The 57,671-nt window shown below is 71.5% G+C and carries 44 protein-coding genes and 2 pseudogenes (2 of these 46 only partly in view); 11 read left to right on the plus strand and 35 right to left on the minus strand.

Annotated features, from left to right (window positions below; genetic code table 11):
* The 4 genes from octT to nadD form a co-directional block, all read right to left on the minus strand.
* A protein-coding gene (gene octT / locus BA062_RS31765) for a diglucosylglycerate octanoyltransferase (RefSeq protein ID WP_110342814.1) crosses the window boundary here: on the minus strand, positions 1-167 show its 5' portion. The gene continues 592 nt to the left of window position 1, outside the view; only the first 167 of its 759 coding nucleotides appear in the window; the start codon lies at positions 165-167; its stop codon lies beyond the left edge, outside the window.
* Between the two features lie 2 nt (positions 168-169).
* A complete protein-coding gene (locus BA062_RS31770; protein ID WP_110342815.1) occupies positions 170-781 on the minus strand; it encodes a histidine phosphatase family protein in 612 nt (203 codons plus the stop codon).
* Complete coding sequence (gene rsfS / locus BA062_RS31775) at positions 778-1,188, minus strand: ribosome silencing factor (protein ID WP_110342816.1); 411 nt, start codon at positions 1,186-1,188, stop codon at positions 778-780. The genes BA062_RS31770 and rsfS overlap by 4 nt, the downstream gene beginning before the upstream one ends.
* A gap of 61 nt (positions 1,189-1,249) precedes the next feature.
* Positions 1,250-1,837 carry a nicotinate-nucleotide adenylyltransferase gene (gene nadD / locus BA062_RS31780; RefSeq protein WP_110342817.1) on the minus strand — a complete coding sequence of 196 codons (588 nt, stop codon included), beginning with the start codon at positions 1,835-1,837 and terminating at the stop codon, positions 1,250-1,252.
* 299 nt (positions 1,838-2,136) lie between these two features.
* On the opposite strand from nadD, the gene BA062_RS31785 reads away from it, so the two are divergent.
* Complete coding sequence (locus tag BA062_RS31785) at positions 2,137-4,242, plus strand: RecQ family ATP-dependent DNA helicase (RefSeq protein WP_110342818.1); 2,106 nt, start codon at positions 2,137-2,139, stop codon at positions 4,240-4,242.
* A gap of 137 nt (positions 4,243-4,379) precedes the next feature.
* Entirely contained in the window at positions 4,380-5,660 is a 1,281-nt protein-coding gene (locus tag BA062_RS31790; RefSeq protein ID WP_110342819.1) for an MFS transporter, read from the plus strand.
* A 10-nt stretch (positions 5,661-5,670) separates the two neighbouring features.
* On the opposite strand, the gene proB is transcribed toward BA062_RS31790, so the two are convergent.
* The 5 genes from proB to BA062_RS31815 all read right to left on the minus strand — a co-directional run bounded on the left by proB (position 5,671) and on the right by BA062_RS31815 (position 12,220).
* Complete coding sequence (gene proB, locus BA062_RS31795) at positions 5,671-6,786, minus strand: glutamate 5-kinase (RefSeq protein WP_110342820.1); 1,116 nt, start codon at positions 6,784-6,786, stop codon at positions 5,671-5,673.
* Positions 6,779-8,230, minus strand: a complete 1,452-nt coding sequence (gene obgE / locus BA062_RS31800) for a GTPase ObgE (RefSeq protein WP_110342821.1) — start codon at positions 8,228-8,230, stop codon at positions 6,779-6,781. The genes proB and obgE overlap by 8 nt, the downstream gene beginning before the upstream one ends.
* Positions 8,231-8,348: 118 nt before the next feature.
* Positions 8,349-8,606: a 50S ribosomal protein L27 gene (rpmA, locus tag BA062_RS31805; RefSeq protein ID WP_110342822.1), complete on the minus strand. Its 258-nt coding sequence runs from the start codon at positions 8,604-8,606 to the stop codon at positions 8,349-8,351.
* Positions 8,607-8,637: 31 nt separating this feature from the next.
* The gene (rplU, locus tag BA062_RS31810; RefSeq protein WP_110342823.1) at positions 8,638-8,952 is read right to left on the minus strand and encodes a 50S ribosomal protein L21; all 315 of its coding nucleotides are present in this window, start codon (positions 8,950-8,952) and stop codon (positions 8,638-8,640) included.
* 151 nt (positions 8,953-9,103) lie between these two features.
* Positions 9,104-12,220, minus strand: a complete 3,117-nt coding sequence (locus BA062_RS31815; RefSeq protein ID WP_110342824.1) for a translation initiation factor IF-2 N-terminal domain-containing protein — start codon at positions 12,218-12,220, stop codon at positions 9,104-9,106.
* A gap of 543 nt (positions 12,221-12,763) precedes the next feature.
* Here BA062_RS31815 and BA062_RS31820 point away from each other — a divergent pair.
* Positions 12,764-14,167, plus strand: a pseudogene (locus BA062_RS31820) (S8 family peptidase); the annotation flags it as partial.
* On the opposite strand, the gene BA062_RS31825 reads toward BA062_RS31820, so the two are convergent.
* From BA062_RS31825 to BA062_RS31850, 6 genes are all read right to left on the minus strand, one after another.
* Complete coding sequence (locus tag BA062_RS31825; RefSeq protein ID WP_110342825.1) at positions 14,162-14,989, minus strand: ABC transporter permease; 828 nt, start codon at positions 14,987-14,989, stop codon at positions 14,162-14,164. The pseudogene BA062_RS31820 and the gene BA062_RS31825 sit on opposite strands and share 6 nt — an antisense overlap.
* A gap of 3 nt (positions 14,990-14,992) precedes the next feature.
* Complete coding sequence (locus tag BA062_RS31830) at positions 14,993-15,796, minus strand: ABC transporter permease (RefSeq protein ID WP_110342826.1); 804 nt, start codon at positions 15,794-15,796, stop codon at positions 14,993-14,995.
* Positions 15,797-15,798: 2 nt separating this feature from the next.
* On the minus strand, positions 15,799-16,713 hold the full coding sequence (locus BA062_RS31835; RefSeq protein ID WP_110342827.1) for an ABC transporter ATP-binding protein: 915 nt from the start codon (positions 16,711-16,713) through the stop codon (positions 15,799-15,801).
* 68 nt (positions 16,714-16,781) lie between these two features.
* On the minus strand, positions 16,782-20,102 hold the full coding sequence (locus BA062_RS31840; RefSeq protein WP_245960101.1) for a phosphodiester glycosidase family protein: 3,321 nt from the start codon (positions 20,100-20,102) through the stop codon (positions 16,782-16,784).
* A gap of 87 nt (positions 20,103-20,189) precedes the next feature.
* On the minus strand, positions 20,190-20,933 hold the full coding sequence (locus BA062_RS31845) for a FadR/GntR family transcriptional regulator (RefSeq protein WP_110342828.1): 744 nt from the start codon (positions 20,931-20,933) through the stop codon (positions 20,190-20,192).
* Positions 20,926-21,855, minus strand: a complete 930-nt coding sequence (locus BA062_RS31850; RefSeq protein WP_110342829.1) for a dihydrodipicolinate synthase family protein — start codon at positions 21,853-21,855, stop codon at positions 20,926-20,928. The genes BA062_RS31845 and BA062_RS31850 overlap by 8 nt, the downstream gene beginning before the upstream one ends.
* 74 nt (positions 21,856-21,929) lie before the next feature.
* Between BA062_RS31850 and BA062_RS31855 the strand changes: the two genes are divergently transcribed.
* Together BA062_RS31855 and BA062_RS31860 are read left to right on the plus strand one after the other, a co-directional pair.
* Complete coding sequence (locus BA062_RS31855) at positions 21,930-23,375, plus strand: MFS transporter (RefSeq protein ID WP_110342830.1); 1,446 nt, start codon at positions 21,930-21,932, stop codon at positions 23,373-23,375.
* A complete protein-coding gene (locus tag BA062_RS31860) occupies positions 23,365-24,291 on the plus strand; it encodes a dihydrodipicolinate synthase family protein (RefSeq protein ID WP_210407052.1) in 927 nt (308 codons plus the stop codon). The genes BA062_RS31855 and BA062_RS31860 overlap by 11 nt, the downstream gene beginning before the upstream one ends.
* A gap of 72 nt (positions 24,292-24,363) precedes the next feature.
* Here the strand turns inward: BA062_RS31860 and BA062_RS31865 are convergent, their stop codons facing one another.
* From BA062_RS31865 to BA062_RS31895, 7 genes and pseudogenes are all read right to left on the minus strand, one after another.
* On the minus strand, positions 24,364-25,929 hold the full coding sequence (locus BA062_RS31865; protein WP_245960104.1) for an alpha/beta hydrolase: 1,566 nt from the start codon (positions 25,927-25,929) through the stop codon (positions 24,364-24,366).
* Between the two features lie 183 nt (positions 25,930-26,112).
* Positions 26,113-26,523, minus strand: coding sequence for a nucleoside-diphosphate kinase (gene ndk / locus BA062_RS31870; protein WP_110342831.1), 411 nt, complete (start codon positions 26,521-26,523; stop codon positions 26,113-26,115).
* A 55-nt stretch (positions 26,524-26,578) separates the two neighbouring features.
* Entirely contained in the window at positions 26,579-28,126 is a 1,548-nt protein-coding gene (locus tag BA062_RS31875) for an alkaline phosphatase D family protein (RefSeq protein ID WP_110342832.1), read from the minus strand.
* A gap of 64 nt (positions 28,127-28,190) precedes the next feature.
* Positions 28,191-28,589 (minus strand): DUF4233 domain-containing protein, encoded by a 399-nt coding sequence (locus tag BA062_RS31880; RefSeq protein WP_110342833.1) that lies wholly within the window; start codon positions 28,587-28,589, stop codon positions 28,191-28,193.
* Positions 28,586-30,061 carry a bifunctional tetrahydrofolate synthase/dihydrofolate synthase gene (gene folC, locus BA062_RS31885; RefSeq protein WP_110342834.1) on the minus strand — a complete coding sequence of 492 codons (1,476 nt, stop codon included), beginning with the start codon at positions 30,059-30,061 and terminating at the stop codon, positions 28,586-28,588. Before folC ends, BA062_RS31880 begins: the two co-directional genes overlap by 4 nt.
* Positions 30,062-30,145: 84 nt before the next feature.
* Entirely contained in the window at positions 30,146-30,337 is a 192-nt protein-coding gene (locus BA062_RS31890) for a ferredoxin (RefSeq protein WP_110342835.1), read from the minus strand.
* Positions 30,338-30,346: 9 nt separating this feature from the next.
* A pseudogene (locus tag BA062_RS31895) lies at positions 30,347-31,527 on the minus strand (cytochrome P450).
* Between the two features lie 104 nt (positions 31,528-31,631).
* On the opposite strand from BA062_RS31895, the gene BA062_RS31900 reads away from it, so the two are divergent.
* Positions 31,632-32,255 carry a TetR/AcrR family transcriptional regulator gene (locus tag BA062_RS31900; protein ID WP_110342836.1) on the plus strand — a complete coding sequence of 208 codons (624 nt, stop codon included), beginning with the start codon at positions 31,632-31,634 and terminating at the stop codon, positions 32,253-32,255.
* Between the two features lie 24 nt (positions 32,256-32,279).
* Here the strand turns inward: BA062_RS31900 and BA062_RS31905 are convergent, their stop codons facing one another.
* Genes BA062_RS31905 through BA062_RS31935 form a run of 7 tightly spaced genes read right to left on the minus strand, consistent with a single transcriptional unit; the run spans position 32,280 to position 42,141 of the window.
* Positions 32,280-32,936, minus strand: a complete 657-nt coding sequence (locus BA062_RS31905) for a hypothetical protein (RefSeq protein ID WP_146240110.1) — start codon at positions 32,934-32,936, stop codon at positions 32,280-32,282.
* The gene (locus BA062_RS31910; protein WP_110342838.1) at positions 32,936-36,547 is read right to left on the minus strand and encodes a ThuA domain-containing protein; all 3,612 of its coding nucleotides are present in this window, start codon (positions 36,545-36,547) and stop codon (positions 32,936-32,938) included. Before BA062_RS31910 ends, BA062_RS31905 begins: the two co-directional genes overlap by 1 nt.
* 60 nt (positions 36,548-36,607) lie before the next feature.
* Positions 36,608-37,462, minus strand: a complete 855-nt coding sequence (locus tag BA062_RS31915; RefSeq protein ID WP_110342909.1) for a sugar phosphate isomerase/epimerase family protein — start codon at positions 37,460-37,462, stop codon at positions 36,608-36,610.
* Positions 37,463-37,470: 8 nt separating this feature from the next.
* Entirely contained in the window at positions 37,471-38,646 is a 1,176-nt protein-coding gene (locus BA062_RS31920) for a substrate-binding domain-containing protein (protein ID WP_110342839.1), read from the minus strand.
* Positions 38,643-39,638, minus strand: coding sequence for an ABC transporter permease (locus BA062_RS31925; RefSeq protein WP_110342840.1), 996 nt, complete (start codon positions 39,636-39,638; stop codon positions 38,643-38,645). Before BA062_RS31925 ends, BA062_RS31920 begins: the two co-directional genes overlap by 4 nt.
* Positions 39,635-40,627 carry an ABC transporter permease gene (locus BA062_RS31930; RefSeq protein ID WP_110342841.1) on the minus strand — a complete coding sequence of 331 codons (993 nt, stop codon included), beginning with the start codon at positions 40,625-40,627 and terminating at the stop codon, positions 39,635-39,637. Before BA062_RS31930 ends, BA062_RS31925 begins: the two co-directional genes overlap by 4 nt.
* Entirely contained in the window at positions 40,627-42,141 is a 1,515-nt protein-coding gene (locus BA062_RS31935) for a sugar ABC transporter ATP-binding protein (protein ID WP_110342842.1), read from the minus strand. Before BA062_RS31935 ends, BA062_RS31930 begins: the two co-directional genes overlap by 1 nt.
* Positions 42,142-42,326: 185 nt before the next feature.
* On the opposite strand from BA062_RS31935, the gene BA062_RS31940 reads away from it, so the two are divergent.
* Complete coding sequence (locus BA062_RS31940; protein ID WP_110342843.1) at positions 42,327-43,202, plus strand: SGNH/GDSL hydrolase family protein; 876 nt, start codon at positions 42,327-42,329, stop codon at positions 43,200-43,202.
* 20 nt (positions 43,203-43,222) lie between these two features.
* Here the strand turns inward: BA062_RS31940 and BA062_RS31945 are convergent, their stop codons facing one another.
* Positions 43,223-45,847 carry a valine--tRNA ligase gene (locus tag BA062_RS31945; RefSeq protein WP_110342844.1) on the minus strand — a complete coding sequence of 875 codons (2,625 nt, stop codon included), beginning with the start codon at positions 45,845-45,847 and terminating at the stop codon, positions 43,223-43,225.
* A 68-nt stretch (positions 45,848-45,915) separates the two neighbouring features.
* Here BA062_RS31945 and valS point away from each other — a divergent pair, with 68 nt between their 5' ends.
* Positions 45,916-48,420, plus strand: a complete 2,505-nt coding sequence (gene valS / locus BA062_RS31950) for a valine--tRNA ligase (RefSeq protein ID WP_110342845.1) — start codon at positions 45,916-45,918, stop codon at positions 48,418-48,420.
* 58 nt (positions 48,421-48,478) lie between these two features.
* On the plus strand, positions 48,479-50,782 hold the full coding sequence (locus BA062_RS31955) for an FdhF/YdeP family oxidoreductase (RefSeq protein WP_110342846.1): 2,304 nt from the start codon (positions 48,479-48,481) through the stop codon (positions 50,780-50,782).
* An 86-nt stretch (positions 50,783-50,868) separates the two neighbouring features.
* On the opposite strand, the gene BA062_RS31960 is transcribed toward BA062_RS31955, so the two are convergent.
* From BA062_RS31960 to BA062_RS31975, 5 genes are all read right to left on the minus strand, one after another.
* Positions 50,869-51,546 (minus strand): GOLPH3/VPS74 family protein, encoded by a 678-nt coding sequence (locus BA062_RS31960; protein ID WP_110342847.1) that lies wholly within the window; start codon positions 51,544-51,546, stop codon positions 50,869-50,871.
* 43 nt (positions 51,547-51,589) lie between these two features.
* Positions 51,590-52,015 (minus strand): VOC family protein, encoded by a 426-nt coding sequence (locus tag BA062_RS31965; RefSeq protein ID WP_110342848.1) that lies wholly within the window; start codon positions 52,013-52,015, stop codon positions 51,590-51,592.
* A gap of 5 nt (positions 52,016-52,020) precedes the next feature.
* Positions 52,021-54,555: a M14 family zinc carboxypeptidase gene (locus BA062_RS31970; RefSeq protein WP_245960105.1), complete on the minus strand. Its 2,535-nt coding sequence runs from the start codon at positions 54,553-54,555 to the stop codon at positions 52,021-52,023.
* Between the two features lie 111 nt (positions 54,556-54,666).
* Positions 54,667-54,801, minus strand: coding sequence for an MFS transporter small subunit (locus BA062_RS41090; protein WP_255565667.1), 135 nt, complete (start codon positions 54,799-54,801; stop codon positions 54,667-54,669).
* Positions 54,798-56,162 (minus strand): L-lactate MFS transporter, encoded by a 1,365-nt coding sequence (locus BA062_RS31975; protein WP_110342850.1) that lies wholly within the window; start codon positions 56,160-56,162, stop codon positions 54,798-54,800. The genes BA062_RS41090 and BA062_RS31975 overlap by 4 nt, the downstream gene beginning before the upstream one ends.
* A gap of 124 nt (positions 56,163-56,286) precedes the next feature.
* Here BA062_RS31975 and fdhD point away from each other — a divergent pair, with 124 nt between their 5' ends.
* Positions 56,287-57,114, plus strand: a complete 828-nt coding sequence (gene fdhD / locus BA062_RS31980; protein ID WP_110342851.1) for a formate dehydrogenase accessory sulfurtransferase FdhD — start codon at positions 56,287-56,289, stop codon at positions 57,112-57,114.
* Positions 57,115-57,141: 27 nt separating this feature from the next.
* Positions 57,142-57,671, plus strand: the 5' portion of a protein-coding gene (locus BA062_RS31985; RefSeq protein ID WP_110342852.1) for an alpha/beta hydrolase. Its footprint extends 397 nt past the window's final position; the window shows 530 of its 927 coding nt (coding positions 1-530); the start codon lies at positions 57,142-57,144; its stop codon lies beyond the right edge, outside the window.

Raw genomic sequence — 57,671 nt, forward strand, 5'->3', positions numbered from 1 at the left:
CAGAGGTCACGCGCGGTCCACCCGATTCCGGCGACGAGGTCGGCGCTGCCGCCCAGTTCGCGGGCCGCCACGTTCGGCCACAGGCGGGGCTCGTCGGACGGACAGCCGCCGTCGGGGCCGTGAAAGCTCAGCGAGTCGCCGAACACCAGCAGCCGGGGCGTGGCCATGGTCAACCGGTCATGCCCGCGTTGTAGGCGTGCAGGCGCCAGACTCCGTTACGCCTGCCCAGCTCCACCCAGTGACAGTTGGAGATCCCCCCGAGCGAGGGCCACAGCGCCACCGGCAGGCCGAGCAGGTGTGCGGTGAGCGCGAGGATCAGTCCACCGTGCGCGGCCAGCAGCACCGTCTCGTGCTCGTCGTCGTCACGCAGCAGGTCGGTGACGACCTCGCGCGCGCGTTCGGCGACGTCGATCCGGGACTCGCCGCCGGGAGGCGCCCAGGTGGCGTCGGTCCGCCAGCGGTCGCGCTCGCCGGGCGCCTGCGCGTCGACCTCGGCGCCGGTCATGCCCTGCCAGTCGCCGAGGTGGGTCTCCCGCAGGCGTTTGTCGATGCGCAGCGGCACGCCGATGGCGTCGGTCAGCACGGCGGCCGTGTCGGTGGCCCGCCGCAGGTCGGACGCGATGACCAGGTCAGGCTCGAAGCGCGCGAGTGCCAGTGCCGCGAAGCGAGCCTGGTTCCAGCCGACCTCGGTGAGTGCCGAGTCGATGTGGCCCTGCATCCGGCCCGCCGCGTTGTAGTCGGTCTCTCCGTGCCGCCACAGCACGAGCCTCCGCAGACTCACGAGGGGCCCGGTTCCTCGTCGTCGACAGGCCGGGGTGCGCTCTCGTCGTCGAGGCCCTCGACCTCGATGCGCGGGCAGTCCTTCCACAGCCGCTCGAGCCCGTAGAACGAACGCTCCTCGTCGTGCTGCACGTGGACCACCACGTCGACGTAGTCGAGCAGCACCCAGCGGCCCTCGCGGGTGCCCTCCCTGCGGACGGGCTTGTGGCCGTTCAGGCGCAGCTTCTCCTCGACGTTGTCGACAATGGCGCCGACCTGGCGTTCGTTGGGCGCCGACGCGATGACGAACGCGTCGGTGATCACGAGCCGCTCCGAGACGTCGAGCACGACCACGTCGGTCGCCTTCTTGTCCGCCGCCGCGTGCGCGGCCGCGGTCGCGAGGTCTCGTGCTTCGGCCGTCGCTGTCACGGTGCTCCTTCGGATCTAACGGGCGTCCGCAGAAGCGTACCCGGAGCGGGCGACAGAGCCGTCAGTCCCGGTACAGGCGCCGCTTGTCGATGTAGCGCACGACACCGTCCGGCACGAGGTACCAGACGGGCTCCCCCGCCCTGACCCGCTCGCGGCAGCCGGTCGAGGAGATCGCCATGGCCGTCACCTCGACGAGGCTGACCTTGCCTCTCGGCAGATGGTGGTCGTCAAGGTGGTAGCCGGGCCTGGTGACGCCGATGAAGTGCGCGTACTTGAACAGCTCGTCCGCGTCCCGCCAGGTCAGGATCTGTTCGAGCGCGTCGGCGCCGGTGATGAAGAACAGCTCGTCGTCCGGGTATTCCGCCTGCAGGTCCCGGAGCGTGTCCACCGTGTAGGTCTGGCCGCCGCGGTCGATGTCCACCCTGCTCACGGAGAACACCGGGTTGGAGGCCGTGGCGATCACCGTCATGAGATAGCGGTCCTCGGCCTTCGACACGACGCGGTCGGCCTTCTGCCAGGGCTGGCCCGTCGGCACGAAAATGACCTCGTCGAGGTGGAACCTGGACTGGACCTCGCTCGCGGCGACGAGGTGCCCGTGGTGTATCGGGTCGAACGTTCCACCCATGACACCGATGCGGCGTGGCGACATGAAGACCCACCCTATACGCCCAGGTGAGACGCGCCGCGGGGGTCGGCCCTCCCGCTCCCCGAACCAGGGCCGACCCTCGCGGCGCGCACCAGTGAGACCGGCGATCTGGGGGACTTCGCCGGCGTGCCAGCCACACCCCGCACGTGCCTGGCACGCCGGTGTGACCGGCTGCCCGGAAGACCGTGACGCGAGTTTTGAATGTGACTTGCATCACAAAACGGCGGTTTCTGATAGTGAGGGCTCCGTTCGCTCCGGCCGTGTGCAGACATCGTCAGAGCCATGCTGTAGAGCTGGTTTCCGTGGACATCGACACCCTTCGTCAGCGGGCCGAGACCCTGCTGCAGGCGCTCGCCGGCGGCGACGCGACCCTTCGCGAGGACCAGTGGACGGCGATCGAGGCGCTCGTCGCCCACCGGCGCCGGGCGCTCGTCGTGCAGCGCACCGGCTGGGGGAAGTCGGCCGTGTACTTCCTCGCCACCGCGCTCCTGCGCGAGCACGGCGCGGGGCCGACGGTCATCATCTCGCCGCTGCTCGCCCTGATGCGCAACCAGATCGCCGCGGCAGACCGCGCGGGCATCCACGCCGCCACGATGAACTCCGCGAACCAGCAGGAGTGGGACGACGTGCAGGCGAGGATCGCGGCCGGTGAGGTCGACGTGCTGCTGGTGAGCCCCGAACGCCTGAACAACCCCGATTTCCGGGACTCCGTGCTGCCCAAGCTCGCCGCGTCGGCCGGGCTGCTGGTGGTCGACGAGGCGCACTGCATCTCCGACTGGGGCCACGACTTCCGGCCCGACTACCGGCGCCTGCGCACGCTGATCGGCGACCTGCCCGAGGGCGTGCCCGTACTCGCCACCACGGCGACGGCCAACGACAGGGTGGTGACCGACGTCGCCGACCAGCTCGGCATCGGCCACCGCGAGGACACGCTGGTGCTGCGGGGTTCCCTCGACCGCGAGAGCCTGCACCTGGCGGTCGTGCGGTTGCCGACGGAGGCTGCCCGGCTGGCCTGGCTGGCCGACCGGCTGGCCGAGCTACCGGGGTCCGGCATCATCTACACGCTCACGGTGGCCGCCGCCAACGACGTCGCCAACCTGCTCGCGGAGCGCGGCTACCCGGTGGCCGCCTACACCGGCAAGACCGAGCCCGCCGACCGGCAGGCCGCCGAGGACGACCTGCTCGCCAACCGGGTCAAGGCACTCGTGGCGACCTCGGCACTGGGGATGGGTTTCGACAAGCCGGACCTCGGCTTCGTCGTCCACCTGGGAGCGCCCGCCTCACCCATCGCCTACTACCAGCAGGTGGGCCGCGCGGGCCGCGGGGTCCGGCGTGCCGAGGTGGTGCTGCTGCCCGGCAGCGAGGACGTCGAGATCTGGAACTATTTCGGCTCACTGGCCTTTCCGGACCGCAACCGGGTGACCCAGGTTCTCAACGCACTCGCGTACTCCGACCGTCCTTTGTCGACGGCGGCGATCGAGCCGCTGGCCGAGCTTTCCCGCTCGCGCCTGGAGATGGTGCTCAAGGTCCTCGACGTGGACGGCGCCGTGCGGCGGGTACGCGGCGGTTGGGAGGCCACCGGCCAGGAGTGGCACTACGACGCCGAACGCTACGAGCGCGTGCGTCAGTCCCGTGCCACCGAGCAGCGGGCCATGCTGGACTACGTCGCCACGCCCGGCTGCCGGATGGAGTTCCTGCGCAGGCAACTGGACGACCCGCACGCGGAGCCATGCGGGCGATGTGACAACTGCACCGGGCGGCACTGGCCGACCGACGTGTCCGAGCAGAGCACGGAGGCCACGCGGGAACAGCTGAGCAAGCCCGGGGTCGAGATCACCCCGCGCCGGCAGTGGCCGACCGGCATGGCGTCGCTCGACATCGCGCTGTCCGGGCGGATCGGCAAGGCCGAGCAGGCCGAGCCGGGCCGCGTCGTCGGCAGGCTCACCGACGTCGGATGGGGCGGGCGGCTGCGCGAACTGGTGGGCACCCAGGCCTCCGACGGCCCGCTGCCCGATCCGGTGTTCCAAGCGTGTGTGTCGGTGCTCGCCGCGTGGGACTGGGCGGGGCGGCCCGCCGCCGTCGTGGCGATCGACTCGCACACGCGACCACAGCTGGTTCGCGAGGTGGCGACCCGGCTCGCTCAGATCGGCAAGCTGCCGCTGCTCGGTGCGATCGAGTCCCAGGGCCCGCCGCCCCGGCGAGCCAACAGCGCGCAGCGGCTCGCCGACCTGTGGCGGCGGCTGGCCGTGCCTGCCGAACTACGTGGGGCCGTCGCGGACGCCGGTGGTCCGATCCTGCTCGTCGACGACCTCGTGGACACGGGCTGGACCATGACCGTAGCCGCGTACCTGCTGCGTCAGGCGGGTGCGCCCGCCGTGCTCCCGTTCGCACTCGCGGCCACGGCGTAGAACGGAATCGCCGATGCTCGTGCTGATCATGCGCCGCCATTCGCCGAAACTGGCTTCCGTTGCGGTTGGAGACCTTCCACCACACTCGTCCGTGTGGCAAAGTGCCAACTCACTCTTCAGTGAGGTGGAGGGTCGACATGACCGAGTCGAACGTCAATGCGCCCGTACAGCACCGGCTTCCGGTGCGCAAGCTCTTCGCCGCGAGCGTCGGCAACGCCCTCGAATGGTTCGACTGGACCATTTACGCGACTTTCAGCATCTATTTCGCCAGCGCGTTCTTTCCCGGCGAGCTGGCCCAGATCAACACGTTCGCCACCTATGCGCTGGCATTCTTCTTTCGGCCACTCGGCGGAATGCTGATCGGCCGTTTCGCCGACCTCCGCGGCCGCAAACCCGCCATGATCTTCACCATCGTGCTGATGGCGGGCGGCTCCATCGTCATCGGTGTCCTGCCGACCTACGCGCAGGTCGGCTGGCTGGCGCCGATTCTGCTGCTACTGGCACGCGTGGCGCAGGGCCTCTCGCTCGGCGGCGAGGTCTCCAACGCCTCGGCCTACCTCGGCGAGATCGCGCCCAAGGAGCGGCGCGGCCGCTACTCGTCGTTCTTCTACATCTCCACCGGCAGCGCGGTCCTGCTCGCCTCGGTCCTCGGCTTCACGCTCGCGCGCACGATGGACGAGGCCCAGCTGGAGGCGTGGGGTTGGCGCATCCCGTTCCTGCTCGGCGGTGTGCTCGGGCTCGTCGGCCTCTGGCTGCGGTCCAGCCTGGACGAGACCGAGCAGTTCAAGGACAACAAAGCCGCGGCCCGCCGCGTGTCCCGGCCGCTGCTCACCACGTTGCGCAATCACCCGAAGGCCGTGGGGCAGCTCGTCGGTTTCACGATGCTGTCGACGCTGTGCTACTACACGTTCTTCAGCGCGCTCACGCCGTTCGCGGTGAACACGCGCGAGGCGGACGACGTCGACGTGTTCCTTGCACTCTCGATCGCGACGGCGCTGTTCGTGGCGTTGCAGTACCCGATGGGCATGCTGTCGGACCGGTTCGGCCGCAAGCCGCAACTGCTGGTGTGGTCGGCGGCGACGGCCATCCTGATCGTCCCGCTCTCCACGCTGGTCGGTCCCGGTCTCGGTGGGCTGCTCGTCGTGTTCTGTGTCGGCCTCGGGCTCTACACCGCGATGACGTCGATCGCGCCGGCGATCATGAGCGAGCTGTTCCCGACTTCGTTGCGGGGTCTCGGGATCGGAGCGTGGTACAACCTCACGGTCGCCGTGTTCGGCGGCACGGCTCCGCTGGTGATCACGGCACTGTCCGACGCGGGCGCCTCGACGGTGTTCTTCTGGTACGTCGCCGCGGGAGCGGCCATCGCGTTCTTCGTGATCCTGCGGCTGCCGGAGACCAACCGCAGCGAGTTGCGTTAGGACGTACGGGTCAGCGGTGCCGCAGCGGAACGAGATCGTCGGCGTGCACGACCTCCCGCCGTTGCTCGGGCGGCAGGTCATGGGTGGAGCGGCCGATCAGCTCGGGCAGCTCGGTGACGTCGAAGGCCACCACGCCGCGGGCGACGACCTGCTGCGCGGGGTTGACGAGGTCGACGACGTCGCCCGCCTGGAAGTCGCCGTCCACTCCGGTCACGCCGGCGGCCAGGAGCGATCGCCTGCGGCGCACCACCGCGGCCACGGCACCGTCGTCGAGATGCAGCCTGCCGTTGGATCCGGCGGCGTAGCCGAGCCAGAACCGCCGCGCGGACAGGCGTGAGCCCGCGGGGCGGAAGACGGTGCCCACCTGGGCGGCGCCGAGGGCCTCGCGGGCGTCGGCGGCGGCGGCGATGAGTACGGGGACACCGCTGGAGGCCGCCGTGCGCGCCGCGGCGACCTTCGACATCATGCCGCCGGTGCCGAGGCCGGAGCTCGACATGCCGACGGACAGTCCGTCCAGGTCGGATTCGTCGGCGACCTCGGCGATGCGGCGGGTTCCTCCCGCGCGGGGATCGCCGTCGTACAGGGCGTCCACATCGGAGAGGAGGACGAGCGCGTCAGCACGGATCAGGTGGGCGACGAGCGAGGCGAGCCGGTCGTTGTCGCCGAACCGGATCTCCTCGGTGGCGACGGTGTCGTTCTCGTTCACCACGGGAACCGCGCCGAGCGCCAGCAGCCGGGAGAAGGTGCGCTCGGCGTTGCGGTAGTGCGCCCGGCGCACCACGTCGTCGGAGGTCAGCAGCACCTGGCCGACCGTGAGCGAGTAGCGGCCGAACGACTCGGCGTAGGCGTGGGCGAGTGCCAGCTGGCCGACACTCGCGGCGGCCTGCTGGGTCGCGAGGTCACGAGGCCGCTTGCCGAGCGACAGCGGGGCCAGCCCCGCGCCGATCGCGCCCGAGGACACCAGCACGATCTGGGTGTCCCGGGCGACGCGCTCGGCGATGGCGTCGACGAGCGCGTCGAGCCTGCCGACGTCGAGGCCGTCGCCGGCGGTGGTCAGCGCGGAGGAGCCGACCTTGACGACCAGGCGCGACGCGGCGGCGATGGCGGCACGGGGCTGGTCACTCACCGGCGTCCTCGTCGGGCTCGGGCTCCCCTTCGCGGCGGATCCTGCGGGCTTCCTTGCGCTCGGCCGCGGTGACGCGGCTACGGTTCTCCAGGCGTGGGTCGGTGCCCCGGCCCGCCAGGTGGGTCATGGCGCCCGGCGTCGACGGCTCCCATTCGAAGCTGTAGTCGCCGATGGTGACCTGGCTGCCCGGCTCCGCGCCCATCCTGGCCAGCTCTTCCTCGACGCCAAGGCGGTTGAGCCGGTCGGCGAGGTAGCCGATGGCCTCGTCGTTGCCGAAGTCGGTCTGCCGTACCCAGCGTTCGGGGCGGGGGCCGCGCACGATGTAGGCGCCGGGCTCGTCGGGGTCGGGCTCCACCGAGAACCCGGAATCGTCGACCGCACGCGGGGTGAGGACGATCTTCGTCGGCGTCGGCGCGGGCAGCGCGGCCCGGTACGACTCGACGACCTCACCCAGCGCGAAGGTCAGCTCCCGCAGGCCCTTGCGCGACACCGTGGAGACCTCGAACACGCGCAGGCCGCGCGCCTCCAGGTCGGGCCGCACCAGCTCGGCCAGCTCCGCGGCGTCCGGCACGTCGATCTTGTTGAGCACCACCACGCGTGGCCGGTCGGCGAGGTCGCCGCCGAGCGCGGGCGTGTAGCGGGCGAGCTCCTCCTCGAGCGCGTCGATGTCGGAGACCGGGTCGCGGCCGGGCTCGTAGGTGGCGCAGTCGATGACGTGCACCAGCACCGCGCAGCGTTCGATGTGCCGCAGGAAGTCGAGGCCTAGGCCCTTGCCCTGGCTGGCCCCGGGGATCAGCCCGGGAACGTCGGCCATGGTGAACACCGTGTCGCCCGCGGTGACCACGCCCAGGTTCGGCACAAGGGTGGTGAACGGGTAGTCGGCGATCTTCGGCTTGGCCGCGGAGAGCACCGAGATCAGCGACGACTTGCCCGCGGAAGGAAAGCCGAGCAGGCCGACGTCGGCGACCGAGCGCAGCTCGAGCACCAGGTCACGGGCCTCGCCCTCCTCGCCGAGCAGCGCGAACCCGGGCGCCTTGCGCGCCCGCGAGGCCAGCGCCGCGTTGCCGAGCCCGCCCCGGCCGCCCTTGGCGGCGACGAAGGTGGTGCCCGCGCCGATGAGGTCGGCGAGCACCTCGCCGTCCTCGGTGAGCACGACCGTGCCGTCCGGCACGCGCAGCTCCAGGGTCTCCCCCGCGGCGCCGTTGCGGTTGCTGCCCTGACCTGGCCTGCCGTTGCCCGCCCTGGCGTGCGGGCGGAAGTGGAAGTCCAGCAGGGTGTGCACGCTGGGGTCGACGATCAGCAGGACGTCGCCGCCGCTGCCGCCGTTGCCGCCGTCGGGGCCGCCGAGCGGCTTGAACTTCTCCCGGTGCACCGAGGCACACCCGTTTCCGCCATTGCCGGCGGCCAGGTGGATCACCGCGCGATCGACGAAGCGGGATGCCATGTTGTGCCTCTCCTACCGAACTGGAATGTCTGCCACAAGCACGAACGAGGGGCGGGACCGGATGTGTTCCGGGCCCGCCCCTCGTTCGAGTGTGCTAGCGCGTGCTGGCCGGGCCGGTTCAGGCCTCGACCGGCACGATGTTGACCGTCTTGCGGCCGCGCTTGGTGCCGAACTGCACCGAGCCGGCGGCAAGGGCGAACAGCGTGTCGTCGCCGCCGCGGCCGACGTTCACGCCCGGGTGGAACTTGGTGCCGCGCTGGCGGACCAGGATCTCGCCGGACTTGACGACCTGACCACCGAACCGCTTGACGCCGAGGTACTGCGGGTTGGAGTCGCGGCCGTTACGGGAGCTGGACGCACCCTTCTTGTGTGCCATCTCTGGTCACCCTCCTCTGAAAGCGTCAGGCTTACTTGTTGATGCCGGTGACCTCGATGCGGGTCAGCTTCTGCCGGTGACCCTGCCGCTTGTGGTAGCCGGTCTTGTTCTTGAACTTGTGGATGCGGATCTTGGGACCCTTGGTCTGCTCGACGACCTTGCCGGTGACCGAGACCTTCGCCAGCGCGTCGGCGTCCGTGGTGACCTCGCCGCCGTCGACGTAAAGCACGGCGGGGAAGGTGTGCTCGGTGCCCGGCTCGCCCTCGAGCTTCTCGACCTCGACGACATCGCCAACGGCGACCTTGTACTGCTTGCCGCCGGTCTTGACGACTGCATACGCCGACACGGAAGTCTCCTGCTTGCTCGACTGTGGGTGGGGGCTCACGCGAACGGTCCGCTCTGGGCGTCCCAAGCTTCGCGCGCAGCGACCCGCTCCAACAGCGGGCCGCTCAACAGCTTACTGTGCGCCCTGTTCACCGGGCGCACCGGGGTGGTCATCAGCCGTTCTCCTGCGCGTGCACCGGCGGTCCCGCGGGGCGGCTCGCCGCCCGGCGCGGACGCCGCGTCGTGGTGCGCACGGCGGGGGCCGGGACCGACGGCTGCTCGGTCTCGGCCGCCTGCTCCTCGGCGACGGCGGCCGTGGCGGGCTCGGGCGTGCCGACCTCGTGAGCCGGGGTGTGCCCGTTGAGCGGCCGTGCGGCGGGCTGGGCCTGCTCCGGCTGTTCCGGCTCGGCCGGGTGCTCGACCGCGGGAGGCCCTGCGGGCCGCGACGCCCTGGTCGGCCGCTTGGCCCTCACCGGCTCGGCCTGCTCCGGCCTGGTGACCTCAGCAGGCTGCTCCTTGGCCGCCTCCGGCTCGGCGGGCTGCTCGGCCGCGGCGGGCTCGGCCTGGACAGGCTGCTCCGGCTCGGCCCGCTGCCCTGCCTCACGGAGCTGCTCCGGCTTTTCCTCCCGTTGAGCGGCCTCACGCGGCTGCTCGGACTGCTGAGCCTTCTCCGGCCTCGTGACCTTCTCGGGCTCTGCCTTCGGCGCCTCGGCGGCCCGGTCGGCCTTGTCTCCCTCGTCGGACTTGCCGCTGGCCGCCTTCGAGGCGTTGGCCATCGCCTGCACCGCCGAGACGACGCTCTCGCGCTGCTCGGGGGTCGGCCCGGTCTCGGTCGCGCGCGCGGTCTCCTCCTCGCCACCGCCGCCCTTGCCGCGGCCGCGGGAGCGCCGTCCGCCACCGCCGCCGTGCTGGTGACCGTTGCCGTTGCCGCCGCCGTTGCCCTTGTTCGGCTCGGTGGAGACGATCACGCCACGGCCCTTGCAGTGCTCGCAGGTCGTGGAGTAGGCCTCCAGCAGCCCGGTCCCGACCCGCTTGCGGGTCATCTGCACGAGCCCGAGCGAGGTGACCTCGGCGACCTGGTGCCGGGTCCGGTCGCGGCCGAGGCATTCGGTGAGCCTGCGCAGCACCAGCTCGCGGTTGGACTCCAGCACCATGTCGATGAAGTCGATCACGATGATGCCGCCGATGTCGCGCAGCCGGAGCTGGCGGACGATCTCCTCGGCCGACTCCAGGTTGTTGCGGGTGACGGTCTCCTCGAGGTTGCCGCCGGAGCCCGTGAACTTGCCGGTGTTGACGTCGATCACCGTCATCGCCTCGGTGCGGTCGATGACCAGGTAACCGCCCGAGGGCAGCCAGACCTTCCGGTCGAGGGCCTTGGTGAGCTGCTCGTCGATGCGGTGCTCGGCGAAGACGTCGCCGTTGCCGACGTAGCGCTTGAGCCGGTCGGTGAGGTCCGGTGCCACGTGCTCGACGTAGGCGTGGATGGTCTCCCACGCCGTGGGGCCCTGGACCTCCAGCTTTGCGAAGTCCTCGGTGAACAGGTCCCGCACGACCTTGACCAGCAGGTCAGGCTCCTCGTAGAGCAGCACGGGCGCGCTGGACTTCTTGCCGGAGCCCGTCGAGGAGTCGGCCTTCTCCTTGATGACCTCCCACTGGGCCTTGAGCCTGCGGACGTCGCGGGCGAGCTCCTCCTCGCTGATGCCCTCCGACGCGGTACGGATGATCACGCCGGCGTCCTCGGGAACGATGCGCTTGAGGATGTCCTTGAGCCTGCGCCGCTCGTTCTCGGGCAGCTTGCGGGAGATGCCGGTGGCGCCGCCCGCGGGGACGTACACGAGGAACCGGCCGGGCAGCGAGATCTGCGTGGTGAGCCGGGCGCCCTTGTGGCCGACCGGGTCCTTGGTGACCTGCACCAGCACGTTGTCGCCCGTGGACAGCGCCTGCTCGATCTTGCGGGCCTTGCCCTCGAGGCCGGCGGCGTCCCAGTCCACCTCACCGGCGTAGAGCACGGCGTTGCGGCCCCGGCCGATGTCGATGAACGCGGCCTCCATCGAGGGCAGCACGTTCTGCACGCGGCCGAGGTAGACGTTGCCCACGATCGAGCCGCTGCCCGACGTGGTCACGAAGTGCTCGACCAGCACGCCGTCCTCGAGCACGCCGATCTGCGTCGAGTCGCCGCGCTCGGCGACGACCATCGTGCGTTCGACGGCCTCGCGCCTGGCCAGGAACTCGGCCTCGGACAGGATCGGTGCGCGCCTGCGGCCTGCCTCCCGGCCGTCGCGGCGGCGCTGGCGCTTGGCCTCGAGCCGGGTGGAGCCGCGCACACTGCGCACGCCGTCGCGGGCCTCGCTCTTGTTGTCGGCGGCCTTGCCGTCGCGCACGTGTACGACGGTGTTCGGCGGGTCGTCCGTGCCCGAGGCGTCAGCTCCGTCGTCGTCCCCGCCCTTGCGGCGGCGACGGCGGCGCCGGCGCTTGCTGCCGCCCTCGCCGTCGGCCTCGTCCTGATCGGCGCCCTCGTCGGCCTTCTGGGCCTGCTCGTCGGTGTCCTCGGCCTCGGCCTTGGCCTCGCCGGCCTCGGTGTCGGTCTGCTCGTCGGTGGCGTTGTCGTCACCGCCCTTGCCGCGGCCCCGGCCCCGGCGGCCCCGGCGACGGCGCCTGCGGCCACCCTCGCCCGGTTCGCCCGACTCGCCGTCGGCGCCCTGCTCCTGCTCCTCGTCCTCGACCTCGGCAGGCTCGGGCTTCTCGGGCTTTTCGGACTTCTCGGGCTTCTCAGTCTTCTCGGGCCTGTCCGTTTTCTCCTGCTTCTTGGGAGTGGGCTCGGCCACGGGCTCCGGCGGCAGGAACACCGGCGACGGCGCCGCGAACACGGGCGTGTGCACGGGGCGCGGCGCGCGGACGGGCTCCGGCTCCGGCTTTGGCTCCGGCTCCACCTCCGGTTCCGGGGTGGCGGAAGCGGCCGGGGCCTGCTCGGCGGGCTGTTCAGGGTCGGCGGGGGCCGGCGGGGTCACGGTGTCGGCGCCGCCCGCCTCGGCGGCCTCCTCGACGGCCTCGTCCAGCACGCCCAGCGCGCCGGCCACCTTCAGCGCCACGTCCTTCGCCACGCTCGACTGCGCGCTGCGCGCGGTCTCGCCCAGCTCGGCGAGCTTCGCGAGGACCTCACGGCTGCTGGAGCCCAGCAGCTTCGCCAGGGCGTGCACCCTGACCCGGTTCGGCAGCTCTGCCAGTGCGCCGGCAGTGGATGTGGCGGTAGTCCCGCCTGTGTTCTCGGCGGGTGTCTCCGCGTTCGACATATGTCTCCTTCGCCCCCGGGCGCGTCTGCAGGCCCGCCCCGGCCGAGGAGGCTCTCCTCGGCACCGGAACCGGCTGGCAGGACGCGGCCGCACAGGAGCCGTTTCCTGTTTTGTACCGCCGTGGTGGGTTCACCGCCGACGGGAATCCTTGCCTCTCATGCCACTGAGCAGCCGGTGGTGCCGGCACGCCCGCAGTGGCGGGTCCCGCGGCGACGTCCTGACCGAGCTCTGGCCACTCGGTACCTCTCCGAGTCGTCGAGCCGCCTGGCGCGGGATGCGCGCGGCGGCGACGACCTGGAGCTCTTTCAGCACGTCACCGGGCCGCCGACCGTCGCTCACCACCCCTTCCGTGGTGACAACGGCTCAGCAGCCGTCACCCAGTATCCCACATGGCACGGCGAACGCTGTGTGGTTGGGGCCGCCGGGCACCGGCCGGGGGAACTTCCGCTGACGGCTTGTCCGGCCCCGACCGGCTCGTTACCGTGCGCACGGCAGGGGAAACGGCGTCGGCCGCCCGGCGCGGTCTTCGGAGGTCCAGTACTGGTGCGTGGGAGTGTGCTGGTCGCCTGCGCGGCCCTCGTGGTCACCACCACGCTGGGCGCCGCGAGTGACGCCACGGCGGACCCCGGTGACTCGTGTTCGAGTCCGGGCGTGTCGCTGCGCTACCTCGTGCTGTTCGACCGGGGAACGGCCGAGCGGGACGCGGCCAGGGAGATCGAGACCGCCTGCGGCGAGGTGACCGGCTACTACCCCGAGATCGGCGTGGCGGTGGCCACCTCGGCCAGCCCGGAGTTCGCCGGCACGCTGGGCCGCGACCGGGCCTACAGCGCGCAGGCCGATCGCGAGGCGGAGACCCCGGCCCCGGCAGCGTCGCCCGCCCGTGCCGAGCCGATCGCGACCGGTCAGGCCGTGCCGGCCGCCGACCTCACCGGCGAGCAGTGGGACATGCGCGCCGTGCGGGCCGACGTGGCGCGCGCCATCGAGCCCGGCAGCTCCGACGTCGCCGTGGCCGTGCTCGACTCGGGCATCGACGCCGGGCATCCCGACCTGGCCCACGCGGTCGACGAGTCGCTGTCGGCGGGCTGCCTCACGGGCGTGCCGGAGCAGTCCGAGCGGTCGTGGGCGCCGACGGCCTCCCCGCACGGCACGCACGTGGCAGGCATCGTCGCGGCCGCCGACGACGGCAAGGGCATCGCGGGCGTCGCGCCCGGGGTGCGCCTCGCCTCCGTGAAGGTGATCGACGACCAGGGCTACGTCGATCCGGAGGCTGCCGTCTGCGGGCTCATGTGGGCGGCCCGCAACGGCATCGAGGTCGCCAACAGCAGCTTCTCCGTCACCTCGCCCGGCACGCCGTGCACGAGCAGCAGCGAGGGCCAGTCGGTGGTGCGCGAGGCGCTCGCGCGGGCCGTCGAGTACGCCGACGAGGCCGGAACGCTCAACGTCGCCGCCGCCACCAACGGCGCACTGGACGTCACGCCGTCACCCACGAGCGGCGCCGCAGGCCAGGAGGGCTCGTGCGAGGTGCTGCCCGCCGGGCTGCGCGGGACGGTGACCGTGTCCGCGGTCGACCACGCCGGGCTGAAGGCCGGCTACAGCTCGTACGGGCTCGGGGTGATCGATCTCACGGCACCGGGTGGTGAGGGAGAACACTGCGTGCTCTCGACCGTTCCCGGCGGGTACGAGCCGCTCTGCGGCACCTCGATGGCGGCGCCGCACGTGTCGGGCGTGGCCGCGCTGCTCGCGTCGGCCCGGCCGGGCGCGACGCCCGCCGAGCTTCGCGAGGAGCTCGGCGAGCAGGCCGAGCCCGTGTCGTGCCCCGAGGACTACGACCTCAGCGGCGACGGCCTGCAGGACGCCTACTGCGCCGGCTACGTCGGCTACAACGGCTTCTACGGCCGGGGCATGGTCGACGCGCTCGCCGCGGTGTCCGGCGGCGAGACGTCAGCGGAGCAGGAGCCCCGAGAGCCTGCGGGACGCCCAGTGGACCCCGGCCACGGCGAGCACGACGAGGTACGCGACGTGCCCGATCATGCTGACGTCGAGCACACCCACGGAGAACCCGCGCATCAGCTCGACGGCGTGGTACAGGGGAAGGCACTGCACGGCGTACTGCAGGGGCTCGGGATACACGGACAGTGGATAGAAGGTCGTTGAGAAGAAGAACATCGGCATCACGGCGAGGTTGATGTAGTCGAACTGCGACGGCGACCGCAGGAACGTCGTGCAGGCCATCCCCACCGCGGCGAACGCGAACGACACCAGCAGCGCCGTGGGTACGAGCAGCAGCGCCCACGGCGAGGCGACCAGCCCGAGCACGCTCATCACACCGAAGAACGCGAGCGCGTACAGGCCGCCGCGCAGCACCGCCCAGGCGATCTCGCCGAGCGCGATGTCGAGCGGGCCGATGGGCGTGGCCAGCATCGCGTCGTACGTCTTCTGGTAGCGGAACTTGAAGAACACGCCGTAGGTGGAGTCGAACACCGCGCCGTTCATCGCCGAGGCGGCGAGCAGCGCCGGGGCGACGAACGCGACGTAGGACAGCGGCTGCCCTCCCGGCCCGGTGACCTCGCTGACCAGCTTGCCGAAGCCGATCTGGAAGGCCAGCAGGTAGAACAGCGGCTCGAGGAAACCGGACAGGAACACCAGCCAGGCTCGCGAGTACGCCAGCGCGGAGCGCTCCACGAGAGCGCTCGCGCGGCCCGCGTACAGCGAGGGCGGCAGGATGCGCAGCAACAGCCCGCCGCGCGCCGGGGCTTCGGTCGTCACCATCGCTCACACCACCAGCCGCCGGTAGAAACAGTGCCGGGCCGCGAGTCCGCCCGCCGCGAACAGGGCCGCCAGGAACGCCAGGTGCCCGAGCGCGGGCAACAGGTCCAGTCCACCGAGCGTGACTCCCCTGGCGAGCTCATTGCCGTGCCACAGCGGGGAGATCCACGCGAGCCACCGGATCGCCGCCGGGATCTGCTCGATCGGGAAGAACGTGCCGGCGAACAACAGCATCGGCATCACGATGAACCGGAAGATCGACGTGAACCGCGAGCCCTCGTCGTAGGTGGTGGCCGCGATGGCCATGAGCGGTGCCGCGCAGGCCATGCCGGTGACGGCGCCGACGAGCACGACGGCGATCGCGCCCGCGTTGAGCCAGGCGCCGAACGGCCAGGCGATGAGCAGGTACACCACGCCGGAGAGCACCAGCCGGATCGCCACCCAGATCAGCTGCCCTCCGAGCACCTGCCCCGCCGTGACCGGAGTGGAGGTGACCGCGATGAAGTCCTTCTGCCACTTGAACCCCGACAGCACGGGATACGTCGACTCGCCCACCGCGTACTGCACCGCACCGGCGACGAGCAGTGCCGGGGCCACGTAGTGCACATAGGACAGTCCTCCCGTGGCGGGGCCGGGCTCCACCTGCGAGCCGAACCCGATGCCCATCGCCAGCAGGTACAGCAGCGGCTGCAGGCCCGAGGAGTACAAGTTGGACCGCCAGTAGCGGCGGTACCACGTCCAGTGGCCCTCGACCCGGAGCCAGGCCGCGCGCCACGAACCGACGACGCGCCCCGAGGAAACGACGGCCATGATCAGTCCACCAGCGTCCGGCCGGTCAGCCGGAGGAAGACGTCCTCCAGCGTGCTGCGGCGTACGAGGCTCGACAGCGGCCGCACTCCCCTGCCGTGTGCCTGTTCCAGTGCCGCCTCGCCGGTGGCGGTGTAGAGCAGGATCCGGTCGGGCAGCACCTCGACGCGCTCCCCGAGGTCGGTCACCCGCGCCACGGCCGCCTCCTGGTCGCCGGGGGCGAAACGCAGCTCCAGCACCTCCCGTGTGGAGTACCGCGCGATGAGCTCCGCCGGCGAGCCCTCGGCGACCACGCGACCGCCGTCCATCACGACGAGCCGGTCGCAGAGCTGTTCGGCCTCGTCCATGTAGTGCGTGGTGACGATGAGCGTGACCCCGGCGGACTTGAGCCGGAAGAGCCTGTCCCACAACAGATGCCGGGCCTGCGGGTCGAGCCCCGTGGTGGGCTCGTCGAGCAGCAGCAGCTCAGGGTCGTTGACGAGCGAGCGCGCGATGGTGAGCCGCCGCTTCATGCCGCCGGAGAGCGGTTCCACCTCGTCGTCGGCCCGCTCGGTGAGCTGCGCGAACTCCATCAGCTCGACGGCCTTGCGCCGCACGTGCGCCCTGGAGAGCCCGAAGTAGCGGCCGTACACCTGCAGGTTCTGCCGGACGGTGAGCTCGGTGTCGAGGTTGTCCTGCTGCGGCACCACGCCGAGCCGGGCGCGGACGCGCGGGCCCTCGCGGTCCGGGTCCATGCCCAGCACGGTCAGCTCGCCGTCGGAGCGCGGCGACACACACGCGATCATGCGCATGGTGGAGGACTTGCCCGCGCCGTTCGGGCCGAGGAACCCGAACGCCTCTCCCTTGCGGACGTGGAGGTCGATGCCGCGGACGGCCTCGAACTCGCCGAAGCGCTTCACCAGCGCCTTGGCCTCCACCATCGTCGTGTCATCCGTCTCCGCACCCACGCTTCGCACACTGCCACGCGCCACCGACAGAATCGAGCGGTTTAGCCGACGGCACAACGCAGGGTCGCGCTCGCCCCGTTCACGGTCACGGTCAGCTCCGCGACGCCCCTGCGCAGCGCCGTGAGGGTTCCGGTCGCCGGATCGAACGTGGCGACGTCGCGCGGTGACGGGCGGCTTCCCGGAGCGGCGACGTGCACCCGCTCGCCGGTCCAGTCGGCGCTCACCGGATAGGCGACCGGGACCGTGCGCCCGGACTGCGTGGCCTCGGCCGTCACGGTTCCCTTCGCGCCGCGCGCGAGCCGCCCGGGCCCGGCGAGCGTCAGCTCGTCGACGTGCGGGCGGGTCTCGACGCGAACGGGTTCCCCGCGGTCGCCGGGATCGACGTGCACGAGGCTCCAGCCCGTGAAGCCGCCGTCACCGGGCGCGGCCGACGGTGCCTTGCCCGAGTTGCCGTTCACCAGGTAGGGCACGCCGTCCTCGCGGGTGAGGTCGAAGACGCCGGCGTGGGACGTGATCGCGGCGGCGGGCTTGCCGGAGCGCTCCTCGAACTCCGTGAGCCACTCGGTGACCAGCTCCGCCTCCTTGGGGTCGGCCAGCTGCGAGTTGCCGGCCGGGGCGGGGTCGTCGACCGGATGGTGCATGGCCACCACCACGCCGCGGACCGCGCGGTCACGGGCGGCGCGGTCGAGTGCGTCGTCGAGCAGCCGGACCTGATCGAACCCGCCCGCGCGCAGGCTGCCGCGCGAGGTGTCGAGCAGGACGAGCCGGATGCCCTCGACGTCCACGACCCGGTAGGGCTCGCCGAACTCGGCCTCGAACTCCGCGAGCCCGTTGCCGCCGTCGGCCTCGTGGTTGCCGGGCACGTAATACCACGGGACCTTGCCCTCCAGTTCCTCGCCGATCACCGTGCGGGCGAGGTCGAAGTCGGGTGCCGTGCCACGGTCGGTGAGGTCGCCGTTGATGAGCACGAGGTCCGGCCGCGCGGCCACGGCCTCGCGCATGGTGCGCCTGGCCTGCGTGACGAGCGGGCCGTCCGGATCGTCGGCGGTGAACTGGGCGTCGCTGAGCACCGCGATCCGCAGTCCGCGGGAGCCTGCCGTGCCGTCGGTGACGAGCGCGGGATCCCGCGTGCCGGGGTCGGCGGGCGGCTCGGCCGTCGCCGCCACGTGCGCGGTCAGGTCGTCGAAGACGAGCCTGCCCTCGTACTGCTGGGCGGGCACGTTCTCCACGGCGTAGAACCGCGTGAGCCGCTGGCCCCGCGGCAGTCCCTCGGGCAGGGTCGCCTCGACATGGCGCCAGCCCGTCCAGTCGACGCTTAGCGCGAGGTCGACCACCGAGGCCACGTTCGCGGCGTCGCGCAGCTCGGCGCGAAGCCACGCACCCTTGCCGTCGCCGTTGACCCACAGGCCGATCTTCTGCGTACCGTCGGGCAGCGCGAGCGGCCGCGTGGCGGTGACGTACGCGGCGCGCGTGGCGTTGGTGCCGGTGAGGCGGTAGTCGAGGGCGAGACCCTGGCCGCCGTCGCGGCCCTCCGCCGCCGACAGCGCGGCGCCGACGACGCTCGGGTACACGGTCGCGCGCCAGCCCTCGGTGCCGTCGAGCGGGGCGAGCACCCTCGGCTCGCTGCCGACCGCGGCGGCGAGGTGGGTGGTGAGCCCCGCCGCGCGCGCCTTGATCACCGAGGCGCCGGTGTCGCCGAGTGCGGTGACCGTGAAGTGGTCGCCCTCGGCCTCGACCCGGACCACCGAGGGGTCGTACTCCAGCTTTACGTCGCGGGGTTCGAGCCACGTGCCGTAGCCGTCGGCATCGTAGCCGTAGACCTGGAAGGTGCCCGAGGCCCCTCTCCCCGACAGCGCGAGGCGTTCGGCGCTCGTACCGAGTCGCACGGGCTCGCCGAGCACGGTGAGCGTGGTGGCGCCACGCTTGCCGCGTTCCGTCGCGACGACGTCGACCTCGGCGCGCTTCGCGGGATCGCGCCGGTCGGCCCGTGCGGTGAACACGCCGTCGCGGACGGTGCCGCGCGAGGCCCCGGTGGTGTACCAGAACGGCCGGCTCCCCACGGCGGCGCCGGTCTCGTCGTGGCCGCCCGCGTCGAGCACGCGGGTGAGCCCGGAGAGCACGCGGTCGGCGTCCTCGGTGTCCTGCGCGGGCTCCGGCGCGAAGCCGGTGAGCCTGCCGCTGCCGGGCTTGGTCGCGAAGCCAATCCCGTTGGGGACGAGACGTTCCCCGCCGTCGGAGGGCGAGTTGTGCACGGCCGGTGCCCGCTCGCCCTGCTCGCGGGCGAGCAGCGTGGAGGAACCGCCGCCGTCGAGGTTGAGCGCGTCGTCGGCGCCGAGCGACTTCAGGTGGCGGGCGAGCTCCAGCTCGGTCATGCCCCTGCTCTCGGCCTGCCTGCCGTCGACGGTGACGAGCCACATCCTCGTGCCGTCGGCCGAGAACCCGACCGCGGTGCGCGGATGCGCGGTCGCCGCGTCGACGTTCTGCACCACGCCGTCACGCAGCAGGACCTTGTTGCCGCCGACCGCGACGGAGACGTCGCCCGCCTCGGTACGGGGCGCGTACCCGACCGTCACCGCGTCGCCGGGCTTCAGGGCGGCGAGGGCGTCCGCGCCGCGGTCGCGCGCGAGGACGACGGTGCTGCCGCCCGCGACCGGGCCGTTCGCGGGGGCGTCCCGCACCTGCGTGACGACGCCGTCGCGAAGCTCGATCTCCCGGACACGCTGCGCTCCCGCGACCGACGTGGCACGGGAAGCGTTGCCCCACAACGGCGTGTAGACGCCGACCCCGTCCGAGGGCAGGCGCGCGCCGTTGAGGTTGGTGGCGGGCACGACGGTGCCGTCGGGCAGGGTCAGTGACGCCGCGAGGAACACCTCCGCGAGCCGGGCGGTGCCGTCCTCCGTGATGGCCGCGGTGAGGTTGTGCCCCGAAGCCGGTGCCGTCTGCAGCTCGCCGTCGTCGATGCCGACGCCGAGCGGGGCGCCGGTGGCGTTGATGTCGAAGAAGTCGCCGTTCACGCCCGCGACCGCGCCCGCACGCGCGACCTGCTCGGACAGCCGCGTCCGGGCGGACACGGTGCCGGGGCTGAGGTAGGTGGGGCGCAGGCCCGCGGTGAGGTCGACGGCGAGCGTGTCGCCGCGGATCCAGCCCTGCGGATCGAAGCGGTCGAACTCGGTGAGGGTCAGCCCCGGTGCGACGGGCGTGGTCGCGGTGTCGGTGACGAGTCCGAGATCGGCGTCCGTCGCCGCGAGGGCCTCGACGGGCGGCGGCCCGAGCGGCGCGTCGAGTGGATCGGCCACCGACGGCGTGACGGGCAGGACGACCAGTACCGCGGCGCACACCACGGCCACACGTGCAGTTCTCACGAACACCCCAGCTTTCCCCAGCGGTCGTGATCATTAGACCGGGGCCCGGCCGACGCCGGAAGTACTGGGAATGAACGGAAAGCGAACCTACGGGGAGGTCGTCACGCGCGCCCTGATGCCGCGGAAGTGCTCGTCGACGGCCGCGCGCAGTGCGGGTTCGTCCTTGGCGCGCAAGGCTTCCAGGATCGCGCGGTGCCACTGCGCGGTGACGGCGGGGGTGTCGTCGGCCCTCGGCAGCTGTGGGTCGAGTGCGTTGAACACCTTCCAGAACACCTGCAGCAGATCGAGCACGAGGTCGTTGCCGAGCGGCCGGTAGAGCGTCTCGTGGAAGCGCCAGTCCTCCCGCGGCGCGTAGCGGCCCTGCTCGGCCTCACTCTCCATCGCGGCGACGGCCTCGTCGAGCGCGGCGAAGTCGAGCCGGTCGTAGGCGGCCAGGACGTGCCCGACGAGACCGGATTCCAGCACCTCGCGCACCTCGAGGAGGTTGCGGATGTCGGCGTAGTCGCCGCGCACCGACAGCGCGCCGCGGAACGCCAGCCCGGTCTCGAGCGCCGACAGGGGCACCGAGCCGACGTAGGTGCCGTAGCCGTGCCGGATGTCGACGATGCCGACGGCCTCCAGTGCCTTCATCGCCTCGCGCAGCGGATGCCTGCTGACCTCGAGCTCCTCCATGAGCTCGAACTCGGTGGGCAGCGGGGAGCCTGGCACGAGTCCTCGGTCCACGATCAGCCGCTTGATCGACTCCTGGAGCGCACGCTGGTTGGCGCGTGCGCCCGACTGCCGCCCACTCGCCGAGGTACCCACGGCTACGGAGTCTAGATGTTCACCCACGGGCCACCGGCTCGGCGAGCAGTTCGGGCACGGCGGCAGCGGCCGCGGCGCGCAACGCGGGGATCCGCTCCGGCGGCACGGAGCGGTGCGGCCAGCGCACCCGCGTACCGAGGCCGGCCCAGCCGCCGATCGCGGCGAGGGTCTTGTCGAGCGCGGGATCGCAGTAGCCCTCCTCCGCGAGCGGGACGATGTGCTCGTCGAGGAACGCGCGCAGCCGCCGTTCCAGGTCGAGCGCCGACGCCGGGTCCGCGCGCATCGACTCGTACCAGCGCACGGCACCGGACGGGCTCAGGCACGCGACGTTGGAGTACGAGCCGGCCGCGCCCTCGGCGATGGCGGAGGCGAGCGTGTGGCCCGCGACGAACACCGCGAGCCGGTCGGCGAGGTGGCGTGCGACGGCTATGCCGGGCACCTTCACCCCGATCAGCTCCGGCACCTCGTCGGCGAGGCGGCCGAGCAGCTCGGGGCCGAGCTGCGTCTTGGCGTAGGGCGGGTTGTAGAGCACGAGCGGCACGCCGTCCGCCGCGTCGGCCAGCCCCCGTACGGCGTCGACCACCTCGTCGGGGCGCAGCGGCAACCAGTCGGGCAGCACGACCTGGATGGCGCCGGGCCGCAGCGCGGCCGCGCGCCGGACGCGGCCGAGGGACAGCTGTGCGCTCGGGTGGCTCGCGCCGAGCTGGAACGGCACGCCCGCCGCGGTGGCCCGCTCCGCGACGAGCGTGTGGAGCTCGTCGCACTCGGCCTCGGTGAGCGTGAAGAACTCCCCCGCGGTGCCGTTGGTGTAGACGCCGTGCACGCCGGAGCCGAGCACGGTGTCGAGCGCGGCGCGCAGGCGCGGGACGTCGATCGCGTCGTCCGGCCCGACCGGCAGCAGCACGCTCGCCCAGATGCCGCTGAGCGTGCCGGAATCGAGTGCTTGCATCCTGGCCTTTCCGAAGCTACGGTACCGCCTGACATAGGACATCCTATGTCCTCGAATCTACGGAGGTCCAGGCCATGGCAGCGTCGCCGCCCGCCAGCCAGGGGTCGTTCCGTCAGCTCGACCGGGGACAGCGCAAGGCGTTCTTCGCCGCGTGGCTCGGCTACCTGCTCGACGGCTTCGACTTCATCCTGATCACGCTCATCCTCACCGAGATCGCCGACGACTTCGGGCTCGACCTGACGCAGGCGGCCACGCTCGTCTCCGCCGCGTTCGTCTCCCGTTGGCTCGGCGGGCTCGTCCTCGGCGCGATCGCCGACCGCTACGGCCGCAAGCCGGCGATGATCCTCGCGATCCTCGCCTTCTCGGTCGGCAGCGGGCTCTGCGGTTTCGCGTGGGACTACTGGTCGCTGTTCGTCTTCCGCGCCATCGTGGGCATCGGCATGGCCGGCGAGTACGGCTCCAGCGCCACCTACGTCATGGAGTCGTGGCCGAAGTCGATGCGCAACCGCGCCACCGGCTTCCTGCTCTCGGCCTACCCCATCGGCACCGTGCTCGCCGCGCTCGCCTACGAGGTCATCGTCCCGGCCGCGGGCTGGCGCTGGCTGTTCTACGCCGGTCTCGTGCCGATCGCGCTCACCCTGTACCTGCGGCGCGCGCTGCCCGAGGCCGCCGAGTGGAAGTCCGAGGTCGGCGACCGTAAGGACGTCACCACGTCGTCGGTGCTGTTCTCGCCGAAGCGGCGGCTGCCCAACGCCGCGCTCGCCGTGGTGCTCTCCGCCGCGCTGGTGTTCATCTTCACCAAGACCGGCGGCGGTGCGACGCCGTACCTCATCGCGCTGACGGTGCTGTGCTTCGTGGCGCTCGCGATCCAGCTCGCGGGTCGCATGTGGCCGGTGATGATCGCGATCATGGTCACGGTCTTCTGCGCGTTCCTGTACTCGTGGCCGATCCAGTCGCTGCTGCCGACCTACCTCAAAACCGATCTCGGCTACGACGCCGGTCAGGTGTCCAACGCGCTCACGTGGGCGGGTCTCGGCTACGCGGCGGGCTCGTGCCTCGCGGGGATCATCGGCGACAAGCTCGGCACGCGCAGGGCCTACGTGCTCGGCCTGTTCGTGTCGCTGCTGTTCGTGTTCCCCGTGTTCGCGTTGCCGGCGGGCAACATCGTGCTGCTGTGGGTGCTGCTGTTCGTCATGCAGGCCACCAGCCAGGGCATCTCGGGGCTGCTGCCCAAGTACATCGGCGACCACTTCCCGACGCGGCTGCGCGCGGCCGGGCTCGGGTTCTCCTACAACGTCGGCGCGCTCGGCGGAGCGGTCGCCCCGCTGGCCGGTGCCGCGATCGCGGAGGACATCGGCAGCCTCGGCACCGCCCTCACCGTGCTCGCCGGTTCGCTGACGATCGTGGTGGCGCTGATCATCGGCTTCAACGTGCCCGCACGGATCGGCCGCGCCCTCAAGATCGACTCCGACGCGCCCGCGTTGCTGCCCCCAGAAAGGAAAACCGCCAGTGGTGTCTGATTCCGGCCTGTCCCTGCACGGCGTGATCCCCCCGCTCGTGACCCCTCTCGACGAGCGCGGGGAGGTCGACCGGCGCTCGCTGGAACGGCTCGTCGCCTGCCAGCTCGACGCCGGCGTCGACGGCGTGTTCGTCGGCGGGTCGAGCGGGGAGGTCGCACTGCTGGACACCGCGCAGCGGCGCACCGTCGTGGAGGTCACCGTGGGTGCGGTGGCTGGTGCCGTGCCGGTGCTCGCCGGCGCCGTCGACACCGGCACGCGGCGGGTGATCGAGCACGCGCGGCAGGCCGCCGAGCTGGGCGCCGACGCCGTGGTGGTGACGGCCCCGTTCTACGTCAAGCCGCACCCGGCCGAGATCGTCGCGCACTTCCGGCACGTCCACGCTGCCGTGGACGTGCCCGTGGTGGCCTACGACATCCCCAGCGCGGTCGGCGCCCGGCTCACGCCCGACGTCGTCGTGGAGCTCGCGGAGTCGAAGGACGTGGTGGCGCTCAAGGACTCCAGCGGCGACCTGGCGACGTTCCGGGAGATCCTGCGGCGCACCGGGCTGCCCGCGCTGAGCGGGTCGGAGCTGCTCGCCGACACGGCGGTGCTGCTCGGCGCAGCAGGGCTCGTTCCGGGCCTTGGCAACGTCGATCCGCACGGCTACGTGCGGCTCTACCGGGCCGCACGTGACGGCGACGCGGCCGCCGCGGCGGCCGAGCAGGACCGGCTCGCGCGGCTGTTCGGGATCGTCTCGGTGGCCGACCTCGGCCGGGTCGGCTTCACCGCGGGCGCGCTCGGCGCGTTCAAGGCGGCGATGGCGTTGCGGGGCATCATCGACTGCCCGGCGACCAACCGGCCCCTGGCACCCCTGTCGCCCTCGGAGACAGAGACGATCGCGGAGATCCTCGCGGCCGAGGGCCTCGGCAAGCTCTGACCCCGGATGCAGTGAAGGCCACCATGCCTGCGTTGAACGCAGTGATGGTGGCCTTCACTGCATGGCGCGGAACTAGGAAACCGGGTCGAAGGGGTCCCGGTCCGGTTGGCAGACGGTGCCCTCGGCGGGAAGCCTGCCCTCGATGAAGTAGGCGTCCAGTGCCGAGTCGATGCAGGCGCTGTGGCCGCGAGCGCCGTGGCCGAACGACTTCAGGGTCAGCAGCCGCGCGTCGCCGAGACGCTCGGCGGTGCTGACGGCGTCCTCGTACGGCGTCGCCGGGTCGCCCAGGCTGTTGCCCACCACGAGCACCGGGTTGGCGGTCTGCTTGTCCCACGGGCCCGCGTAGCGGTCGGGATCGGACGCGGGCCACGTGGCGCAGGGCAAGGACAACCACGTCCACTGTGGACCGAAACCGGGCGCCCCTCGGTCGGCCTTGCGCCCGTAGGCCGTCCACGCCCACGGGTTGCGCGGGTTGTCGGTGTCGGCACAGAAGACGCCGATCCCCTGCTCCGGCCCGGCGTAGTACCCGTCCTCCTGCTGAAATCCCGGCCGCGGCGCGGGTTCCGGGATCGCGGCGACCGGTGCGCTGCGCGCCCGCACACCCGGTTCGGTCGCAGCGGACAGCGCCTGCAGGAACTCGGCGAGACCCGCCGAACCGCTTGCGTCGTAGAGTGCGCCGAGCGTGGACGACACGGCCTGCTGGTAGGTCACCTCCACCGGCTCGCTCGCACCCGGCGGCAGGATGTCGACCGGCCCCTCGCGCAGGGCGCCGAGGATCGCGTCGTACTTCTCGCCGAGGTCGCGGCCCGGCTCGCGGAACGCGCAGCGTTCGTCGGCCTCGCACTCGGCGAGGAAGGTCTCCAGCGACCGCTGCGAGCCGTCGAAGCTGCCGAGGCGGTAGGAGAACGGCTGGAAGCGCTCGGCGGGGTTGCTCCCGGTGGTCCACTCGACGGGGTCGAGCACGGCGTCGATCACCAGTGAGCGCACGTGCTGCGGGAACAGGTTGGCGTAGACGGTGCCGAGATGGCTGCCGTAGGAGATGCCGTAGTACGACGTCTGCTCCTCGCCGAGCGCCTGGCGCAGCAGGTCCATGTCACGGGCGACGTTCGCGGTGGACAGGTGCCCGATGAGCGGTCCCGCGTTCCGGGCGCAGAGGTCGGTGCCCTTGCGCGTGTCGGCGATCCGCTGGCGGGTCTCCCCCGGCGTGACCGGGAAGGATCCGGCGAGCAGCTCACCCTGCGCGGGGTCGTCGAAACAGCGCAGCGGCGTGCTCTCGGCGACGCCGCGCGGGTCGAAGCCGACAATGTCGAAGCGCTGGTGCAGCTCCGGGGTCAGCTCGGGAGGGATGCGGCCGGAACCGCCTGGCCCGCCGGGGTTGTAGAAGATGGTGCCGAGCTTGTTCGCCTGGTCGGCGGCGGGCAGTCTGCCCAGCGCGAGCGTGATGCTTTCGCCGTGCGGATCGCGGTACGACAGCGGCACCTCGGCCTCGGCGCACTCGTACTCCGGGGACACCCACTCGGCACACGGCCCCCAGCTCAGCTCCGGCACCGGCGCGCCGTTGGTGCCGAGCACCTCGTCGTCGGCTCCGGCCTGTCCGGCGGTGACCAGCCCCGCGGCGACCACGAGCGAACCCAGCACGGCGACACTTCGAAAACGTCTCACATCCCCCAGCCCCTTATGGAGATCAACTACCAGTCACCCGACCGACGGTAGCGAAGAAGGGCGATCACCCGCCAGGGCTGAACACAACAGCCCCCAAGGCCACCTTTGTTGCGTTGAACGCAACAAAGGTGGCCTTGGGGGCCGATGGGAAAGGGTCGCTCAGAGGTCGGGGAACCAGAGCTTCAGCTCGCGCTCGGCGGACTCCGGGGAGTCGGAGCCGTGCACCAGGTTGAACTGCGTCTCCAGGGCGAAGTCGCCACGGATCGTGCCCGGGGTCGCCTTCTCCACCGGGTCGGTGCCGCCAGCCAGCTGACGGAACGCCGGGATGGCGCGCGGACCCTCCACGGCGATCGCGACGAGCGGGCCGGAGGTGATGAACTCCAGCAGCTCACCGAAGAACGGCTTGTCCTTGTGCTCGGCGTAGTGCTCCTCGGCGACCGAACGCTCCACGACGCGCAGGTCCATCGCGGCGAGCGTGAGCCCCTTGCGCTCGATGCGCGAGATCACCTCGCCGACGAGGCCCCGCTTGACGCCATCGGGCTTGACCAGAACCAGCGTGCGCTCACTCACGGGGTGTTACTCCTTCATTAACTGCGAGAACGGTGCTGGCAGCCTAGCGGCCTGCTCACCGGCCCTCGGGGCGCAGGGTCTTCGTCCACAGCGAGGCACCCGTGCCGTCGCGCAGGTGCACCGTGAGGTCTCCACTCGCGCCGTCGATGTCGAGCTCCCCGAAGTGCTGGTAGCCGTCCATCGGCGAGGTGTTCGCCACCGGCGGGGCGTGCACGAACTCGGCCTTCGGCCCGAACGTCGGGTCGAGCGTGTTCGGCCCGAACGCGCCCGCGTGCAGCGGCCCGGACACGAACTCCCAGAACGGTTCGAAGTCGGTGAACGACGCGCGGTCCGGCGAGTAGTGGTGCGCGGCCGTGTAGTGCACGTCGGCCGTCAGCCACACGACGTTGCGCACGCGCCTGCGCGCGATCTCCCGCAGCACCCAGGCGAGCTCGCTCTCCCGCCCGCCCGGCGCACCGGGCAGCCCGTTCGCGACACCCTCGATGTGGTCGCCGTCCGGCACGATGAGCCCGATCGGCAGATCCGCCTGGACGATCTTCCACGTCGCCGTGCTGCGGGCCAGTTCGCGCACGAGCCAGCTCGCCTGCCGCTGCCCCAGCACCGTGCCCGGCGCCGTCTTGTCGGAGGTGTTGGCGTCCTTGTAGGAACGCATGTCCAGCACGAAGATCTCCGCGTGCCTGCCGCGCGTGAAACTGCGGTACACGCGGCCGTCGACGGCGGCCTTCGCGTCGATCGGCTGCCACTCGTGGAAGGCCTGGAACGCGCGCCGCGCCAGCACGTCCACGCGCCTCTCGGTGTACTGCGGCAGGTCCAGGATCTCCCCGGGGTACCAGTTGTTGGTCACCTCGTGGTCGTCCCATTGGACGTAGCTCGGCACGGCCGCGGCGAACGCGCGCACGTTCTCGTCGAGCAGGTTGTAGGCGAACTGGCCCCGGTACTCGTCGAGCGTCTCGGCGACCTTGGTCTTCTCGGGCGTGACGACGTTGCGCCACGTACGGCCGTCGGGCAGCGTGACGGTCTCGGTCAGCGGGCCGTCGGCGTACACGGTGTCGCCGTTGTGCAGGAACAGGTCCGGCCTGCGCGCGGCCATCGCCGCATACGCCGCCATACCGCCGATGTCGGGATTGATGCCCCAGCCCTGCCCGGCGACGTCGCCCGACCATACGAGCAGCACGTTGGCGGGGCCGAGCGGCGCGGTGCGGAACCGGCCGGTGAGCGGTGCGCTGGTGACCCGGCCGTCGAGATCCTCGGCGGTGACGCGGTAGTGCACCTCCGTGCCCGGCACGAGCCCGGGGATCCGGAGCTTGCCGGTGCCGCCGGTTTCCGGCGAGAGCAGCGGTCCCCGCAGCCGGCGCGCCCGGCGGAACGACGGGTCCGAGGAGACCTCGACGAGCATCCGCGAGGGCCGGTCCGCGCGGGTCCACACGATCGCGGAGTTCGTGCTCACGTCGCCGGACTGCACGCCGTGGGTGAGGACGGGGCGCCCGCCGCGGACGAACGCGGCGGCGGTACCGGCACCGAGGACGCCGGAGGCGAGCACGCCCGCGCCGGCCAGGCCGGCCTTGAGCACGCCGCGACGGTGGAGGGGAGTCTGTTCGGTCATGCCGAACTTCTATCCGGCTCCGGGGGCCGTCCGGCCAACGGCAGCTTGCCTGCCGGTGAACCCCTTACGCCTGCTGGCTCGGGAGGCGGCCCTGTGCCATGCGGAGGGCGACATCGCGGCGCAGCCACATCAGCCACAGCCACACGGCGAGGAACAGCACGCCGATCACGGCCACGGCCACGAGCGACACGACGAACGCGATGAGCGCGACGTTGAGCGCCAGGATCACCCAGATCGTCCACGGCTTGCGCAGGAATCCGCAGCACGCCACGAGCGCCACGGCGATCGCGATGACCGCCCAGCCCTGGAAGCTGGTGATGCCGCTGCCGAGCGTCGCGACGACGGGCAGCGCGAGCCCCACCACGATCGCCTCCAGGATCAGGGTCCCGGCCTGCACGCCGCGGAAGCCCTTCATCGGGTCCTTCGCGGGCGGCTTCGGGGTCTCCTCGGGTTCGGTGCTCATACCGGCTCCCTGCCGAACAACGTACGTGCCTCGCCGACGGTGACCACGGAGCCGGTGACGAGGACTCCGCCTCCGGCGAGGGGTTCCTCGGGATCGTCGGTCTGCTCCACGAGCCCGATGGCGGTCTCGATCGCGGTGCCGAGCTCGGGCTCGACCGTCACCCGCTCCTCGCCGAACACCAGCCGGGCCAGCTCGGCGAGCTCCTCCACCGGCATCGAGCGCTCGGAACTGTTGCGGGTCACCACGATCTCCGACACCACGGGCTCGAGCGCCTCCAGGATCCCGCGCGCGTCCTTGTCGCGGAGCACGCCCACCACGGCGGCGAGTCTGCGGAAGGCGAACTCCTCGTCGATGGTTCTGGCGAGCGCGGCGGCGCCGTGCGGGTTGTGGGCGGCGTCGAGCAGCACGGCCGGTGCGGCGCGGACGCGTTCGAGCCTGCCGGGCGTCTGCACCTCGGCGAACGCCTCCCGCACCGCCTCGGGCACGAGCTGGCGGTCCTTGCCGGCGCCGAAGAACGCCTCGACGCTCGCCAGCGCCAGCGCCGCGTTCTTGGCCTGGTGCTCGCCGTGCAGCGGCAGGAAGATCTCCTCGTACACGCCGCCGAGCCCCTGCAGGCGCAGCAGCTGCCCGCCGACGGCGACATCGCGCGCGAGGACGCCGAACTCGCTGCCCGCCCTGGCGACGGTGGCGTCGACCTCGACGGTGCGCTCCAGCAGGACGCGCTCGGCGTCGGGCTCCTGCTCGGCGAGCACCGCGACGCTGCCCTGCTTGATGATCCCGGCCTTCTCGCCCGCGATGCTCGTGCGGTCGCCCCCGAGGTACTCGACGTGGTCTATGCCGATCGGGGTGATCACCGCGACCTGCCCGTCGGCGACGTTCGTGGCGTCCCAGGTGCCGCCGAGGCCGGTCTCCAGCACGGCGACCTCCACCGGGGCGTCGGCGAACGCGGCGAACGCGATCGCGGTGAGCACCTCGAACTTGCTCATCAGGGGATCGTCGGGGCCGGCACCGCGGTCGACCATGCTCACGAACGGCGCGATGTCGCGGTAGGTGGCGACGTACTTCTCGGCCGAGATGGGCGCACCGTCGATGCTGATGCGCTCGGTGACGAGCTGCAGGTGCGGGCTCGTGTACCGGCCGACGCGCAGGCCCATGCGCGTGAGCAGGGCCTCGATCATGCGGGCGGTAGAGCTCTTGCCATTGGTGCCGGCGACGTGGATCACCGGGTACGTCGTCTGCGGGTCACCGAGCAGGTTCAGCAGCGTCGTGATGCGGGTCAGCGACGGCGCGATCTTGCTCTCGGGCCACCGCTGGTTCAGCTCGGCCTCGACGGCGAGCAGCTCGCGGCGGGCCTCCTGCTCGATCGCGGCCTCGTCGATGGCCTGCGGCTCCGGCTCGTCCGGCAACGGACCGGCGATGAAGTTGTCCCCCTCGGTGAGCTCGGGCGGAAACTCCTGGTCGTCGGACGACACGCACAACTCCCTGCTGGTTCGGCTGGTCAGCCGAGTCTACGTCCGGGCCGGTGCGCCCGGACGTAGCCCTCGGTCGTCCCCCGTTCAGCTACCGGCGAGCTTGAGCGCCCCGGCCGGGCACAGCTGGACGGCCTCCCTGACGGCGTCGGTGGCCTCGGGGCCCGGCTGCTCGGTGAGTGTCACGACGATCCCGTCGTCGTCCTGGTCGAACACCTCGGGCGCGGTGAGCGCGCACATCCCGGCGCCGATGCAGATGTCGCGGTCGGCTTCGATCACCGTTCCTCCCTACCACTCCACCGGAAGGCTGTGCACCCCGTAGATGGACATGTCGTCGCGAACGGGCACCTCCTCCGGTGGCGCTGCCAGGCGCAACGTGGGGAACCGCCGGAACAGGGCCCGTAGGCCACGCGCATCTCGATACGGGCGAGCTGCTGGCCGAGGCACTGGTGCACGCCGTGCCCGAACGCGAGATGCCCGTGCGCGTCGGTACCGAGGTCGAGGGTGCCGGGCGCGGCGAAGCGCTCCGGGTCCCGGTTGGCGGCCGGCAGAGAGATCGCGACCGACTCCCCCGCCCTGATCAGCTCGCCGCCCAGCTCGACGTCCTCGGCCGCGGTGCGCGTGGTGCCGAACTGGATCACTGACAGCCAGCGCAGCAGCTCCTCCACCGCCGCGTCCTCGTCCACGCGTCCCGAGCGCAGCGCGTCGGCCTGATCGGGATGGGTCAGCAGGGCGAACGTGCCGAGGCCGAGCATGTTCGCCGTCGTCTCGTGGCCAGCGACCAGCAGCAGCAGCGCGATGCCGGTGAGCTCGTCACCGGTGAGCTCCCCGCCCTCGATCAACCCGCTCAGCAGATCGTCGGCCGGTTCTTCGCGCTTGCGCTCGACGAGCGCCGCGAGGTAGCCGGTGAGCGAGGCCAGTGCCGCGTTGGCGGCCTCGACCGTCGCCCCGAGACTCAGCAGCACCGCGCTGTCGTGCTGGAACCGCTCGCGATCGGCGTAGGGCACGCCGAGCAGCTCGCAGATCACCAGTGACGGGATGGGCAGCGCGAACGCGGACACGAGGTCGACGGGCGGACCGGCCTGCTCCATCGCGTCGAGGTGCTCGCCGACGATCTGCTCGACGCGGGGCCGGAGCCGGTTCATCCGGCGCACCGTGAACTGGCCGGTGAGCAGGCGGCGGTAACGGGTGTGGTGGGGCGGGTCCATGCCGATGAACATCCCCGGGGGCGCGGGCCTGCCCGCGCGGATCGCGTCGGTCTCGGTACGGCGCACGACCTGGCGGCGCAGTTCGAGCCTGTTGCTGAACCGGACGTCGGCGAGCACGGCGCGGGCCAGCGCGTGGCCGGTGACGAGCCAGCCGGTGTGCCCGTCCGGGAAGGCGAGCCTGCGCAGCGGGCGCTCCTCGTCGGCGAGTTCGGGTGGTGGATCGAACGGGTTGTCGCGGCGGGTGGGCAGGACGGCGGCCATGTTCGGACCCCTTCGAACGGCTCAATCTGACAGTAACTATCAAAGCACCCTTTGGTGAAAATTTACAACAGATGTAAATCAAGCTCGCCGCTTAGAGTGAGCCGATGACCGGCGAGGGCCTGCGAGAGCGCAAGAAGCAGCAGACGCGCACGGCGCTGTCCGACGCCGCGATGCGGCTGTTCCTGGAGAAGGGCTACCAGGGCACCACCGTCGCCGAGATCGCCGCCGAGGCGGGGGTGTCCACCAAGACGCTCTTCAACTACTTCCCGGGCAAGGAGGACGTGCTCTTCGCCCACCGGCGGCAGCGCATCGACGAGATGGAGCGCGTGCTCGCCGAGCAGGTGCGCTCGACGGGGCCGGTCGAGGCGCTGCACCGCACGGCCGAGTGCGTGCTCACGTGGATCGGCACGGGCGACGGGCCCGGGCTGGAGCCGAACGCCGCGCAGGCGCGGCTGATCATGAGCGTGCCGGAGCTGCGGTCCAGGCTGCTGTCGCTGCTGTGGGAGCTGGAACGCAGGCTCGCGGTGGTGCTGCACGAGGCGTACCCCCGGCAACTGGACCTGGTCACGGCGGCGGCCGCGGTGGGAGCGCTCGTGGGCGGGATGCACGCCGCCGTGCGTGCGTGCCTCGACCGCGGCGACCCCGTCGAGGCACTGGTCCCCGCCGCCGAACGCGGCATCGCCGTCGCCATGCGCGGCCTCGACCACGTGGTCGCCCCACTGCAGTGATGGTGGCCTTCACTGCGGACGGGGTCAGCCGCCGTGGGGGTCGGTGCCGTCGAGGAAGACGTGCACGTGGCCGATGCCGGTGGCCACGCCGGCGACGTCGAGCTGGGTCGCCGCCACCGACCACGCCACCACGGCGTCCCGCCGCAGCTCCCCCGCCAGCGCCCGCAGCCGGACGGCCAGCTCACCCGACGCCTCGAGCGACGCCGCGTAGGTCTCCACCGCCCTGCCGGCGACGGTGACGGCACCGGCGAAGCCGGACCTCGCCAGGTTGACCTCCGTGCCGCCGGACGGCCGCTGCTCGAACGGCTCAGCCGCCGCCAGCACCGCCTCCCGCCAGCGGGAGACGTCCTCCGCCGTGGCGGAGCCCGGCCCGGTCGCCTCCTCCAGGCCGTCCAGCACCGGCGTGACACCGGCGCGAACCCGCTCGGCCGTGGTGACCAGCTCTCTGGTCAGCCCGGCGTCGCGCTGCCGCTCCCGCGCCTCCAGCTCCGCCACGCGATCCGGTGAGCCGCCCTCCGAGCCGCCGAACGGCAGCACCAGCACCGCCGCCACGGCGAGCAGCACACCGGCCACCAGGCCGGCGAGGGCCCGGGGCCGGAGCCGGGACGGGCGAACCCGTCCCGGCTCCGGCCGGTGCGCGGGGCGGCCCGGCAACCGCCCCCGCGTCTTCACCGATCCCATCAGCCGCGCCACCGCTGGATCAGCGACTCGGCATCCCGGACCAGTACCGCCTTCACCTGCGCGTCGGCGACCTTGCGCTTCGCCGTCTCCGCGAAGACGGTCAGCGCCTGCGCGCCCGCCCACGGCCTGCCCCACGCGTAGAGCACCTCGGCCGTGCCGAGCGTCGTGTGCAGGACCAAGGCGGTCTGCCGGTTGATCCGGCCCTCGTCGGTGAACCGGGTGACGAGCGCGCGCAGATCCTTCGTGGACGTGGTCACCGTGAACGACACGGACTTCTCCGCGACGCTGCCCGCGTTGTCGGTGGCGGTGACCACCAGCTCGTGCTCACCGAGCGCGAGGGTGTGCAGCGGCAGCACGGCGCCGTTCTCCACGGGCCGCCCGTCGAGCGCGGCCGCGGTCGTCGCGACGCCCGAGCCCTCGTCGGTGGCCTCCCAGCCCACGGTGAGGTCCTTCGAGTCGCCATAGGAAGCGCCGTCCTCGATCCCGGACACCGCGACCGACGGCGGCTGCTCGTCGGCCGGCACCGCGATGCCGTCGCCGACCATCGTCATCGAGTCGAGGTCGAACGGGCTCGACGCCGCGCCACGGAACACGAGGAACAGCTCCGCCGTGCCACCCGGATCGGTCACCGGGACCTCGGGCAGCGAGACGTAGTTGTCCCAGCCGCCCGTGCTCGGCACGTCGACCGTGGCGACCAGCGGGCCGTCGACCGCGCCGGAGCGCAGCTCCACGGACCCACCAGCACCGTCGGGTGCCGACACCCGCAGCGAGACCCCGTCGATGCCGGTGAGGTTCACCGGGTCGAACGAGATCCAGTCGCCGTCGTTGATGTCGCCGATGCGCTTGCCGTTCTCCGCGCCCTCCTGCGAGACGACCCGGATGCCCGAGGAGCGCGTGAAGTACTCGCCCTGCTTGTGCTTCGGCTGCAACAGCACCGTGTCGCGGCCGTTCAGTGCGGGCACGCCGTCGGCGCCGCGGTCGGTGTAGCTCGCGTCGATGGAGTAGTAGATGTTCGCACCCGCATGCCCATCGTCCACAATGGTCTCGAGCGTGCCCTCACAGGCGTTGACCGGGTCGAGCGGATGTGCGTGCGAGTCGTGGCCCAGCGCGGGCTGCACCACCACGTCGGCGCAGTCGATCTGGCCATCCTCGGGATCGGTGACGTTCACGTCGAACGGCACGTGGTCACCGAACTCGAAGAACCCGCCGTGCGCCGGGGCCGCGAGCTCCACCGTCGGCGCAGTGTTGCCCACGGTCACCGTCAGGTTGGTGACGCCCTCCTTGCCAGTCTCGTCGGTCACCGTCAGCTGGACGTTGTACTGCCCCTTCGTGGTGTAGGTGTGCACCGGGTTCGCCTCGGCCGACGTCGCGCCGTCGCCGAAGTCCCACGCGTAGGTCACGTCAGTGCCCTCGGGGTCGTGCGAGCCCTCACTGGAGAACGTGACCTCCAGCGGCGGCTGCCCGGATTCCGGCGACGCCGTGGCCCCGGCCACCGGCCTGCGGTTGCCCTGCGTGTGCTCGATGCGGTACAGCCCCGAGTCGGGGTTGTCGCGGCCGTAGCCGCCGCCCCACTCCAGCAGGTACATCGCGCCGTCAGGACCGAACCGCATGTCCATCGGGGCGAGAGTCTGCTGGCTGGTGAGCCACGGGTCGATGTCGAGCAGCGAACCCTGGTCGTCGAGCGAGAACGTGAAGATCTTGTTGCGCGCCCACTCGTAGAAGAACGCCTTGCCGTCGTAGTACTCGGGGAACTTGACCGCCGACTCCAGGTTCGGGTCGAAGCGGTACACGGGGCCCGCCATCGGGGCTGAGCCGCCGGTGCCCAGGTCAGGGAACTCGGCGGACGCACCGTAGCCGTACCAGACCTCGGCCTGCTGCGACGGCGGCAGCTCGGTCAGGCCGGTGTTGTTCGGCGAGTCGTTGACCGGGCTGGCGCAGTCGAACTTCGCGCCGGACGTGCCGGTGGCGAAGTCGTAGTCGTTGTAGGGGATGTTGTTGCCGATGCAGTACGGCCAGCCGTAGTTGCCCGGCTCGCGGATGATGTTCCACTCCACCTTGCCGTCGGGGCCCCGGTCGGGGTTGGCGGTGCTGGAGTCGGGACCGTAGTCCGCAGCGTAGATCGTGCCGTCGGTGTCGACGGTGAACCGGAAGGAGTTGCGGAAGCCCATCGCGTAGATCTCGGGCCTGGTCAGCTCGGTGCCCGGGGCGAAGAGGTTGCCCTCCGGGATCGTGTAGCCGCCCTCGGGCTCCGGGTGGATCCGGAGGATCTTGCCGCGCAGGTCGTTGGTGTTGGCCGACGTCTTCTGCGCGTCGAACAGGTCCCGGCCCTCGCGCTCGTCGATCGGGGTGTACCCACTGGACTCGAACGGGTTGGTGTCGTCGCCGACACCGATGTACAGGTCGCCGTTCGGGCCGAACGTCAGGTAGCCGCCCGTGTGGCCCGGCTCCGACCGGCGCGAGGCGGGGATGTCGAGCACCTTCACCTCGGACGCGGGGTCGATCGTCGTGCCCTGCACCGTGAACCGCGAGACCCGGTTGAGCTCCTCGGTGCCCGGCGGCGAGTAGTACAGGTAGACCCAGCCGTTCTCGGCGAACGCGGGATCGAAGGTGAGCCCGACGAGGCCGTCCTCACCGCCGGAGTACACGGGCAGGTCCAGCGCCGTGGTCACCGCGCCGGTCGCGGGGTCGTAGACCCGCACCTGGCCGAGGATCTCGGTGTAGAACACCTTTCCGTCCGGAGTGATGTCCAGCGCCGTCGGCGCGCTCGTGTTGGTGTCGAGCGGCACCTTCTCGAACGCGGTGTCCACTGTGGCCGCACAGTCGGCCTCGACGACACCGGCGGCCGTGCGCACCCCGCCGAGCACGTGCTGGACGAACTCCGGCTCGCTGTAGGCGGCGGTGGGGTGTCCCATCGCCGTGGCCCACACGCGGGCGGTGGCCACATCGCGGCACCACGAGATCGGGTGGTCGGCGCCCATCGCGTCGGGGCCGGGGTTGTAGGTCGACTCGTCGGCGCTCACGAGCACGTGGGCCTTGCCGCGGATGCTCTGGTCGAAGTTGTACCACTCCTCCGCGCGCTCCCAGCGTTCCGGAAGCCCCGCTGTCGACGGGTGCTGCTTGTCGGCGACATAGGCGGTGCCCGGCAGCACGCCGGGCGAGTGCGACGGCATGTGGGCGCCCGCGTTCACGAGGTCGTCCCACCACGGGAACTCGCTCTCGATGCCCATGTCGGTGGCGTTGTGGATCGCGGCGATGCCCCCGCCGTTGTCCACATAGGTCTGGATGGCCTGGCGTTGCGCGTCGTTCTCCCAGACCATGCCGGAGGTCTGGAACATGATCACCACGTCGTACTCGGCGAGCGTGGCGTCGGTGAAGACGCTGGAGTCCTCGGTGTGGTCGACGGTGAAGTTGTTGTCCGCGGCGAGCTGTTCGAACATCGCGACGCCCGCGGGAATGGAGTCGTGCCGGTAGCCTGCGGTCTTGGTAAACAACAGTGCGTTGAACTCGGGTTCCTGCGCCTGCGCCGCCACCGCGGGGGCCAGCCCCGCGGCGACGAGCGCGCCGATCAGCACGGCGCCGGCCCGTGGCAAGAGCCTCGTGCGTCTGCTCATGGATTCCTCACGTATGGGGAAAGGGAAGAAGACACGGCGTGCCGGCGCCGTCGAGCCAACTCAGGACTGCCGCGCTATCACCTCCCTCAGGAACGCCAGTCCGTCGAAGGCCAGCGCGTCCTGGCTCGGGGCCAGTGGCCGCCAGATCGAGGCGGCGGTGGCGATGCTCTGGTTGTGCGCGGTGAACGACTCGATGCACAGCGGTCCGGCGTAGCCCGCGTCGCCGAGCGCGGCGAGCAGCGCGGGCCAGTCGAGGTGGTCCCGCCCTGGTGTGCCCCGGTCGTTGCCGCACACCTGCACGTGAGCGATGCGCCCCACGGCGCTGCGAATCGCCGCGGGGATGTCGGTCTCCTCGATGTTCTGGTGGTAGACGTCGAGCGCGACGCCGCACGAGGGCAGCCCCTCGATCGCCTCCAGGGTCTGGGCGACGGTGTTGAGCAGGCTCGTCTCGTAGCGGTTGAGCGGCTCCACAGCCAGCACCACGCCCGCCGCCGCGGCGTGCTCGGTGACGGGCGCGAGGTTGTCGCGCAGCTGTGCGAGGCACGCGGCGCGCTCGTCGTCCGTCATTCGCCAGGTCCGGCCCACGGAGGCGTAGGCGGGTCCGCACAGGGCGGGCGCGCCGACCTCCGCGGCGACGTCCACGCACGCGCGCAGGTAGTCCTGCGTCGCCGTGACCGTCGCCGGGTCGGCGCGCACCAGCTCGCGGCCGGGTGGCATCACGAGCGCCACCGCGGCCCCGAGCCCGAGGTCCGCCAGCAGCGTGGCGGCCTCGGCGGGCTTCCAGTCGCCGAGGTTCTCGACGGGCAGCTCCAGCACGTCGAACCCGGCGGCGGCGACCTTGGGCGCGAGCACCGACAGCGACTCGTCGGTCAGCGGCGAGGTCCATACCCACGTGTTGACGCCCAGTGCGCGCATCGTCATGGTCACTGCCACCGCTGCGGGAACCCGGGCATCTCCTGGCAGCCACACAGGCCGTAGTGCAGCGGCGGCATGCCCGCGGTGAGGTACCGGTCGAGGTTCGAGTCGTCGATCACCGGCTGCGGCAGGATCCACTCCTTCGGCACCTGCTCGCCACGCAGGATCTTGAGCGCCGCGATCACCGGGGTCCGCCACTGGTAGGTCGGGTAGGTCGGCGCGAGCGCGGTGAGGCCCTCGTCCTTCCACTTCTGCAGGAACTGCTGCTGGTCCTCACCCGAGATCGCGGGCGGCTCCATGCCGGCGTCCTCGAACGCCTCCAGCACGGCGACGGCGGCGGTGCCGTCGTCCATCCAGATGCCGTCGATCTGGCCCTCGCGCTGCAGGTAGTCCGACACGATGCTCTTGGCGGTCGCGCTGTCGTTCTCGGTGAACTCGGCGCCGACGACCTGGACGCCGCTGTCGGCGAACTCGCGCTCCGCGGCCGCCCAGCGGTGCTCCAGCACGTCCACGCCGGGCAGCACGCGCAGGCCGAGCACCTTGCCGCCCTCGCCGACCTGCTCGGACAGGAACTCCGCCGCCGTGGCCCCGAAGGCGTAGCCGCCGATCGGGTGGATGAACGTCACCGGGCAGTCGGTGTTCACGCCGCGGTCGAACACGATCACCGGGATGCCGCTGTCGCACGCCGACTCGACCGCGGGGGTCAGTGTCGCGGTGGTGTTGGGCGAGACGATCAGCGCGTCGCAGCCCTGCGAGGTGAGGGAGGCGATGTCGCTGATCTGCTTGTCGTCCTTGGCCTCCGCGTCGAGTACGCGGAACTCGGCGATCTCGTCGTGCAGGTCGGCCTCGGCCTGCATCGTCTTGTACCCCACCTGCCGCCACGGGTTGTCCACGGAGGCGTTGGAGAAGCAGATCTGGTGTGGACCGTCCTTTCTGTACTGGGCCGTGTCCACCAGCTCCGGTTCGAGCGCCTGCTCCCACGGCCTGTCGGCGGGCCCCTCTGGCGTGGCGTCGCGCAGCGCGAGCTGGCGTTCGTACTCGGCCTGGTCGAAGAACTCCGACGTGCCCGTGGTCTCCCCCGGCGCCTGCGACGGTGCCGCGCCGGGATCGGCGGGCAGGTCGCTGGAACACGCGGAGAGGATCAGCGCGCCCGCGGCCAGCACCACCGTGCAAGCCCTTTTCATGTGGACCTCCTTGTCCGGAAGGGAATCCGGCCGACCGAGGCGTAGGCCACGGCGGCGATGATGATCACGCCTTGCACGGCCGATTCGAGGCCGCCCGCGACGCCGAGCAGGTTGAGCAGGGAGAACAGCGCTTCGAGGGTGAGCGCGCCCGCCATGGCCGCGACCACGGAACCTCGCCCGCCGCCGAGCACCACGCCGCCGAGCACCACGGCGGTGATCACGCGGAACTCCAGGCCGTCGCCGACCTGTGCCGAGACCCCGGCGAACCCGCCGAGCAGGATCGCGGCGATCGCGGCGGAGACGCCGGAGAGCACGAACGCGAGCGTGCGCAGGCGCTCCACCCGGCCGCCGCCGAGCAGCACCGAGGTCTCGTTGTCCCCGATCGCGACGAGCGTGCGCCCGGTGCCGCCGCGCATGAACACCACGGCCGCCACCACGAGCGCGGCGAGCAGCAGCACCGACCACGGGACGGCGCCGAGCAGGGGCACCTCGAATCCCTCGCGGCCCACCACGCGGAACGCCTCCGAGAGCGCGCCGCGCGGCGAGCCGCCCGTCCACAGGAACACCGCGCCGTCGAGCACGAGCAGCATGCCCAGCGTCACGATGAACGACGGCACGAGCAGCCGCGTGGTGATCAGCCCGTTGACCAGGCCGACGAGCGCACCGGTGGCGAGCAGCAGCGGGATCACCCACACCGTCGCGCCCTCGTCGCCGTCGATGAGCCGCGCCGCGATCACCACCTCGGCCGTGACGAGCGAGCCGACCGAAAGGTCGAAGCCCCCGCTGACGATCACGAAGTACTGCCCGATCGCGAGGATCATCAGCGGCGCGGCGCGTTTGAGCAGCGCGAGGTACCCGGCCGGCTCGCTGTAGGCGGGTCCCGCGAACGCGAGCGCGACGAGCAGCACGGCCAGTACGGCGAGCACGGGGCCGGTGCCGTCGGCGAGCCGGATGCGCCGCGTCTTCCCTGTCGCAGGCAGTGTCTCAGTCATCGCAGGGCACCCCGCCTCCGTGCGTAGAGCGCCACCGCGACGATCAGCACGGCGCCGCGGACGACGTCCTTGAAGAACGGGGTGACCCCGAGGTCGTCGAAGATCGTGTCGAGCGTGGCGAGGATGAGAACGCCGCCGATCGTGCCCGCGACCCCGCCGCGGCCGCCCGCGAGCAGCGTGCCGCCCAGCACCACCGCGGCGATCGACTCCAGGTCGTAGCCCGCGTCCACGCCCACCCACGGCGCGCCGGAGCCGAGCCTGCTGGCGAGGAAGAGCCCCGCCAGGCCGGCGGCCACCGCGCACAGCACGTGCACCTTGATGATCGTGCGGTCGGTGCGGATGCCGGAGAACCGCGCGACCTCCTCGTCCCCGCCCACGGCGTACACGTGGTAGCCGCCCTTGGTGCGCATGAGGTACCACCACGCGAGCGCGGCGAGCGCGACCATCAGCAATGCCGACACCGGAATCGGGCCGATCCGGGCGTAGCCGAGGTGCTGGAAGGCGCGGGGCACCTCACCCGCGGGTCCGGAGTAAGCGCTTTCCAGGTAACCCCGGATGATGAGCGCGGTGCCGAGTGTGGCGATGAACGCGTTGACCTTGAGCTTGGTGATCACGAGCCCGTTGACGAGCCCGACGCCGGCGGCGCACGCGAGCGTCAGCAGCACGGCGGGCACGATCATCCCCGGGTCGCCCGCCATCGTCTCGGCGCCGATCAGCGAGCACAGCCCGATCAGGTACGCCACCGACAGGTCCAGCTTGCCGGTGAGGATCACCATCGTCTGTCCGATCGCGACCAGCCCCAGCGCGGTGCTGCGCGTGAGGATGTTGAGGATCCCGCCCTGGTCGAGCAGGACCCCGCCCCGCACGCCGACGAGGATGCTGCCCGCGACGAGCAGCAGCACGAGCGCGAGGTAGACGACGACGGTGGGCTGCAGGACGCGGGAAAGGCGTTGCGCCGGACGCGGTGCCACGGCCGTGCCCGTGGCCATCACGCGGCCTCCACCGTGGTGTGCCCGGTCGCCAGCGTCATCACGGCCTCCTCGCTCGGCCCCGCGGGCAGCTCACCGGCGAGGCGGCCCTCGTGCATCACGAGCACGCGGTCGCTCATGCCGATCAGCTCGGGCAGCTCCGAGGAGATCATCAGGATCGCCACGCCACCGCGGGCGAGCCCGCGCAGCAGGTCGTACACGGCTTTCTTGGCGCCGACGTCGATGCCGCGCGTGGGCTCGTCCACCACGAGCACGCGGGGTTCGACGGCGAGCCATTTGGCGAGCACCACCTTCTGCTGGTTGCCGCCGGAGAGGTAGCGCACCTCCTGGCCGGGGCCGCGCGCCACGAGCGTCACCGAGCGCAGCAGGGCGGCGAGGTCGAGCGCGCCGAGCCCGCGGGCCCTGCCGAACGCCGCCCTGCGCACCAGCAGTGCGTTGTCGCGCACCGACTGCCGCAGCGCGAGGCCCTCGCCCTTGCGGTCCTCGGTGACGAACGCGATGCCGTGCCGGATCGCCGAGCGCGGCGAGCCGATGGTCACCGGCCTGCCCTCCAGCTCCAGCGTGCCCGTGGCGAACGGATCCACCCCGCAGATCGCGCGCGCCACCGCGGACCGGCCCGCACCCTGCAGCCCGGCGAGGCCGACGATCTCGCCCGCCCGCAGTTCCAGGTCGATGCCGGCCAGGCGCGCGTTGCCGCCGCCGCGCACGGCGAGGCGGACCGCGCCGGTCTCGGATTCGGCGGCCCGGTCGGGAAAGAGCGCGTCCAGCGGACGGCCGACCATGTGTCGCACCAGCTGGTCGGGAGTGAGCTCCGCCGTGGCCGTCGAGGTGACCGGCTCGCCGTCCTTGAGGACCGTGATGCGCTGGCTGAGGTCGAACACCTCGCGCAGCCGGTGGGAGACGTAGAGGATCGCGATTCCCCGCTGCCGCAGGCGTTTCACGAGACCGTAGAGCAGCTCGACCTCGTGGTCGGCGAGCGCGGCGGTGGGCTCGTCCATCGCGAGCACACGCGCGTCGGTGGACAGGGCCTTGACGATCTCCACCACCTGGCGCTGCGCGACCGCGAGCCGCCGGACGGGTGTGCGGGGCGAGATGCCGCGCTCCCCCAGCCCGTCGAGCAGCTCGGCGGTGTCGGCCTCCATGCGCCTGCGGTCGACCTGCCCGCGCCGCACAGGCTCGCGGCCGAGGTAGACGTTCTCCGCGACCGTCCGGTCGCCGAGGAGGTTGAACTCCTGGTGGACGATCGAGATGCCTGCCGCCTGCGCCTCGCGGGGCGAGCCGAAGGTGGCCTCCGAGCCGCCGAGCTCGACCGAACCGGAGTCGGGCCGGTGAACTCCGGCGAGGATCTTCATCAGGGTCGACTTGCCCGCGCCGTTCTCGCCGACGAGCGCGTGCACCTCGCCGGGGTGCAGGTCGAGGTCGACGTCGCGCAGCACCGCGTTGCCGAGGAACTGCTTGCCGATGCCGCGCATCCGCACCACGGGCGCCTCATCGGTGAGGCCGGTCACAACCATGTGCCCACCGTAGCGGAACTTATGCGCGAGTCAAACAAAAGTATGGCCTAATACGGCGAAATGACGTTTGCCTTAGGCCGAACGGCGCCCTGATCGAATCCGGCGAAGCACCCGTTCGGGACTACCCAGAGGGCCCGGCCGCGGCTAGGAATTGAAGGGGAACACCGCGGGGAACGGGGGCTCACATGCACGGCAGGTGGCGGCTGGCGATCCTGCTCGCGGCGGTACTCGCGCTGGTGCTCGCCGGCTCGGGCGCGGCGACGGCGAAACAGCACATCAAGCGCTACGTCGCACTCGGCGACTCCTACACGTCCGGCCCGCTGATCCCGCTGCAACGGCTCGATCCGGTCGGCTGTGCCCGCTCGACCAACAACTACCCGTCGATCGTCGCCAGGCACCTCGGCGTCAAGCGGTTCACCGACGTCAGCTGCGGCGGCGCCGACACGACGCACATGACGCGGCCGCAGGAGGTGACGCTGGGCGTCAACGCCCCGCAGTTCGACGCGCTGCGCCCCGAGACCGACCTCGTGACCCTCGGCATCGGCGGCAACGACCACGGCGTGTTCGGCAGCGTCGTGGGTGTCTGCCCGACGCTGCGCGCATCCGACCCGGCCGGTGCGCCGTGCCAGGAGCACTTCACCGTCGACGGCGTCGACACGCTGAAGGCCGCGATCGCCGACACCGGCGAGCGGGTGTCCGAGGTACTGGCGGGCATCCACGAGCGCTCGCCGCGCGCGACGGTGCTGGTGATCGGCTACCCGCGCATCGCGCCGCCGAGCGGAACGTGCCCGGACATCCTGCCCTTCGCCGACGGCGACTACGCGTGGCTGAACGACGTCGAGGAGACCCTCAACGCCGCACTGGCGAAGGCCGTCGCCGAGGACGGCGCGGCGACCTTTGTCGACATGTACCCCGCCTCCCTCGGGCACGACGCGTGCGCCGGACCCGAAGCGTGGATCCAGGGCAAGGACACCGACGTGTTCGCCGCCGCCTCCTACCACCCGCGCCGCGCGGGCATGGCCGGCGTGGCCGCGGAAATCCTCCGCACCCTCCGGTACTGAAAACGGCCCCCGAGGGCAGATCAGGACGGCAGGGAGTTCAGCCGCGCCGTGATGCGCTCGATGTCGGCGGCCGCCGTGTCGCGGCGCACGCGGATCTTGTCCACGACCTCGGCCGGCGCCTTGTCGAGGAACGCCTGGTTGCCGAGCTTGCCCTCGGTCTGCTTGAGCTCCTTCTCCGCCACGGCGAGGTCCTTCTGCAGGCGCTTGCGTTCGGCGGCGACGTCGATCGTGCCCGAGGTGTCCACCTCGACCGTCGCCGCGCCGCTCGCGAGCGAGACCTCCAGCGACGCCGTCGCCGCGAAGTCCTCGCCCGGGTCGCCGAGGCGGGCCAGCGAGCGGATCGCCTCCTCGTGCCCTGCCAGCGCGGCGAAGCCGGGGCCCGAGAGCCGGGTGGTGACGCGCTGGCCCGGCTTGAGGCCCTGGTCGGAGCGGAACCTGCGGATCTCCGTCACCAGCTTCTGCACGTCGGTGATGCGGGCGCCGGCCGTGGCGTCGGCGGCGGGCAGCGCGTCCGCGCTGGGCCACTGCGCGACAACGAGCGACTCTCCCCCCGTGAGCGTGGTCCACAGGCGTTCGGTGATGAACGGAATGAACGGGTGTAGCAGGCGCAGCACCGTGTCCAGCGCGTGCCCGAGCACCGCGCGCGTGCCCTCGGCCTTGTCACCCGAGAACTGGACCTTCGCCAGCTCCAGGTACCAGTCGCACAGCTCGTCCCACGTGAAGTGGTAGAGCGCGTTGGTGGCCTTGGCGAACTGGAAGTCCTCCAGCAGCTCGTCCACTTCGGACACCACGGCGGCGAGCCTGCCGAGGATCCAGCGGTCGGCCTCGGTCAGGTCCTCGGCGGCGGGCAGCGGGGTGGCCACGGTGGCGCCGTTCATGATCGCGAACCGGGTGGCGTTCCACAGCTTCGTGCAGAAGTTGCGCGAACCGGCGGCCCACTCCTCCGCGAGCGCCATGTCGGCGCCGGGGTTGGCGCCCCTGGCGAGCGTGAAGCGCGTGGCGTCGGCGCCGAACCGGTCCATCCAGTCCAGCGGGTCGATCACGTTGCCGCGCGACTTCGACATCTTCTTGCCGTTCGCGTCGCGGATCAGCCCGTGCAGGTAGATGTGGTCGAAGGGCTGGGCCTCGTCCATCGCGTACAGGCCGAACATCATCATCCTGGCGACCCAGAAGAAGAGGATGTCGTAGCCGGTCGACAGGACGCTGGTCGGATAGAACTTCGCCAGGTCGGCGGTCCGCTCGGGCCAGCCCATCGTCGAGAACGGCCACAGCCCCGACGAGAACCACGTGTCCAGCACGTCCGGGTCCTGGTGCCAGCCCTCGCCCGTCGGCGGCTGCTCGTCGGGGCCGACGCACACGGTCTCGCCGTCGGGGCCGTACCAGACCGGGATCCGGTGTCCCCACCACAGCTGGCGCGAGATCGTCCAGTCATGCATGTTGTCGACCCAGTCGAAATAGCGCTTGGCCAGCTCCGGCGGGTGCACCTTGGTGCGGCCGTCGCGCACGGCGTCGCCCGCGGCGCGGGCCAGCGGCTCGACGTTGACCCACCACTGCAGCGACAGCCTCGGCTCCACCACCGTGTCGCACCGCGAGCAGTGCCCGACGGCGTGCACGTACGGCCGCTTCTCGGCGACGATGCGGCCCTGCTCGCGCAGCGCGGCGACCACGGCGGGCCGCGCCTCGAACCGGTCCATGTCCTGGAACGGACCGTGCGCGGTGATCACCGCGCGTTCGTCCATGATGGACAGCATCGGCAGGTCGTGGCGCCTGCCGATCTCGAAGTCGTTGGGGTCGTGCGCCGGGGTCACCTTCACGGCGCCCGTGCCGAACTCGGGGTCGACGTGCTTGTCGGCCACGATCGGGATGCGGCGCCCGGTGAGCGGCAGCTCCACCTCGGTGCCCACCAGGTGCGCGTAGCGCTCGTCGTCCGGGTGCACCGCGACGGCCGTGTCACCGAGCATCGTCTCCGCCCGCGTGGTGGCCACCACGATCGCGGCGTCGCCGTCGCCGTAGCGGATCGAGACGAGCTCGCCGTCGTCGTCGGAGTGGTCGACCTCGATGTCCGACAGCGCCGTGTGGCAGCGCGGGCACCAGTTGATGATGCGCTCGGCGCGGTAGATCAGGCCGTCGTCGTAGAGCTTCTTGAACATCGTCTGGACGGCGCGCGAGAGCGTCTCGTCCATCGTGAACCGCTCGCGCGACCAGTCGACGCCGTCGCCGAGCCTGCGCATCTGGTCGAGGATCTTGCCGCCGTACTCGGCCTTCCACTCCCAGACGCGCTCGACGAAGCGCTCCCGGCCGAGGTCGTGCCGCGACACGCCCTCGTTGGCGAGCTGCCGCTCGACGACGTTCTGGGTGGCGATGCCGGCGTGGTCCATGCCGGGCAGCCACAGCACCTCGTAGCCCTGCATCCGGCGACGGCGCGTGAGCGCGTCCATCACGGTGTGGTTGAGCGCGTGGCCCATGTGCAGGCTGCCGGTGACGTTCGGCGGGGGCAGCACGATCGTGAACGGCGGCTTGTCCGACGACGCGTCGGCGGTGAAGTAGCCCGCGTCTACCCAGCGCTGGTACAGGGCGGCCTCTTCGTCGGCCGGGTTCCAGGCGTTGGGCAGGTCGGTGTGCTGCTGGGGCGTCTTCTCCGTCACAACCAGTCAGTCTACGAACCGCCGTTTTCCACTCGTCACCGGCGCCCGGCCCCGCCCATAATGGCCGCGTGCCCGAGATCACCCCGCACGTCCCCGCCCGGCCGTCGCTGGACGGCCTCGACGTGCGCTGGGCCGCCGAGTGGGAACGCGCGGGCGCCTATCGTTTCGTCCCGCCCGCCACGCGGGCCGAGGTCTTCTCGATCGACACCCCGCCACCCACGGTGAGCGGCTCACTGCACGTCGGCCACGTCTTCTCCTACACCCACACCGACATCGTCGCCCGCTTCCAGCGGATGCGCGGCAGGCACGTCTTCTACCCGATGGGGTGGGACGACAACGGCCTGCCCACCGAGCGGAGGGTGCAGAACCACTACGGCGTGCGCTGCGACCCCTCACTGCCGTACGACACGGGGTTCACGCCGGGTGACCGCAAGCGCGTCACCGACGTCTCGCGGCGGAACTTCATCGAGCTGTGCGAGCGGCTGACCGCCGAGGACGAGCGGGCGTTCGAAGAGCTGTGGCGCAGGCTGGGCCTCTCGGTGGACTGGTCGATGACGTACTCGACGATCGGCCACCGGGCGCGCCGCGTCGCCCAGCAGTCGTTCCTGCGGCTGCTACGGCGGGGCGAGGCCTACCAGGCCGAGGCGCCGACGCTGTGGGACGTCGGCTTCCGCACCGCCGTCGCACAGGCCGAGCTGGAGGACCGCGAGCACGCGGGCGCGTGGCACCGGATCGCCTTCCACGCCCCGGGCGGGCCGGTGCATGTCGAGACCACCAGGCCCGAACTGCTGCCCGCGTGCGTGGCGCTGATCGCACATCCCGGCGACGAGCGCTACGCCCCGCTGTTCGGCACCACGGTCACCTCCCCCGTGTTCGGCGCCGAGGTGCCGTTACTCGCCCACCCTGCGGCCGAACGCGAGCGCGGCGCCGGGATCGCGATGTGCTGCACGTTCGGCGACCTCACCGACGTGCAGTGGTGGCGGGAGCTGAGGCTGCCGGCGCGCACGATCATCGGCAGGGACGGCCGGATCCTGCCCGAGCCCCCGTCCGGTGTGGACGCCGCCGCCTACGCCCGCCTCGCGGGCGCGACCGTGCACACCGCCCGGCAGCGCGTGGTGGAGTTGCTGCGCGAGTCCGGTGACCTCGACGGCGAGCCGCGCCCGGTGACGCGGCCGGTGAAGTTCTACGAGAAGGGCGACAAACCGCTGGAGATCGTCTCCAGCAGGCAGTGGTTCATCCGCTCGCTCGCGCACCGTGACGCGCTGCTGCGCAGGGGCGAGGAGCTGACGTGGCACCCGGCGTACATGAAGGCCCGTTACGACGACTGGGTGCGCGGGCTGAACAGCGACTGGCTGGTGAGCAGGCAGCGGTTCTTCGGGGTGCCGATCCCGCTGTGGTACCCGCTCGACGAGCACGGCGAGCCGCGTTACGACGCGCCGATCCTGCCGGACGAGGACACGCTGCCCGTGGACCCGGCGTCGCAGCTCCCGCCCGGCTATACGGAACAGCAGCGCGGCACGCCGGGTGGCTTCGCGGCCGAACCGGACATCCTCGACACGTGGGCGACGTCGTCGCTCTCGCCGCAGATCGTGTGCGGCTGGGAGGAAGACCCCGCGCGCTACGCGCTGACGTTCCCGATGGACCTGCGGCCCCAGGCCCACGACATCATTCGCACCTGGCTGTTCTCCACGGTCCTGCGCTCGGAGCTCGACGCGGGTGCGCTGCCGTGGCGGCACGCCGCGCTGTCGGGCTGGATCCTCGACCCGGACCGCAAGAAGATGAGCAAGTCCAGGGGCAACGTCGTGACGCCGATGGACCTGCTCGAACGGTTCAGCCCCGACGCCGTCCGGTACTGGGCCGCCGGCGGGCGGCCCGGCGCGGACACCACGTTCGACGAGGGGCAGCTCAAGATCGGCCGCAGGCTCGCGACGAAGCTGCTCAACGCGGCCAGGTTCGTGCTGAGCTTCCCCGCGCCCACCGGCGAGGCGACGGGCACCGAGCCGCTCGACCAGGCATTGCTCGCCGCGCTCGACGACGTCGTCCGGCACGCCACGGCGGCACTCGAGGCCTTCGAGTACACCAGCGCGCTGGAACGGATCGAGCGGTTCTTCTGGTTCTTCTGCGACGACTACCTGGAGCTGGTCAAGCAGCGTGCCTACGACGAGAGCGGCGGGCCCGGCCCCGAGTCGGCGAGGGCCACGCTGCGCACGGCGCTGTCCGCGCTGTTGCGCCTGCTCGCGCCGTACGTGCCCTACTGCACGGAGGAGGCGTGGTCGTGGTGGCACGACGACTCCGTGCACCTCGCGCCGTGGCCCGCACCGCAGGGCACCGGAACGGGTGACGGCGAGCTGACCGGACTGGCCTCGACGGCGATCGGCGCGATCCGCAAGGCCAAGTCCGAGGCGAAGGTGTCGATGCGGGCGCCGGTCGAAACGGTGCGCGTCCACGGGCCCGCCCGTGACCTGGAGCTGCTCGGCGCGATCGGCGCCGACCTGCGGGCAGCAGGCAACGTGGCCGCCCTGGAGTTCACTCAGGCCGACGAGCTGCGCATCGACGTCGCGCTCGGGGTGTGATCAAGCCGACAGCCTCGGGCCACGGCGATGCGGGTTCCGTCGGCTGAGAATGGCTGACGTGGCACGACACGCACCGGAGCACGACGTCGACGAGAACCGGCTGGAAGTCGGCAAACCCAAGGACTGGGCCGCGGGCTTGCCCGGCGTGGCGGTGTCGCTGCGCCGCGGCTTCGAGCAGATGGGCGCGGGCCGCACCGTGCGCACCCTGCGCCTGCTGAACCAGCGCGAGGGCTACGACTGCCCCGGCTGCGCGTGGCCGGAGCCGAGGGAGTCCGACGGCGAGCACCGCAAGCTCGCCGAGTTCTGTGAGAACGGCGCCAAGGCCGTCGCCGAGGAGGCGACGAAACGCCGGGTGGGCCCGGAGTTCTTCGCGACCCACTCGATCGCCGACCTCGCGGACAAGAGCGACTACTGGCTCGGCCAGCAGGGCCGGCTGACCCGGCCGATGGTGCTGCGCGATGGTGCCACGCACTACGAGCCGATCTCGTGGGACGACGCGTTCGCGCTCACCGCGGAGAAGCTGCGCGGGCTGGCCGACGCGAACGAGGCGATCTTCTACACCTCGGGCCGCACGAGCAACGAGGCCGCGTTCCTCTACCAGCTGCTGGTGCGTTCCTTCGGCACCAACAACCTGCCTGACTGCAGCAACATGTGCCACGAGTCGTCGGGCGCGGCGCTGTCGGCGTCGACGGGCATCGGCAAGGGCACGGTCTCGCTCGCCGACATCCACGAGGCTGACCTGATCGTCGTGATCGGACAGAACCCCGGCACCAACCACCCGAGGATGCTCTCGGCGCTGGAGCAGGCGAAAGCCAAGGGCGCCAAGGTGATCGCGGTGAACCCGCTGCCGGAGGCCGGGCTGCTGCGGTTCAAGAACCCGCAGAACGTGCGCGGCGTCGTCGGCAAGGGCAGCCCGCTGGCCGACGAGTTCTGCCAGATCCGCCTCGGCGGTGACCTCGCGCTGTTCCAGGCGATCGGGAACCTGCTGCTGCGGTGGGAGGACGCGGCGCCCGGCACGGTCCTCGACACCGGCTTCATCGAGAACTCCACCTACGACTTCGCCGACTACGCCAAGCAGGTGCGCGCACTCGACTGGGCCGAGGTCGACCGCGCGACCGGGCTCGCGCGCGAGCAGATCGCCAAGGTCGCGGGCATGATCGCCGAGTCGAAGCGCACCGTCTACTGCTGGGCGATGGGGCTGACGCAGCACAAGCACGCCGTGCCGACCATCCAGGAGGTCGCCAACCTCGCGCTGCTGCGGGGCATGATCGGCAAGCCGGGCGCGGGCCTGTGCCCCGTGCGCGGGCACTCGAACGTGCAGGGCGACCGCACGATGGGCATCTGGGAGAAGATGCCCGAACCGTTCCTCGCGGCGCTGGAGACCGAGTTCGGCATCCCGGTGCCCCGCGAGCACGGCCTCGACGTCGTGGACTCCATCCGCGCGATGCGCGACGGCCGGGGCAAGGTGTTCTTCGCCGTGGGCGGCAACTTCGCCTCGGCCACCCCGGACACGGAGCTGACCGAGCGGGCGCTGCGCTCGTGCGAGCTGACCGTGCACGTGTCGACCAAGCTCAACCGCTCGCACGTGGTGCACGGCCGCACGGCGCTCATCCTGCCGACGCTCGGCCGCACCGAGCGCGACGTGCAGGCGGGCGGCGAGCAGTTCGTGACGGTCGAGGACTCGATGTCGGCGGTGCACGCCTCGCGCGGGCGGCTGACGCCCGCGAGCGAGCACCTGCTCTCGGAGGTCGCGATCCTGTGCCGCCTCGCGCGGGCGCTGTTCGGCGAGGAGCACCCCGTGCCGTGGCGGGAGTTCGAGCGCGACTACGACGCGATCCGCGAGCGCATCGCGCGCGTGGTGCCCGGTTGCGAGGACTACAACGAGAGGGTGCGGGAGCCGGACGGGTTCGTGCTGCCCAACCCGCCGCGCGACTCCCGCGAGTTCACCGGAACCCTGACGGGCAGGGCGATGTTCGGGGTGAACGAACTGGAGTACCCCACCGCGGGTGAGGGCAGGCTGCTGTTGCAGACCCTGCGCAGCCACGACCAGTACAACACCACGATCTACGGCCTTTCCGACCGCTACCGCGGCGTCGAGGACGGGCGGCGCGTCGTGTTCGTGAACCCGGCCGACCTCACCGACCTCGGCATCGCGGACGGCGAGCTGGTGGACCTGGTGTCGGAGTGGACGGACGGCGACCGCAGGGCGGAGCGGTTCCGTGTCGTGGGCTACCCGACCGCGCGGGGCTGCGCGGCGGCGTACTTCCCCGAGGCGAACGCGCTGGTCCCACTGGACTCCGTGGCGAGGACGTCCAACACCCCGGCGTCGAAGGCGATCGTGGTGCGGCTCGAACCCGCCTGACCGCCGCCTGACCCACCCGCAGTGAAGGCCACCTTCACTGCGTTCAACGCAGGCAAGGTGGCCTTCACTGCGGGTGGCCGACGGGGCTACGTGGTGGCGGTGGTGACGATCGTCGGGACGAACACGGCGACCATCACCGCCGCCGTCATCTCCTCGACGGCCTTGCGCATGGCCTCGCCGGCCCAGTTGCCCTCGGCGATCTCCTTCGCCCTGCGCTCCACCAGCTGGGCATCGTCGCTCTCGACGACGCGCTTGACCACACCCATGCCGGTGAGCAGCGCGATCAGGGCACCCGTGCGCTCGCCAGGGTCCTCCCCGTGCACGAGCACGCGATCCAGCTCGGCCCGTGTCCGCTCCTCGGCCCGCGAGTCCTCTGCGGGCCAGCGCGTGACGGGGAACAGCTTGAGGATCCTGCCCTCCTCGCGGCGCAGGATGCCCCGGTCGGCGAGCCCGGCGAGCAGGCGGTCGGACAGTCCCTTGCCCGACAGCGGGCCGATCGCGTCCTTCGCCTTGCGGCCCTCCTTTGTGGACAGCTTGGCCAGCGCGTCGTCGAGCACGTCCCGCCCGGTCGGCGACTCGTCCCTGACCACGAGCCTGCCCGCCGTGCCCTCGTCGGCCTCGGTGGTGACGTCGACCCTGCCCAGCATCGCCAGCTCGATCAGCAGCGCCCCGGCGAGCGAGTACTCCACGTTCTGCACGCCGGGCACGGGCTTGCCCTCGACGTCGTCGAACACCAGCAGGAGCAGGTCCTCCGCGATCAGCATTCCCCGAGCCTAGAGGCCGTCCGGGTGGTTCGCAGGAAAACCGCTACTTCGCGAAGATCTGCGACTCGTCGGAGAAGGCCTTGAACTCCAGCGCGTTGCCCGCCGGGTCGAGCAGGAACATCGTCCACTGTTCCCCCGGCTCGCCCGCGAACCGCTGGTACGGCTCGATGACGAACTCGGTGCCCGCCGCGCGCAGCCGCTCGGCCAGCTCGTGAAAGCCGTCGACCGGCAGGATCAACCCGAAGTGGGGAACCGGCACCGCGTGACCGTCGACCGGGTTGTGGCCCGCGGTCGGCTTGTGCCCCGGCACCACGTGGGTCACCACCTGATGGCCGTGGACGTTCCAGTCCACCCACGCCGTGTCGGAGCGGCCCTCGGGAAACCCGAGCACACCACCGTAGAAGTCACGGGCCTTGCCCAGGTCGTCGACGGGAATGGCGAGATGGAAGGCGGGGCGGTTCGTGCTCATGCCGCCTAGCCTACTGCCGTCCAGTACAGCGCCCTGGCGACCTGCGCGTACAACCCCTTCGGGTGACCGCGAAACAGCGGCTCCGTGCCGAAGAGCACCGTGCGCGCGCCCGCGCCCGCGACCCCGGACACCACCGATGCTTCGCCCGCCGCCTGCGCCGGGCCGAGCTCAGCCGGGCCCGGCAGCCAGTGCCCCGCCACGAGCGGGCCGTCCTCGGCGTACCGCTGTTCGGCGACCACACCGGAACCCAGTCCGGTGAACCACAACGGCGAGTACACGAACGCGTGCCCCGGCGAACCGGTGCCCACCACGCCCTCGCCGTTCGACACCGAGACCACGCCGTTGGCGTCGGAGCGGCCCCGCACCGCGGTCACCGGCAGCAGCGCGGCCTCGGCGTTGAACGTCGCGCCCGTCGCGCCCCTCGTGACCACGCCGCCGTCGGCGAGGAACACGGCCAGCCGCTGCCTCGCCTCACCGGTCAGCTGCGCGTAGGAGAGCCCCGCCGACACGAACAGCGCGTCCACCGCGGTGAGGTCGAAGCCCTCGTTGAGGGCCCGTGTCGAGACCGGCCGGACGTCGAAACCCAGCTCCCGCAACACGAACAGCTCGTCGGCCGACACGGCCGCGGCGATCACGGGCCTGCCCAGCACCGGTCCGCGCTCGCCCGAGGGCGCGCGGGTGAACCGCACCCCGAAGCGCTCGGCCGCCGCCTCGGCCTGCCGGCGCGCCGAGGCCGGGACCACCACGGTGCCGTCGTCCTGCCGGTGCACCGCAACCCCTTGCCCGGCGAGGAAGTTCACCGCCTGCACGTCCTTGCCGTCGGCGACGGTCAGCGCGAGATCCCTGCCGCCCGGGGCGTCGACGCCGCCCGTGGGCGACGCGGCGGCCGCCGGCGTGGTCCGGACCTTCGGCGCCTGCTCGCGCGAGACGTCCACCGTGGCTCCCCAGAGCAGCCCGAGGCTCCAGCCGGAGATGTCGTACATCCGCGGCACGTCGGCGGAGATGTCCTTGCCCTCGGCCAGTATCACGTTCGCGAGCCCGCGTTTGGGCTGGTGCATGTCGACCACGTAGGAGCCGGCCGGGTACATCGTTCCCGCGAGCCGGAACGGGTGCAGGGCGCGGGTCACGCGCACGTCGTTGGCGATCAGGTGGTCGACGAGCCGGGCGGCGGCCGGCGCCGAGCGCTGCGCGTCGCCTGCCGGGATCACGTAGGCGCGGGGGAACTCGACGGAGTAGCGGTCCTCCTCGCCGAAGCCGGGGACGTAGCCGTCCGGGATCTCCCGCTGCGGCTCACCGGCCCAGCCTCGGCGGAACACCTCGATCTGGTCGGCGATCAGCTCACGCCGGTTGGCCTCCGCGTAGGCGATGCCCGCGGTGATCGTGCTCGCGGCGACGTCGGTGTTGATGCCCGAGCGGCGGCGCAGCTCCTCCACCGGCAGCTCGTCGTACTCCGTGCGGTTGACGCGCAGTGGCACCTCGACCGTGTGCCCGACGGCGCCGTGGTAGATCGCGTACATGGGCGTGAAGATCGGCGGCCAGTCGTCCCATTCGCCCGGCGGGAAGTCGCGGAACGGGATGTCGGCGCGGGCGGTCTCGGGGTGCCCGAGCCCGGCGATCGCCTTCTCCATGCCGAGCGCGTTCTCGTAGGCGTGCTTGAGGTAGAGGTCGTACTCGTAGTTCTGGCCGTGCGGCGGTGTTCCCGGCTCGATGAGCGTGGTGCCCGTGTAGCCGTGCTCGTCGAGCATCACCAGCGGCTGCGTGCCGATCACCACGTCGCGCACCGCCCTCGACTCGGGCTGGGTGGAGGTGATGTGGTCGCGGTTGACGTCGAACCCGGCCGCGTTGGCCCTGGTGCCCGCCACGCGGCCGTCGGGGTTGTTGGTGACGGTGAAGTAGATCCGGGTGCTCTTGAGCAGCCGGACCTCGGCGGGGTCGGTGGTGGTCGCGAGATCCTCGATCACCCGCATGGCACCGTCGGTGCCCTCCCACTCGTCGCCGTGGATGTTCGCGTTGATCCACACCGGCGCCTTGTAGCCCGCGGCGAGCGCCCGGTCCCGTGCCGCCGCGCGGGGGTCGTTCTCGATCAGCTCGCGCCAGCGGTCCTGCTGCCGGGCCTGCGCCGCGGTCTCCGGCGCCGTCACCGTCACCAGGTACAGGTCGCGCCCGAGCGTGCTCTGCCCGATGACCTCGGCCGACACCCGGTCGCTGCGCTGCTGCAGCTCGTTGAGCTTCGGCGCGATCGCGTGGTAGGGCAGCAGCCCCAGCTTGACGGCCTTGTCGGCCGGTTCCTCGGGGAAGACCCGCAGCTCGGTCTGCCGCGGGTAGCCCTGCCGGCCGCCGCCTCGGCGGTTCTCGTCCTCGGCGGCGACCAGCGCGCGTGCCGGCACGGCGGTCGCCGCGGCCGCGCTGCGCTCGGCGCCGTTCCCGGGGTCCCGGTGCGCCGAGGGGGTCTGCGCCTGCGCGGGCACGGTCAGCACCGGCAGCACCAGCGCCAGCAGGACCACGAGCACAGCTCGACGAACCGAACGCGGTGCGGCCACACCAACCTCCCCAGCCCCAGGCAACGTCCGCTAGTCTTTCGGCTCGCTAACGAGTTGGCAAGACGCGGAGAGTAACCGGCAGGTAAATGGGTGTCCGCTCGCTCGGCCGGCTCAGCCGCCGAAGAGCTGCACGACCTTCCTGATCAGCTCGTAGAGGCCGTAGGCGAACGGCAGGCCCACCCACAGCCAGACGAGGACAAGCAACGGCGTCCGCCGCGCGGGCCGGGACTCGGGTGTCTCGCTCACCGGGCCTCCTTCTCCGAGGCGACCGCCTGCTCGGCGGAGGGCTCGTGGAACTTCGGGTCGACCGGCCGCACCAGTTCGTTGGCGATGAAGCCGACGATCAGCAGGCCCATCATGATGAACAGCGACGTCGAGTAGAGGGCCGGCCCCTGCTTGCCCGCCGCCTCCTGGCTGTCGGCGATCGCGTTGACGATCAGCGGGCCGAGCACGCCCGCCGCCGACCACGCGGTGAGCAGCCTGCCGTGGATCGCCCCGACCTGGTAGGTGCCGAACAGGTCCTTGAGGTAGGCGGGCACCGTCGCGAACCCGCCGCCGTAGAACGACAGGATCACCATCGCGCACAACACGAACACGAGCTTGGAGGTGTTGGTGGTGAGCGCGATGACCAGGTACAGCACGGCGCCGACGCCGAGGTAGAGGCGGTAGATGTTCTTCCGACCCACGATGTCCGATGTGGACGACCAGACGAACCGGCCGAGCATGTTGGTCAGCGACAGCAGCCCGACGAACCCGGCCGCGGAGGCGGCACCGACCGGGGTGGACGTCTCACGGAAGAACTCCGTGATCATCGGCGAGGCCTTCTCCAGGATGCCGATGCCCGCGGTGACGTTGAAGCACAGGATCACCCACAGCAGCCAGAACTGGGGGGTCCGGATCGCGTTGCGCGCGGAGACGTGCGCCGTGGTGATCATCTTCCCGGTGCCGCCGTTGCCGGGCTTCCACCCGGCCGGCTTCCAGCCGTCGGCGGGCACGCGGACCAGCAGCACACCCATCGACATGAAGACGAGGTACACGAGGCCGTGCACGAGGAACGCGGTGGCGATCCCGCCCGTAGTCTCGCCGAAGGACTCCAGCATCTGACTCGACCACGGCGAGGCGATCAGCGCGCCGCCGCCGAAGCCCATGATCGCGATGCCGGTGGCCATGCCGGGCCGGTCGGGGAACCATTTGATGAGCGTCGACACCGGCGAGATGTAGCCGATCCCGAGCCCGATGCCGCCGATGACCCCGTAGCCGAGGACCACGAGCCAGTACTGCGAGGCCGCGACGCCCAGCGCCGAGACGAGGAAGCCGGAGCAGAAACACGTCATCGACACGAACATCGCCCAGCGCGGCCCGTTGCGCTCCACGAGCGTGCCACCGAACGCGGCCGAGAGCCCGAGCATCACGATGCCGAGCTGGAACGGCAGTGCGCTCTCGGTGCCGCTGAGCCCGAGCGCCTCCTCCAGCGGCGGTTTGAACACGCTCCAGGCGTAGACCTGCCCGATCGCGAGGTGTACCGAGAGAGCGGCCGGGGGAACCAGCCATCGGCTCCAGTTCGCGGGTGCGATGCTGTGAGAGCGGTCCAGGAAGCCGCGTGCCACTCCGGCACCTCCGTACACTGAATACTGTCGAAAGTATGCCAAGTCTGTTCTAGCCGAGAATGTATTACAGGAAGTACACGCTCGCAGCAAACAGCTGTCGAACGTCGGGTGGGAGTGAGGTCCGATGGGCAGAGTGACGGTACGCAGACCGGTACGCAAGCTCACCCCCGACGGGCAACGCCGCAGGCCGGACGCGCTGGCCGCGGAGGAGCCCCTCGAGCTGCGCGTCTCCGGCAAACCGCTCGCGGTGACCATGCGCACGCCAGGCCACGACGTGGAGCTCGCCCACGGCTTCCTGCTCTCCGAGGGCGTCATCGGCTCGCGCGAGGACATCGCCACCGCCCGCTACTGCGACAGCGTCGACGACACCGGCCGCAACACCTACAACGTGCTGGACCTGGCGCTCGCCGAGGGCGTCCCGGAGCCGGACACGGGCGTGGAGCGCAACTTCTACACGACGTCGTCGTGCGGGGTGTGCGGCAAGGCCGCGCTCGACGCGGTGAAGCTGCGCACCCGGTTCGACCCGTCGGGCTCGCCGTTCACGGTCAGCACCACCGTCCTGGCCGGCCTGCCCGCCACCCTGCGGGAACGGCAGCGCGTGTTCGCCGCCACCGGCGGTCTGCACGCGGCAGGCCTGTTCACCCCGGACGGGCGGCTGCTGGCCGTGCGGGAGGACGTGGGCAGGCACAACGCCGTCGACAAGGTGCTCGGCTGGGCCCTGCTCGAAGGGCTGATCCCACTCTCGGACTGTGGACTGCTGGTCTCCGGGCGAGCATCCTTCGAGCTGGTTCAGAAGGCGGCGATGGCGGGTATGCCGATGCTCGCCGCGGTGTCGGCTCCGTCGTCACTCGCGGTGGAACTCGCCGAGGAGAACGGCATGACGCTCGTCGGTTTCCTGCGCGGCGAGAGCATGAATCTTTACACGGGTGAAAAGAGGATCATGGAAGGCTGAGGCCAGCGAACGGGGAAGGGAGGGCCCGTGCCGGCGGAGCGAGATGGTTCGGCACGCGGGCCGAGCAGGCGGACGGTCCTGCTGGCCGGTGCGGCCTCCGGCGTCGGCGCCGCCGCGGCGATCACGACCGGTGTCCTCAGCGATTCCCCCACCCCGGCCTCCGCGCTGCGCCGCTCGGCGAGCTCGTCCTTCCCCGCCGTCTTCTCCGGGCCCGGTGCCACCGTGGTCGACCGCGTGTACTCGCACGCACGCGGCAGGCACGTGGATCTCGTGCTGGTGCTGCCGGCGCGGGAACCAACGCCAGGACTGCCCATGTCGCTGCTGCTGCACGGGCGCAACGGCTCCGCCCGCAACGCGGCGCCGCCCGGCCTCGCCCACCGGCTCGGCAAGGACATCTCCAACCACAGGGTGCCGCCGTTCGGGTTCGTCGCCGTGGACGGCGGCAACAGCTACTGGCACGAGCACCATCCCGGCGACGACCCGCTGGCCATGCTGCTCGACGAGGTCCCCGGCTGGCTGCGCGAGCGCGGGCTCGGCGACGCGAAGGGCAGGCCGTT

Origin of the sequence: Prauserella flavalba (genome assembly GCF_003202235.1) — a bacterium.
Taxonomy (GTDB): Bacteria; Actinomycetota; Actinomycetes; order Mycobacteriales; family Pseudonocardiaceae; genus Prauserella_A; species Prauserella_A flavalba.

Coding starts and splice junctions, on each gene's coding strand:
- nadD (WP_110342817.1), bottom strand. CDS start 1,837: ATGTCGCCACGCCGCATCGGTGTCATGGGTGGAACGTTCGACCCGATA.
- BA062_RS31790 (WP_110342819.1), top strand. CDS start 4,380: ATGACCGAGTCGAACGTCAATGCGCCCGTACAGCACCGGCTTCCGGTG.
- obgE (WP_110342821.1), bottom strand. CDS start 8,230: ATGGCATCCCGCTTCGTCGATCGCGCGGTGATCCACCTGGCCGCCGGC.
- rpmA (WP_110342822.1), bottom strand. CDS start 8,606: ATGGCACACAAGAAGGGTGCGTCCAGCTCCCGTAACGGCCGCGACTCC.
- BA062_RS31815 (WP_110342824.1), bottom strand. CDS start 12,220: ATGTCGAACGCGGAGACACCCGCCGAGAACACAGGCGGGACTACCGCC.
- BA062_RS31825 (WP_110342825.1), bottom strand. CDS start 14,989: ATGGTGACGACCGAAGCCCCGGCGCGCGGCGGGCTGTTGCTGCGCATC.
- BA062_RS31830 (WP_110342826.1), bottom strand. CDS start 15,796: ATGGCCGTCGTTTCCTCGGGGCGCGTCGTCGGTTCGTGGCGCGCGGCC.
- BA062_RS31835 (WP_110342827.1), bottom strand. CDS start 16,713: ATGGTGGAGGCCAAGGCGCTGGTGAAGCGCTTCGGCGAGTTCGAGGCC.
- BA062_RS31850 (WP_110342829.1), bottom strand. CDS start 21,855: ATGCAAGCACTCGATTCCGGCACGCTCAGCGGCATCTGGGCGAGCGTG.
- BA062_RS31855 (WP_110342830.1), top strand. CDS start 21,930: ATGGCAGCGTCGCCGCCCGCCAGCCAGGGGTCGTTCCGTCAGCTCGAC.
- BA062_RS31875 (WP_110342832.1), bottom strand. CDS start 28,126: ATGACCGAACAGACTCCCCTCCACCGTCGCGGCGTGCTCAAGGCCGGC.
- BA062_RS31880 (WP_110342833.1), bottom strand. CDS start 28,589: ATGAGCACCGAACCCGAGGAGACCCCGAAGCCGCCCGCGAAGGACCCG.
- BA062_RS31900 (WP_110342836.1), top strand. CDS start 31,632: ATGACCGGCGAGGGCCTGCGAGAGCGCAAGAAGCAGCAGACGCGCACG.
- BA062_RS31905 (WP_146240110.1), bottom strand. CDS start 32,936: ATGGGATCGGTGAAGACGCGGGGGCGGTTGCCGGGCCGCCCCGCGCAC.
- BA062_RS31910 (WP_110342838.1), bottom strand. CDS start 36,547: ATGAGCAGACGCACGAGGCTCTTGCCACGGGCCGGCGCCGTGCTGATC.
- BA062_RS31915 (WP_110342909.1), bottom strand. CDS start 37,462: ATGCGCGCACTGGGCGTCAACACGTGGGTATGGACCTCGCCGCTGACC.
- BA062_RS31920 (WP_110342839.1), bottom strand. CDS start 38,646: ATGAAAAGGGCTTGCACGGTGGTGCTGGCCGCGGGCGCGCTGATCCTC.
- BA062_RS31925 (WP_110342840.1), bottom strand. CDS start 39,638: ATGACTGAGACACTGCCTGCGACAGGGAAGACGCGGCGCATCCGGCTC.
- BA062_RS31930 (WP_110342841.1), bottom strand. CDS start 40,627: ATGGCCACGGGCACGGCCGTGGCACCGCGTCCGGCGCAACGCCTTTCC.
- BA062_RS31935 (WP_110342842.1), bottom strand. CDS start 42,141: ATGGTTGTGACCGGCCTCACCGATGAGGCGCCCGTGGTGCGGATGCGC.
- BA062_RS31940 (WP_110342843.1), top strand. CDS start 42,327: ATGCACGGCAGGTGGCGGCTGGCGATCCTGCTCGCGGCGGTACTCGCG.
- BA062_RS31960 (WP_110342847.1), bottom strand. CDS start 51,546: ATGCTGATCGCGGAGGACCTGCTCCTGCTGGTGTTCGACGACGTCGAG.
- BA062_RS31965 (WP_110342848.1), bottom strand. CDS start 52,015: ATGAGCACGAACCGCCCCGCCTTCCATCTCGCCATTCCCGTCGACGAC.
- fdhD (WP_110342851.1), top strand. CDS start 56,287: ATGGGCAGAGTGACGGTACGCAGACCGGTACGCAAGCTCACCCCCGAC.